The organism is Micromonospora siamensis, assembly GCF_900090305.1.
In the GTDB taxonomy this organism is placed as follows: domain Bacteria; phylum Actinomycetota; class Actinomycetes; order Mycobacteriales; family Micromonosporaceae; genus Micromonospora; species Micromonospora siamensis.
Map to the genome: position 1 here is coordinate 4,762,583 of NZ_LT607751.1, position 55,715 is coordinate 4,818,297.

General features: G+C 73.1%; 57 protein-coding genes (2 of these 57 running past the window's edge). 18 read left to right on the forward strand and 39 right to left on the reverse strand.

What is annotated here, in order from left to right; genetic code table 11:
• The 6 genes from pulA to GA0074704_RS21625 all read right to left on the reverse strand — a co-directional run.
• Positions 1 to 250 carry the beginning of a pullulanase-type alpha-1,6-glucosidase gene (gene pulA, locus GA0074704_RS21600; protein WP_088972190.1) on the reverse strand. It extends 5,249 nt beyond the left edge of the window, so the window shows 250 of its 5,499 coding nt (coding positions 1-250); its start codon is at positions 248 to 250; its stop codon lies beyond the left edge, outside the window.
• Between the two features lie 169 nt (positions 251 to 419).
• On the reverse strand, positions 420 to 1,163 hold the full coding sequence (locus GA0074704_RS21605) for a cellulose-binding protein (protein ID WP_088972191.1): 744 nt from the start codon (positions 1,161 to 1,163) through the stop codon (positions 420 to 422).
• Positions 1,164 to 1,249: 86 nt separating this feature from the next.
• Positions 1,250 to 1,951 (reverse strand): hypothetical protein, encoded by a 702-nt coding sequence (locus GA0074704_RS21610; protein ID WP_088972192.1) that lies wholly within the window; start codon positions 1,949 to 1,951, stop codon positions 1,250 to 1,252.
• A gap of 139 nt (positions 1,952 to 2,090) precedes the next feature.
• Positions 2,091 to 2,495, reverse strand: a complete 405-nt coding sequence (locus GA0074704_RS21615) for a hypothetical protein (RefSeq protein ID WP_088972193.1) — start codon at positions 2,493 to 2,495, stop codon at positions 2,091 to 2,093.
• A gap of 12 nt (positions 2,496 to 2,507) precedes the next feature.
• Positions 2,508 to 2,894 (reverse strand): hypothetical protein, encoded by a 387-nt coding sequence (locus tag GA0074704_RS21620; protein WP_088972194.1) that lies wholly within the window; start codon positions 2,892 to 2,894, stop codon positions 2,508 to 2,510.
• 37 nt (positions 2,895 to 2,931) lie between these two features.
• Entirely contained in the window at positions 2,932 to 3,594 is a 663-nt protein-coding gene (locus GA0074704_RS21625; protein WP_088973867.1) for a hypothetical protein, read from the reverse strand.
• A 45-nt stretch (positions 3,595 to 3,639) separates the two neighbouring features.
• Between GA0074704_RS21625 and GA0074704_RS21630 the strand changes: the two genes are divergently transcribed.
• Together GA0074704_RS21630 and GA0074704_RS21635 are read left to right on the forward strand one after the other, a co-directional pair.
• Entirely contained in the window at positions 3,640 to 3,831 is a 192-nt protein-coding gene (locus GA0074704_RS21630) for a hypothetical protein (RefSeq protein ID WP_088972195.1), read from the forward strand.
• A 767-nt stretch (positions 3,832 to 4,598) separates the two neighbouring features.
• Positions 4,599 to 5,258, forward strand: coding sequence for a C39 family peptidase (locus GA0074704_RS21635; RefSeq protein ID WP_088972196.1), 660 nt, complete (start codon positions 4,599 to 4,601; stop codon positions 5,256 to 5,258).
• Between the two features lie 64 nt (positions 5,259 to 5,322).
• On the opposite strand, the gene GA0074704_RS21640 is transcribed toward GA0074704_RS21635, so the two are convergent.
• Both GA0074704_RS21640 and GA0074704_RS21645 read right to left on the reverse strand, forming a co-directional pair.
• Positions 5,323 to 5,976: a DedA family protein gene (locus GA0074704_RS21640; protein WP_088972197.1), complete on the reverse strand. Its 654-nt coding sequence runs from the start codon at positions 5,974 to 5,976 to the stop codon at positions 5,323 to 5,325.
• 156 nt (positions 5,977 to 6,132) lie between these two features.
• Complete coding sequence (locus GA0074704_RS21645) at positions 6,133 to 6,492, reverse strand: VOC family protein (protein ID WP_088972198.1); 360 nt, start codon at positions 6,490 to 6,492, stop codon at positions 6,133 to 6,135.
• Between the two features lie 159 nt (positions 6,493 to 6,651).
• On the opposite strand from GA0074704_RS21645, the gene GA0074704_RS21650 reads away from it, so the two are divergent.
• Positions 6,652 to 9,504, forward strand: a complete 2,853-nt coding sequence (locus GA0074704_RS21650) for an aconitate hydratase (RefSeq protein WP_088972199.1) — start codon at positions 6,652 to 6,654, stop codon at positions 9,502 to 9,504.
• A gap of 82 nt (positions 9,505 to 9,586) precedes the next feature.
• Positions 9,587 to 10,678, forward strand: a complete 1,092-nt coding sequence (locus tag GA0074704_RS21655) for a winged helix DNA-binding domain-containing protein (protein ID WP_197697564.1) — start codon at positions 9,587 to 9,589, stop codon at positions 10,676 to 10,678.
• 19 nt (positions 10,679 to 10,697) lie between these two features.
• On the opposite strand, the gene GA0074704_RS21660 is transcribed toward GA0074704_RS21655, so the two are convergent.
• The 8 genes from GA0074704_RS21660 to GA0074704_RS21695 form a co-directional block, all read right to left on the reverse strand.
• Positions 10,698 to 11,180 carry a GNAT family N-acetyltransferase gene (locus GA0074704_RS21660; RefSeq protein ID WP_088972200.1) on the reverse strand — a complete coding sequence of 161 codons (483 nt, stop codon included), beginning with the start codon at positions 11,178 to 11,180 and terminating at the stop codon, positions 10,698 to 10,700.
• Between the two features lie 33 nt (positions 11,181 to 11,213).
• On the reverse strand, positions 11,214 to 11,822 hold the full coding sequence (locus GA0074704_RS21665) for a GTP-binding protein (RefSeq protein ID WP_088972201.1): 609 nt from the start codon (positions 11,820 to 11,822) through the stop codon (positions 11,214 to 11,216).
• A complete protein-coding gene (locus GA0074704_RS21670) occupies positions 11,803 to 12,189 on the reverse strand; it encodes a DUF742 domain-containing protein (RefSeq protein WP_088972202.1) in 387 nt (128 codons plus the stop codon). The genes GA0074704_RS21665 and GA0074704_RS21670 overlap by 20 nt, the downstream gene beginning before the upstream one ends.
• Positions 12,186 to 12,617 carry a roadblock/LC7 domain-containing protein gene (locus tag GA0074704_RS21675; RefSeq protein ID WP_088972203.1) on the reverse strand — a complete coding sequence of 144 codons (432 nt, stop codon included), beginning with the start codon at positions 12,615 to 12,617 and terminating at the stop codon, positions 12,186 to 12,188. The genes GA0074704_RS21670 and GA0074704_RS21675 overlap by 4 nt, the downstream gene beginning before the upstream one ends.
• 90 nt (positions 12,618 to 12,707) lie before the next feature.
• A complete protein-coding gene (locus GA0074704_RS21680; protein WP_088972204.1) occupies positions 12,708 to 15,254 on the reverse strand; it encodes a sensor histidine kinase in 2,547 nt (848 codons plus the stop codon).
• Between the two features lie 101 nt (positions 15,255 to 15,355).
• Positions 15,356 to 16,969, reverse strand: a complete 1,614-nt coding sequence (locus GA0074704_RS21685; RefSeq protein ID WP_231926635.1) for a prenyltransferase/squalene oxidase repeat-containing protein — start codon at positions 16,967 to 16,969, stop codon at positions 15,356 to 15,358.
• Positions 16,966 to 17,877: a terpene synthase family protein gene (locus GA0074704_RS21690; RefSeq protein ID WP_088972205.1), complete on the reverse strand. Its 912-nt coding sequence runs from the start codon at positions 17,875 to 17,877 to the stop codon at positions 16,966 to 16,968. Before GA0074704_RS21690 ends, GA0074704_RS21685 begins: the two co-directional genes overlap by 4 nt.
• Positions 17,874 to 19,232 carry a cytochrome P450 gene (locus GA0074704_RS21695; RefSeq protein WP_088972206.1) on the reverse strand — a complete coding sequence of 453 codons (1,359 nt, stop codon included), beginning with the start codon at positions 19,230 to 19,232 and terminating at the stop codon, positions 17,874 to 17,876. The genes GA0074704_RS21690 and GA0074704_RS21695 overlap by 4 nt, the downstream gene beginning before the upstream one ends.
• Before the next feature lie 427 nt (positions 19,233 to 19,659).
• On the opposite strand from GA0074704_RS21695, the gene GA0074704_RS21700 reads away from it, so the two are divergent.
• Complete coding sequence (locus tag GA0074704_RS21700; protein ID WP_088972207.1) at positions 19,660 to 19,908, forward strand: DUF2630 family protein; 249 nt, start codon at positions 19,660 to 19,662, stop codon at positions 19,906 to 19,908.
• 90 nt (positions 19,909 to 19,998) lie between these two features.
• On the opposite strand, the gene GA0074704_RS21705 is transcribed toward GA0074704_RS21700, so the two are convergent.
• From GA0074704_RS21705 to GA0074704_RS21715, 3 genes are all read right to left on the reverse strand, one after another.
• Positions 19,999 to 20,952: a serine protein kinase RIO gene (locus tag GA0074704_RS21705; protein ID WP_088972208.1), complete on the reverse strand. Its 954-nt coding sequence runs from the start codon at positions 20,950 to 20,952 to the stop codon at positions 19,999 to 20,001.
• A gap of 169 nt (positions 20,953 to 21,121) precedes the next feature.
• A complete protein-coding gene (locus GA0074704_RS21710; protein WP_088972209.1) occupies positions 21,122 to 21,766 on the reverse strand; it encodes an HAD family hydrolase in 645 nt (214 codons plus the stop codon).
• Between the two features lie 63 nt (positions 21,767 to 21,829).
• Complete coding sequence (locus GA0074704_RS21715) at positions 21,830 to 22,720, reverse strand: carbon-nitrogen hydrolase family protein (protein WP_172880692.1); 891 nt, start codon at positions 22,718 to 22,720, stop codon at positions 21,830 to 21,832.
• Between the two features lie 108 nt (positions 22,721 to 22,828).
• Here GA0074704_RS21715 and GA0074704_RS21720 point away from each other — a divergent pair, with 108 nt between their 5' ends.
• The 7 genes from GA0074704_RS21720 (at position 22,829) to GA0074704_RS21750 (ending at position 28,010) form a co-directional block, all read left to right on the forward strand.
• The gene (locus tag GA0074704_RS21720; RefSeq protein ID WP_088972210.1) at positions 22,829 to 23,401 is read left to right on the forward strand and encodes a TetR/AcrR family transcriptional regulator; all 573 of its coding nucleotides are present in this window, start codon (positions 22,829 to 22,831) and stop codon (positions 23,399 to 23,401) included.
• Between the two features lie 105 nt (positions 23,402 to 23,506).
• On the forward strand, positions 23,507 to 24,436 hold the full coding sequence (locus tag GA0074704_RS21725) for a TIGR04222 domain-containing membrane protein (protein WP_088972211.1): 930 nt from the start codon (positions 23,507 to 23,509) through the stop codon (positions 24,434 to 24,436).
• Complete coding sequence (locus GA0074704_RS21730) at positions 24,433 to 25,251, forward strand: DUF692 domain-containing protein (RefSeq protein ID WP_088973871.1); 819 nt, start codon at positions 24,433 to 24,435, stop codon at positions 25,249 to 25,251. Before GA0074704_RS21725 ends, GA0074704_RS21730 begins: the two co-directional genes overlap by 4 nt.
• Entirely contained in the window at positions 25,248 to 25,697 is a 450-nt protein-coding gene (locus tag GA0074704_RS21735) for a hypothetical protein (protein WP_088972212.1), read from the forward strand. Before GA0074704_RS21730 ends, GA0074704_RS21735 begins: the two co-directional genes overlap by 4 nt.
• A gap of 44 nt (positions 25,698 to 25,741) precedes the next feature.
• Positions 25,742 to 26,503: an SDR family oxidoreductase gene (locus GA0074704_RS21740; RefSeq protein WP_088972213.1), complete on the forward strand. Its 762-nt coding sequence runs from the start codon at positions 25,742 to 25,744 to the stop codon at positions 26,501 to 26,503.
• Positions 26,504 to 26,900: 397 nt separating this feature from the next.
• The gene (mug, locus tag GA0074704_RS21745) at positions 26,901 to 27,455 is read left to right on the forward strand and encodes a G/U mismatch-specific DNA glycosylase (RefSeq protein ID WP_088973872.1); all 555 of its coding nucleotides are present in this window, start codon (positions 26,901 to 26,903) and stop codon (positions 27,453 to 27,455) included.
• Positions 27,456 to 27,467: 12 nt separating this feature from the next.
• Entirely contained in the window at positions 27,468 to 28,010 is a 543-nt protein-coding gene (locus tag GA0074704_RS21750) for an SET domain-containing protein (RefSeq protein WP_088972214.1), read from the forward strand.
• 16 nt (positions 28,011 to 28,026) lie between these two features.
• Here GA0074704_RS21750 and GA0074704_RS21755 read toward each other — a convergent pair whose 3' ends face one another.
• The 3 genes from GA0074704_RS21755 to GA0074704_RS21765 form a co-directional block, all read right to left on the reverse strand.
• Positions 28,027 to 30,006: an ABC transporter ATP-binding protein gene (locus GA0074704_RS21755; protein ID WP_088972215.1), complete on the reverse strand. Its 1,980-nt coding sequence runs from the start codon at positions 30,004 to 30,006 to the stop codon at positions 28,027 to 28,029.
• Positions 30,007 to 30,123: 117 nt separating this feature from the next.
• Positions 30,124 to 30,891 carry an enoyl-CoA hydratase/isomerase family protein gene (locus tag GA0074704_RS21760; protein WP_088972216.1) on the reverse strand — a complete coding sequence of 256 codons (768 nt, stop codon included), beginning with the start codon at positions 30,889 to 30,891 and terminating at the stop codon, positions 30,124 to 30,126.
• A 46-nt stretch (positions 30,892 to 30,937) separates the two neighbouring features.
• A complete protein-coding gene (locus tag GA0074704_RS21765) occupies positions 30,938 to 31,165 on the reverse strand; it encodes a helix-turn-helix domain-containing protein (protein ID WP_088972217.1) in 228 nt (75 codons plus the stop codon).
• 216 nt (positions 31,166 to 31,381) lie between these two features.
• Here GA0074704_RS21765 and GA0074704_RS21770 point away from each other — a divergent pair, with 216 nt between their 5' ends.
• Positions 31,382 to 31,984: a cadmium resistance transporter gene (locus tag GA0074704_RS21770; protein ID WP_231926638.1), complete on the forward strand. Its 603-nt coding sequence runs from the start codon at positions 31,382 to 31,384 to the stop codon at positions 31,982 to 31,984.
• Positions 31,985 to 32,070: 86 nt separating this feature from the next.
• On the opposite strand, the gene GA0074704_RS21775 is transcribed toward GA0074704_RS21770, so the two are convergent.
• Positions 32,071 to 33,675, reverse strand: coding sequence for an ABC-F family ATP-binding cassette domain-containing protein (locus GA0074704_RS21775; protein ID WP_088972218.1), 1,605 nt, complete (start codon positions 33,673 to 33,675; stop codon positions 32,071 to 32,073).
• Between the two features lie 245 nt (positions 33,676 to 33,920).
• Between GA0074704_RS21775 and ypfJ the strand changes: the two genes are divergently transcribed.
• Complete coding sequence (gene ypfJ, locus GA0074704_RS21780; protein ID WP_088972219.1) at positions 33,921 to 34,844, forward strand: KPN_02809 family neutral zinc metallopeptidase; 924 nt, start codon at positions 33,921 to 33,923, stop codon at positions 34,842 to 34,844.
• A 34-nt stretch (positions 34,845 to 34,878) separates the two neighbouring features.
• Here ypfJ and GA0074704_RS21785 read toward each other — a convergent pair whose 3' ends face one another.
• The 4 genes from GA0074704_RS21785 to GA0074704_RS21795 form a co-directional block, all read right to left on the reverse strand.
• A complete protein-coding gene (locus GA0074704_RS21785) occupies positions 34,879 to 36,411 on the reverse strand; it encodes a fused MFS/spermidine synthase (protein WP_172880695.1) in 1,533 nt (510 codons plus the stop codon).
• Positions 36,412 to 36,524: 113 nt separating this feature from the next.
• Entirely contained in the window at positions 36,525 to 36,704 is a 180-nt protein-coding gene (locus tag GA0074704_RS28920; protein WP_157743763.1) for a hypothetical protein, read from the reverse strand.
• A gap of 298 nt (positions 36,705 to 37,002) precedes the next feature.
• Positions 37,003 to 38,193, reverse strand: a complete 1,191-nt coding sequence (locus tag GA0074704_RS21790) for an RCC1 domain-containing protein (RefSeq protein WP_088972220.1) — start codon at positions 38,191 to 38,193, stop codon at positions 37,003 to 37,005.
• A 165-nt stretch (positions 38,194 to 38,358) separates the two neighbouring features.
• Positions 38,359 to 38,997, reverse strand: a complete 639-nt coding sequence (locus GA0074704_RS21795) for an acVLRF1 family peptidyl-tRNA hydrolase (protein WP_231926640.1) — start codon at positions 38,995 to 38,997, stop codon at positions 38,359 to 38,361.
• Positions 38,998 to 39,073: 76 nt separating this feature from the next.
• Here GA0074704_RS21795 and GA0074704_RS21800 point away from each other — a divergent pair, with 76 nt between their 5' ends.
• Positions 39,074 to 40,171: a hypothetical protein gene (locus tag GA0074704_RS21800; protein WP_157743764.1), complete on the forward strand. Its 1,098-nt coding sequence runs from the start codon at positions 39,074 to 39,076 to the stop codon at positions 40,169 to 40,171.
• Between the two features lie 138 nt (positions 40,172 to 40,309).
• Here GA0074704_RS21800 and GA0074704_RS21805 read toward each other — a convergent pair whose 3' ends face one another.
• The 9 genes from GA0074704_RS21805 to GA0074704_RS21845 form a co-directional block, all read right to left on the reverse strand.
• Complete coding sequence (locus GA0074704_RS21805; RefSeq protein ID WP_088972222.1) at positions 40,310 to 41,026, reverse strand: LysE family transporter; 717 nt, start codon at positions 41,024 to 41,026, stop codon at positions 40,310 to 40,312.
• 369 nt (positions 41,027 to 41,395) lie between these two features.
• Positions 41,396 to 41,818, reverse strand: a complete 423-nt coding sequence (locus GA0074704_RS21810) for a metal-sulfur cluster assembly factor (protein WP_088972223.1) — start codon at positions 41,816 to 41,818, stop codon at positions 41,396 to 41,398.
• Positions 41,815 to 42,288, reverse strand: a complete 474-nt coding sequence (gene sufU, locus GA0074704_RS21815; protein ID WP_088972224.1) for a Fe-S cluster assembly sulfur transfer protein SufU — start codon at positions 42,286 to 42,288, stop codon at positions 41,815 to 41,817. Before sufU ends, GA0074704_RS21810 begins: the two co-directional genes overlap by 4 nt.
• A 45-nt stretch (positions 42,289 to 42,333) precedes the next feature.
• Positions 42,334 to 43,638 (reverse strand): cysteine desulfurase, encoded by a 1,305-nt coding sequence (locus GA0074704_RS21820; RefSeq protein ID WP_088972225.1) that lies wholly within the window; start codon positions 43,636 to 43,638, stop codon positions 42,334 to 42,336.
• A 5-nt stretch (positions 43,639 to 43,643) separates the two neighbouring features.
• Positions 43,644 to 44,417, reverse strand: a complete 774-nt coding sequence (sufC, locus tag GA0074704_RS21825) for a Fe-S cluster assembly ATPase SufC (RefSeq protein ID WP_088972226.1) — start codon at positions 44,415 to 44,417, stop codon at positions 43,644 to 43,646.
• The gene (locus GA0074704_RS21830) at positions 44,417 to 44,743 is read right to left on the reverse strand and encodes a non-heme iron oxygenase ferredoxin subunit (RefSeq protein WP_088972227.1); all 327 of its coding nucleotides are present in this window, start codon (positions 44,741 to 44,743) and stop codon (positions 44,417 to 44,419) included. The genes sufC and GA0074704_RS21830 overlap by 1 nt, the downstream gene beginning before the upstream one ends.
• Positions 44,743 to 45,885 carry a Fe-S cluster assembly protein SufD gene (sufD, locus tag GA0074704_RS21835; protein ID WP_088972228.1) on the reverse strand — a complete coding sequence of 381 codons (1,143 nt, stop codon included), beginning with the start codon at positions 45,883 to 45,885 and terminating at the stop codon, positions 44,743 to 44,745. Before sufD ends, GA0074704_RS21830 begins: the two co-directional genes overlap by 1 nt.
• Before the next feature lie 91 nt (positions 45,886 to 45,976).
• The gene (sufB, locus tag GA0074704_RS21840; protein WP_088972229.1) at positions 45,977 to 47,407 is read right to left on the reverse strand and encodes a Fe-S cluster assembly protein SufB; all 1,431 of its coding nucleotides are present in this window, start codon (positions 47,405 to 47,407) and stop codon (positions 45,977 to 45,979) included.
• Positions 47,404 to 48,162: a helix-turn-helix transcriptional regulator gene (locus GA0074704_RS21845; RefSeq protein ID WP_088972230.1), complete on the reverse strand. Its 759-nt coding sequence runs from the start codon at positions 48,160 to 48,162 to the stop codon at positions 47,404 to 47,406. The genes sufB and GA0074704_RS21845 overlap by 4 nt, the downstream gene beginning before the upstream one ends.
• Before the next feature lie 98 nt (positions 48,163 to 48,260).
• Between GA0074704_RS21845 and GA0074704_RS21850 the strand changes: the two genes are divergently transcribed.
• Entirely contained in the window at positions 48,261 to 49,223 is a 963-nt protein-coding gene (locus GA0074704_RS21850) for a COX15/CtaA family protein (RefSeq protein ID WP_172880698.1), read from the forward strand.
• A gap of 67 nt (positions 49,224 to 49,290) precedes the next feature.
• A complete protein-coding gene (locus GA0074704_RS21855; protein WP_088972232.1) occupies positions 49,291 to 50,976 on the forward strand; it encodes a right-handed parallel beta-helix repeat-containing protein in 1,686 nt (561 codons plus the stop codon).
• A 7-nt stretch (positions 50,977 to 50,983) separates the two neighbouring features.
• Here the strand turns inward: GA0074704_RS21855 and GA0074704_RS21860 are convergent, their stop codons facing one another.
• The 3 genes from GA0074704_RS21860 to GA0074704_RS21870 all read right to left on the reverse strand — a co-directional run bounded on the left by GA0074704_RS21860 (position 50,984) and on the right by GA0074704_RS21870 (position 53,711).
• Positions 50,984 to 51,910 carry an ATP-grasp domain-containing protein gene (locus GA0074704_RS21860; protein WP_088972233.1) on the reverse strand — a complete coding sequence of 309 codons (927 nt, stop codon included), beginning with the start codon at positions 51,908 to 51,910 and terminating at the stop codon, positions 50,984 to 50,986.
• Between the two features lie 7 nt (positions 51,911 to 51,917).
• Positions 51,918 to 52,250 carry a hypothetical protein gene (locus GA0074704_RS21865; RefSeq protein WP_088972234.1) on the reverse strand — a complete coding sequence of 111 codons (333 nt, stop codon included), beginning with the start codon at positions 52,248 to 52,250 and terminating at the stop codon, positions 51,918 to 51,920.
• Between the two features lie 501 nt (positions 52,251 to 52,751).
• Positions 52,752 to 53,711 carry a heme o synthase gene (locus tag GA0074704_RS21870; RefSeq protein ID WP_088972235.1) on the reverse strand — a complete coding sequence of 320 codons (960 nt, stop codon included), beginning with the start codon at positions 53,709 to 53,711 and terminating at the stop codon, positions 52,752 to 52,754.
• Positions 53,712 to 53,976: 265 nt separating this feature from the next.
• Here GA0074704_RS21870 and tkt point away from each other — a divergent pair, with 265 nt between their 5' ends.
• Positions 53,977 to 55,715: the 5' portion of a transketolase gene (gene tkt / locus GA0074704_RS21875; protein WP_088972236.1), read on the forward strand. The gene runs 400 nt beyond the window's last position; the window shows 1,739 of its 2,139 coding nt (coding positions 1-1,739); it begins with the start codon at positions 53,977 to 53,979; the stop codon falls past the right edge of the window.

Below are 55,715 nucleotides of genomic sequence, written 5' to 3' on the forward strand. Positions count from 1 at the left end.
ACCGGTCCGGCAGGACGAAGTAGAACTGCTCGGCGCGGGCGGTGTTGTCGGCGGCCTTGAGCAGGATCTCGGGGGACGGCTCGGTACGCCACTGCGGCGCGCCCGCGGCGGCCAGCGGATCGGTGGCGGCGGTGCGCTCGATGGCGTCGGCGCCGAGCTGGTTGACGGCGACGGGGACGCCGACGAGGGCGAGGGTGAGGGCGGAGACCAAGGCGAGCAGTGCCTTGTGCGTTATCGGCGGGGGTTTCATCGACGGCCTTCCTCTGGTCGTGATTCGCCCGCACGCTAGCTCTTGCCGAAACATTCTGCAATACCTTGCAAACGGAGTCGCAACAAAGCAGTGCTCTTGCGAAACGAACCGTGGCTCCACAGGCCACCCGTCGTCGCCGAGGGTGACGGCGACCCCCTCCCACCGGGGTCTATCGCCCGGTGCAGGGGGTGTCGTCGACGCTGCACCCGCTCGGGCTGGTGGCACCGCCGGTCCGTTCGAAGTGGAACCGCAGCGGCACCGAGGCACCGGCCACCAGGTCCTCGCCGCTGGTGAAGGTCCAGGTGTCACCGGACCTGCCGACGCCACCCTGCGGCGCCCCCTCGATCCAGGCGGTCACCAGCTCGCCCACCGGGAACGTCAGCCGCACCGTCCAGGCCCGCGGCTCGCCGGCCGCATTGCTCACCAGCACCTCGCCGATGAAGGCGTCGTCGAACGTCTCGAGCACCTGGTAGCGCCCGGTCACCACGGGTGGCGTGGACGGTGGGACCGGCTCGGGGGCCGCCGGCGTCGACGGAGCCGCCGGGCCGGTGGCCGGCGCGGCGCCGACGGTCCCGCCGTTCGCCGGTGGAAGCGGGGTCGCGGTCCGCACCACCGGGGGCACGCTGGAGCGCGGCGAGAGCCCGGGCAGCGCCGCCGGGGGCGGCGTGGCGGAGACGCCCCCGGTCGACGGGGACGCCGGGCCGGAACCCGCCGACGACGGAGGCAGCTCCGGCAACGGCATCGTGGCGTCCGCCCGCGGCAGCGCCGCACCGCCCGGCGCCCGCCCCCGGTACGCCCCCAGGGCGACCAGCAGCAGCACCACCATCACGATCACGCCGATCGACACCAGCACCCACGGCGAGGAGCTGACCACCGAGGCGGCACCGGAGCGGACACGACGCGTGCCGGACATCTGCCCTCCTCAGTGGCCTGTCCGGAGAGACTAGCGATGATCGGCTATGTCGGGAAGCGCCCGACCCGTCCCCGCCGCCCCCGCGGTCAACCGATCGTGCAGGCCGCGCCGTCGACGGTGCACTGCCAGGGCTGGTCGCCGGTGCCGTTGCGGAAGAAACGGACGGTCACCGTGGTGGCCTGTCCGGCGCCCAGCGCGCTGGTGCCGCCCACCACGTACCCGCCACCGTCCGCACCGACCGAGACGCCACCGGAGAGGGGCTCGGCCCGCTTGACGTTGCCGGCGAAGCCCAACTCCACCTGCCACTGCCGGGCCTCGTCGGATCCGTTGTCCACGCGCAGCACCGCGTCGAAGGAGTCCCGGTTGCTGGCGACCACCTGGTAACGGGCGGTCAGCCGACCGGAGGCCGAACCGAGCACCACCGGGGGCGCCCCGGACGCCGACGGGCTGCCGGCCGACCGCGTGGCGGTGGGCCTGGCCGACGCGCTCGGCGACCCCGACGGTGACGCGCTCGCCTGCGGTGATCTGGTCGCCTGCACCGCCACGACCGGGGCGTCCCCGGTCGACACCGGACCGGCCGACGACGGCGAGGCAGGCAGGGTGGGCAGATAGAGCGGCGGGGCCGGCGGTGGCACGGCCTGGTGCTCCGTGCCCCGGAACGACAACATCGCGAAGACCAGCAACACCGCCAGCAGGCCGGCGCCCACGAGCACCACCAGCCACGGCACGGACGTCAGCACGGCCGGCGCGGATCGCGCCCCCGGTCGCGCGGCGATCCGGTCGTCCATCACATTCCCCCTCGTCGAGGCCGACGCGCAGCGTAGCCAGCGACGCCGACACCTGCGAGCCGACCCGCTGATCCGGCACGGACGACCGGTGAGTCGGGGAGCAGGGGGCGGGTCACGGCCGACGCGGTGCCCGCACCGGTCAGTCCCGCCGGCCGCCGAACACCGTACGCCAGAGCAGCAGTGTCGCGCCGACAGCGTACAGTGAGATCGCGAGCATCACTCCGAACACGACATAGGCGGCCCAGTTGCCGTCCGCCCGGGTCAGCAGGACCGTCGAGACGGCCGCGAGCAGGCCGAAGACCAGCAGGATCACCACCCCACGCAGCCGCAGGCCACGGCGGCTGGCCACCGGCCGGGTCAGGCCGGGCCCGCCGTCCGCACCGCGCCGCAACCGGCGTACGGACAGCACCCCGCCGATCGCGCCGACCAGCGCGATCCCCATCGTCACCCAGGAACGGGCGGCCGCGAACATCACCACCCCGGCGACGCAGGCGGCGGTCAGCATCACCTGGAACCAGAGCGGTCCCTCGTCCCGGCCGGACATCACCGCTCCCGGTCAGCCGCGGATGACGGTGCAGATGACCGGCCCGTCGGGGGTGCTGCGCAGCAGATAGCGGTAGTGCTCCCCGGGCACCGCCCGCCCCTGGCTGTCGAGGAACTCCCACTCGACGGCGACCATCGTCAACGCCCCGGAGAACGGCTGCACGTCGTCGATCACCGCGTTCGCCGCGACCAACTCACGCTCCTGGTAGTCCGGGGCGGCGCCCACGAAGGACAGCGCCACCGCCGCCGGCGAGGTGAACGAGAAGCTGTACGTGTCGGCGACCACCAGCCCGGGCAACGCGTAACAGGCGGCCACGCCGGCCACGTCCCCGGCGGTCAGCGCCACGCCGTACCGGTCGAAGAATTCGGTCAACGTGTCGAGATCGGTGGAAGCCTTCACAGTCGACACAGTTGCCCCCCGCCGACCTCGGCAAACCTCAACGCGCCGGTATCCGTACCTCGATCTCGGCACCGAGCCGGGCCTCCCCGGTGAGCCCGAGGTCGTCCCCGCTCCAGAAGCGTCCCGGGTCGTACCAGTTGGGCCGGCGTCCGGCGGGCAGCAACCCCATCGCCTCGTACGTCACCGCCACCACCTCGGCGCAGTACGCCTTCTCCAGGGTGCGGTCCGACGGGGCGGCGGCGGGGCGTTCCCGCCGGGGCACTTTCGGCAGCCGGACGTTGGGCACCCGGCCCCGCGCCCAACGCCAGGCGAGCTGGGCGGTGGACGGGAACGGGGTGCCGTCGAGGCGGGCGACCGTCCGCAGCACGGCCTGTTCCATCTCCGGGCCGGCCGGCGGCTCCAGCTGGCGCAGCCAGGCGCGCTGGCCGTACCGGTTGGCCCAGACGCAGACCGCGTCCCGCAGGTCGTGCAGCTGGACGCCGCGCTGGTGGGTGCCCGACCACATGTCCGGCAACGACCGGCCCAGCTCGGCGTGCCACATCAACGGCGGCATGTCGTCCAGCACGACCGCCATGCCGACGTGGTTGACCGGGCTGTTCGTGGTCAACTGGATGGCCCGGTCGGGCACGCTGCGGCCCCGGAAGACCCACACGTCCCCGGTACGGGTCAGCTCGACCGCCTCGTCCAAGCTGATGCTCATGCCGTCGCCTCGCTGCACTGGCTCATGAGCGACTACCCTAAGCCGATGCGGCAACGGATGCGGTGGTGGAAGGTGCTCGGACTGGCCGGCCTGGCCGGAGTGGCGGCGTCCGGTGTGGTCATCGCGCGCGCCGAGCGGCGCCGCCGGGCGTACACGCCGGAGGAGATCCGGGCGCGGCTTAGGGACCGGCACGCCCAGGCCACCGCCGTCACCACCCCGGCCGACGACCCCGCCTGACACCCGCCGCCTCTGCCACAGCCGACGCCACAGCGGGCGCGACTGCCAGCGCCAGGGCCGGGGCACTGCCAAGGCCGGGCGCGCGGCCGGGCGCGCGGCCCCGGTTGCCGAACCCAGCACCATCACTCCGCCCGGACAGCCCACTCGCGGCATCCGGGAGGCGGACCCCTGCCCCCGACGGTCCGACGTCGGCGATGACGCGGAGGGTAGGGCAGAGCCGGCCCACCGGGCGCTTCCACCCGCGGGTGGAACACCATGGCTGTCTCCGGGCCCGTTTGACATCCATGGCGTTCCACTCACGCATGTCGCCGCCAGGCAGCATGGGCGGAATGTCCGGTTGCGGTGTTCCGGGTGTCGGGTTTGTGAGCGGCGTCCGGTGGCGGGCGGCACTCGGGGGGCGGAATCGCGGGCGGGGCCGGGGCGTTGTACCTGGCATACCGCAGGCACTCCCAGCCCGCCGGCCCCCGGCAAGACCCGGCGGAATGCCGGAGCGAGCCGCACGGTTACACCCCCGGACCGCGCAGCACCGGTCCCCGGCAAGGCCCCGGCGGAATGCCGGAGCGAGCCGCACCGTTACACCCCCGGACCGCGAAGCACCGGTCCCCGGCAGAGCCGGCGGGAATCATCCCCGGCCACCGGCCGTTACATCCCCGGGCCACCCGAGCAGCCACCCCCGTGAGCGCCGGGACCCCGCAGACTTTCCCCCCCGCGCGGCACCCCCGCATCACCCGCCGCGCACACCCCCGAACGCAGAGGAGCACGCCATCATGCGTACCGACATTCTGCGCAAGACCGTCCTGACCGCCACCGGCGTCATCGCCACCGCCGGCGGAATCGCCGGCCCCGCCATCGCCGCCCAGGCCGCTCCCGCCACCGGCACCCCGACCGCCCAGGTCCAGACCGACCGCAAGGGCCACGGCGAACGCGAGCTCAACGTGCGCTACGAGGCGCAGCCGAACTTCTACTACTGCGGCCCCGCCGCCACCCGCAACGCCCTCTCCGTCCAGGGCAAGGACATCAACGTCGACGCGATGGCCAAGGAGATGGGCACGACCGAGGCTGGCACCAACAGCATCAACGACATCACTCCGGTGTTGAACAAGGAGACCGGTAAGGACGTGTACCGGTCGGTGGAGATCAAGGACCGTAAGGCCGACGACAAGCAGACCGACAAGCTGCGCGCCGACATCGTCGAGACCGTCGACGACGGCCGGGCCGTGGTCGCGAACATCGCCGGCACCGCGGTGGACACCGACGGCAACACGCACTCCTTCGAGGGCGGGCACTACATCTCCGTGGTGGGTTACCGCGATGGTGGGAAGACCGTGACGATCGCCGACTCGGCCGACCCGAACATGGCCTCCTACCGGATGAGCGTGGACAACCTCGCCGACTGGATCGCCACCCGCGGCTACACCGCCAGCTGACCCCGATCAACCGACAAGGGCCCGACCCCCCACCCGGGGTCGGGCCCTTTCGGCGTACCCGGGGTCAGCGGTCGGCGGTCGCCACCGGCTCGGTCTGCTCGGTGGGTTCGGTGGCCGCCCCCCGGTGCGCCCGGCGGCGCAGCCACCAGGTGCTGCCGACGCCGGCCAGCACGGCGACGACCAGGCCGGCCCAGGAGATGTCCTTGAGCCAGTGCTCGGCCGCCCGCCCCACGCTGTAGAGCAGGTACGTCGTGCCGAAGGCCCAGACCAGGCCGCCGGCCGCGTTGGCCAGCAGGAACCGGCGGTACGGCACGTGCAGCGCGCCGGCCAGCGGCCCGGCGAGGATGCGCAGCAGGGCCACGAAGCGGCCGAAGAAGACGGCCCAGACGCCGTGCCGGGCGAAGCTCTGCTCGGCCCGGGCGATCTGTGCCGGGCCCAGGTGCCTCGGGAACCGCCGGCCCAGCCGGTGCAGCAGGGGCCGGCCGCCCCGGCGGCCGACGGCGTACCCGATGGAGTCGCCGACGATGGCGCCGAACGCCGCGGCGGCGGCCACCCACTCCGGCTCGACCACCCCGGTCGCGGCGAGCAGCGCCGAGCTGACCAGGACGATCTCGCCGGGCAGCGGCACGCCCATGCTCTCCACGCCGATCACTGCGGCGACGATCAGGTAGACGGTGAGCGGAGGCAGCGCCGAGAGCCAGTGTTGTACGTCGACCACCCGTCACCCCTTCCGGTCCGACCTCGAACCCTACCCGGGTCGCCGGGCCGGGGCGGGTCGCTCACGGACGGTCGACCCGGCCGGTGCCCCGCCCACCCCCGTCCGGGGCGGAGCGACCGGCCGGTGCGACGCCGGCTCAACCGGTACGACGCCGGCTCAGCCGGCGATCGGGGTGAGGAACTCCAGTCGGTTGCCGTGCGGGTCGTGGGTGTGGAAGCGGCGCATCCCGGGCACCTCGTCGTCACCCCAGGTGACCGGGTGACCGGCGGCGGCGAGCCGCTCGGCGAGCGCGTCCAGGTCGGGGCGGATCAGGGCGGGGTGGGCCTTGCGCGCGGGACGGAAGTCGTCCTCGACTCCCAGGTGCAGTTCGGCGTCGTACCCGGTGAACCAGCAGCCACCGCGGGCGGCGAGGGCCGGCGGTTTGGTCTTCTCGGTCATCCCGAGCAGGCCGGCGTAGAAGGAGCGGGACGCCGCCTCGGAGCCGCGTGGGCAGGCGAGCAGGACGTGATGGATCATGGTGGCACCTCCTCGTCCCGCACCCTGACACGAGGTTGCGTTAATAGCAAGACGGACGTACGGTTTTGTAGGAACGAGAATCGGCGGTAAGTGCCGCCTAACCTGGGCGAGGTCCAGGCGGGTGCGACAGACTGCTCAGGACTACTCACGGTCGCTGGTGTGAAGGAGTACGACGTGGCGAGCCTCGACACCTTCGGTGCGAAGACCCAGCTGCGCGTCGGAGACGCGAGCTACGAGATTTTCAGGATCGACCAGGTTCCGGGGCACGACAGACTGCCCTACAGCCTCAAGATCCTGCTGGAGAACCTGCTGCGCACCGAGGACGGCGCGAACATCACCGCCGACCACATCTCGCAGCTCGGCGGGTGGGACCCCACCGCCGACCCGAGCGTGGAGATCCAGTTCACCCCGGCCCGGGTGCTGATGCAGGACTTCACCGGCGTGCCCTGCGTGGTCGACCTGGCCACCATGCGCGAGGCCGTCCGCGACCTCGGCGGCGACGCCACCAAGGTCAACCCGCTGGCCCCCGCCGAGCTGGTCATCGACCACTCCGTCATTGCCGACCTGTTCGGCCGTGAGGACGCCTTCGAGCGCAACGTCGAGCTGGAGTACGAGCGCAACAAGGAGCGCTACCAGTTCCTGCGCTGGGGCCAGACCGCGTTCAACGAGTTCAAGGTCGTCCCGCCGGGCACCGGCATCGTGCACCAGGTCAACATCGAGTACCTGGCCCGCACGATCATGGAGCGCAACGGCCAGGCGTACCCGGACACCGTCGTCGGCACCGACTCGCACACCACCATGGTCAACGGCCTCGGCGTGCTCGGCTGGGGCGTCGGCGGCATCGAGGCCGAGGCGGCCATGCTCGGCCAGCCGGTCAGCATGCTGATCCCCCGGGTCGTCGGCTTCAAGCTGCACGGCGAGATGCCGGCCGGCACCACCGCCACCGACCTGGTGCTGACCATCACCGAGATGCTGCGCAAGCACGGCGTGGTCGGCAAGTTCGTCGAGTTCTACGGCCCCGGCGTGAGCGCCGTGCCGCTGGCCAACCGGGCCACCATCGGCAACATGTCCCCGGAGTACGGCTCCACCGTCGCGATCTTCCCGATCGACGCCGAGACCGTCCGCTACCTGGAGCTGACCGGCCGCGACGCGTCCCAGGTCGCCCTGGTCGAGGCGTACGCCAAGGAGCAGGGCCTCTGGCACGACCCGAACCGCGAGCCGGAGTACTCGGAGCGCCTGGAGCTCGACCTGAGCACCATCGAACCGTCCCTGGCCGGCCCGAAGCGCCCGCAGGACCGGGTGCCACTGGGCAGCGCCAAGACGCTGTTCCGCTCGGCGCTGACCGACTACGTGGCCGCCGACTCCACCGACGAGCGCGACCTCAAGCCGAGCGTCGCCCGTGAGCAGCTGCCCCGGGGCGCCAACGGCCCGGCCGACGAGGCCAGCGCCGAGTCCTTCCCGGCCAGCGACCCGCCCGCCAACGACTTCAGCGACCCGGCCGACGAGCCGCGTGACCTGGAGACCGCCGCGGCCGGCGCCGGTGGCCGGGCCACCAACCCGGTCCGGGTGACCGGCGCCGACGGCGTCACCTACGAGCTGGACCACGGCGCCGTCGTGATCGCCGCGATCACCTCCTGCACCAACACCTCCAACCCGCAGGTGATGATCGGCGCGGCGCTGCTGGCCCGCAACGCCGTCGACAAGGGCCTGACCCGCAAGCCGTGGGTGAAGACCACCCTCGCCCCGGGCTCCAAGGTCGTCATGGACTACTACGAGCGTGCCGGCCTCACGCCCTACCTGGACAAGCTCGGCTTCAACCTGGTCGGCTACGGCTGCACCACCTGCATCGGCAACTCCGGCCCGCTGCCGGAGGAGGTCTCCGCCGCGGTCAACGAGGGCGACCTCGCCGTCGTGTCGGTGCTGTCCGGCAACCGGAACTTCGAGGGCCGGATCAACCCGGACGTCAAGATGAACTACCTGGCGTCCCCGCCGCTGGTGGTCGCGTACGCGCTGGCCGGCACGATGGACATCGACCTGGCCAACGAGCCGATCGGCGAGGACACCGAGGGCAACCCGGTCTTCCTGCGCGACATCTGGCCGAACAGCGCCGAGATCCAGGACGTCATCGCCCAGGCGATCGGCGCGACCGGCTTCAGCGCCGCGTACGCCGACGTCTTCGCCGGTGACGAGCGCTGGCAGTCGCTGCCCACCCCGACCGGCGACACCTTCGCCTGGGCCGGGGACAGCACCTACGTCCGCAAGCCCCCGTACTTCGAGGGCATGCAGCAGCAGCCGGCCCCGGTGCAGGACATCGCCGGCGCCCGGGTGCTGGCCCGGCTGGGCGACTCGGTGACCACCGACCACATCTCCCCGGCCGGCTCGATCAAGGCCGACTCCCCCGCCGGCAAGTACCTCGCCGAGCACGGCGTGCCGCGTCACGAGTTCAACTCGTACGGCTCCCGCCGGGGCAACCACGAGGTGATGATCCGGGGCACGTTCGCCAACATCCGGCTGCGCAACCAGCTGGTCCCGGGCGTGGAGGGCGGCTTCACCGTCAACCACCTGACCGGCGAGCAGTCGTCGATCTACGACGCCTCGATGGCGTACCAGGAGGCGGGCGTCCCGCTGGTCATCCTGGCCGGCAAGGAGTACGGCTCCGGCTCGTCGCGCGACTGGGCGGCCAAGGGCACCATGCTCCTCGGCGTCAAGGCGGTCGTCGCCGAGTCGTACGAGCGGATCCACCGCTCGAACCTGATCGGCATGGGCGTCCTGCCGCTGCAGTTCCCGGTCGACACCACCGCCGAGTCGCTGGGCCTGACCGGCACGGAGACCTTCTCGATCAGCGGCGTCACCGCCCTCAACGACGGCGAGACCCCGCGTACGGTGAAGGTCACCACCGACACCGGCGTGGAGTTCGACGCCGTGGTCCGGATCGACACCCCCGGTGAGGCCGACTACTACCGGCACGGCGGCATCCTGCAGTACGTCCTGCGGCGCATGATCGCCAACTGACGTCGTACGCCCCGACGGGCCCCTTTCCGCCATCCGCGGGGAGGGGCCCGTCGTTGTCGGTGGCACCGCGTACGGTGACCGGGTGGTCGACCGGCGTCAGGTGATGAGCTTCCGTGTCCAGGCCCAGCAGCTCACCAGGGCCGCGGGCGTCCCGGCGGACACCGCCCTGCTCGACCTCGGCGTGCAGGACACCGGGCCGGACGGCGCCGGTTGGGCGCTCGCCCTACGCGGCGTCGATTCGGCCGCCGGCTCCGGCGACGAGCTGGTGCTGTTGTGGACCGTGCGCGGCGCGCCGCACCTCTACCGGCGGGCCGACGTGGGGCGGGTGGCCGCCGCCGTCGAGCCGTGGTCCGACGCCGACGCGGGCAAGCGGATCTACGACGCCGCCAAGCCGCTGAAGGCCGCCGGCATCGGCATCCTCGCCGCCCTGGACGAGCTGGCCGCACAGATGCGGTCGGTCGTCACCCGTCCGACGGTCAAGGGGGAGGTCTCCGCTCGGCTGGCCGCGGTGATGCCGGAGCCCTACCTGCGCTTCTGCCGGCCGTGCCAGGCCACGCACCTGTTCGAGATGCCGTTCCGGCTGGCCGCCGTGCGGGCCGGGCTGGAGTTGCGGGCCGGCACCTCGCCGCCGGTGCTGCGGCGCATCCCGGGCTTCCGCAAGGCCGCCGACGCGGGCGACCGGTTCGACCTGATCCGGGCCTACCTGCGGCTGCTCGGCCCGGCCACGCCCCGGGAGGTGGCCGGCTACCTGGACGCCCCGGTCAAGGAGGTCAAGGCCCGCTGGCCGGAGGACACCGTCGAGGTGACGGTCGAGGGCGAGAGGCGGTCGCTGCTGGCGGCCGACGCGGAGTCACTGACCTCCGCCGACGCGACAGGAGTCCGCCTGCTCGGCCCGTTCGACCTCTTCCTCCAGGCCCGGGACCGGGCGACGCTGGTGCCCGACGCCGGGCACGCCGCGGAACTGTGGCCGGTGCTCGGCCGGCCGGGAGCCGTCCTGGTCGACGGTGAGCTGGTCGGCACCTGGCGGCCCCGCAAGGCCGGCAGCCGCCTGACCGTCGCCGTGCGGCCGTGGGAGGGCCTGGCCGAGAGCCGGCGGCGAGCCGTGGTGGAGCAGGCCGAACGCCTGGCCGCGCACCGGAGGGTCACCCTCGCCGGGGTCGGCTTCGACGGCTGACGGGCGACGGCCCGGTGGTTCACCCGCGCAGGTCCTTGCGCATCTGCTGGGTGGACACCCGGTAGCCCGACGTCCGGTAGAGGCCGACGGCGGGCGCGTTGTCGCCGAAGACGTTCAGTTCGAGGGCGGCGGCGCCGCGTTGCCGGGCCGCCTCCTCCCCCACCGCCAGCAGGGCCCGCCCCAGGCCCTGGCCACGACGCTCGGGCAGCACCTCGATGTCGTAGAGATAGGCGCAGCCGGCCAGCCCCTTCGGGTGGGTCAGGCCGATCCACAGGTGCCCGACCGGGGCACCATCGGGCAGCGCGCCGACCAGGAAGATCATCCCGGGGGTGGCCATCCCCTGCGGCAGGAGGGCGGCGTTGGCCTCCCGGGCCCGGTCGAGAGCCTCCTCGGCCGGCCAGTTGCCGGCCTCGACGTGGCTGCGCGCGTAGCTGACCGCGAGGTCGGTCTGCCAGCGGTCGAACTCGTCGGGGGACATCGAGCGGACATGCACCTCGGTCATGCGGCACAGCCTCCCACGGCCGCCCCGACCCGGTCAGCCCTCGACAGCGCGGCGGCGCGCCTCGCGGGTCTTCATGGCGTGCTCCATCAGCGTGATGAGCACCTCCTTGCTGGACTCGCGCTGCCGGGCGTCGCAGAGCAGCACCGGCACCCCCGGGTCGAGGTTGAGCGCGGCCTGCACCTCGTCCAGGCGGTAGTGCCGGGCGCCCTCGAAGCAGTTCACCGCCACCACGAACGGCGTGCCCCGCCCCTCGAAGTAGTCGATCGACGGGAAGCAGTCGGCCAGCCGGCGGGTGTCCGCCAGCACCACCGCCCCGATCGCGCCCAGCGCCAACTCGTCCCAGACGAACCAGAAGCGGTCCTGCCCCGGCGTACCGAAGAGATAGAGCACTAGGTCGTCGCTGATGGTGATCCGGCCGAAGTCCATCGCCACCGTGGTGGTGACCTTGCCCTCGACGCCGGAGAGGTCGTCGATGCCGACCCCGGTCTCGGTCAGCACCTCCTCGGTGCGCAGCGGTCGGGTCTCGCTCACCGCGCCGACCATGGTGGTCTTGCCGACGCCGAAGCCACCGGCGATCAGGATCTTGATCGCGGTGGGCAGCGGCACCGCTCCCGCCGGCCGCTCAGAGTGCCCGTAGTCCATTGATTACCGCCTCGAAAACACTGTCGTCGGGAACGCCGGCGGTTGCCCGCGGCTCTCGGACCTGCACCAACTCGCGGGCCACCAGGTCACCGAGGAGGACCCGGATGGTGCCCACCGGCAGGTCCAGGTGGGCGGCGACCTCCGCCACGGACTGCATCCGCTGGCAGAGGCCCACGATGGCCAGATGCTCCGGGCCCAGCCCGGCCTCCGGCGCCGCGTCTGCACGGGTGGCCGTCACCAGGGAGATCAGGTCGAACGTGCCGGTGACCGGGCGGGCCCGGCCGCGGGTGACCGCGTACGGGCGCACCACCGGCCCGGCCTGGTCATCCACCCACTGGTTCTCCTCGGGCTCCCCGTTGGCCGTCATCGCGCCGCATTCTCGCCGGCCGACTGTTCGGGCACGCGGCTCGGGGAGGCCACGAACTTGCCCACCCGGGTGACCAGCATCGCCATCTCGTACGCGATCAACCCGACGTCGGCGTCCTCGGCGGCCAGCACGGCCAGACAGGCGTTGCGGCCGGCCGCGGTGACGAAGAGGAACGACGACTGCATCTCGATGATGGTCTGCTGCACCTGACCACCGCCGAACCGCTTGCCCGCTCCCCGGGCCAGGCTCTGGATGCCCGCCGCCATCGCCGCCAGATGCTCGCCGTCGTCACGGCTCAGGCCCCGGGACGAGGCCATCAGCAGGCCGTCTGTGGAGAGCGCGACAGCGTGTTCGGCCTGCTTCACCCGGCCGACCAGATCATCCAGCAACCACGTCAGGTCGGCACTCGAAGCCGTCTTCTGCGCCACTCGTCGTCCTCTTCTCCCCGGCTGGTGTCGCCGTTGTCCGTCTGGGGGTGCCTGCGGTCGCATCCGGCGCGGGTACGCGCCGGAGTCCGCTCAGGTCGCCTGCTCGTCGCCGGTGTCGCGTGCCGTCCCGCCCGGGGCGCCGGAGCCGGCGCCACCGAGCAGCCGCGCCGCGTCCGTCCGCCCGCGCCGGGTGCCCGTCTGGTAGGAGCTCATCATCCGGCGTACCTGCTCCGGCGGTCGGGCCGCGTCGTCGTCGGTGTCCTCCTCGGCGGCCGGATCGGCCCGCAGCTCGGGGACGATGCTCGCCTGGCGTACCCGCACCGGAAGGCCGGTGTCGGTGCGCGGCGGCTCGGCGGGCAGGGGGTCACCGGCGACCCCGGCATCGGCATCGGCATCCATGGTGGACATCGTGCCCGCCGGGGCGGCCCTGGTGGGCAGGCCGGGGGCGTTGGTCGGGTCGTCCAGCCCGGCCCGCTGCGGCCGACGGGCGCGGGTCGGCAGGCCGTCGGGCGCCGCGGTGGTGGTGCCCCGGGAGCGGGTGGGCAGGCCGTCCGGCTCGGCCGCCTCGGCGGGGGCGGAGCGCGGCCGGGAAACGACGGGCGGCGACGCCGGGCGCTCGCCGTCCGCCGCCGCCGTGGCGACCGCCGGCGCGCCGGCGGCCGGCACGGTCCCGGCGGGGGTCGGCGCCGGCACGACCGGTCGGCCCTCCCCCGCGACGCCCGTGCCGGCCGGGAAGCCACCGGAGCTGCTCGGGTCCTCGCCGTCCGCGGTGACCAGCTCCAACGGGATCAGCACGACGGCGGTGGTGCCGCCGTACGGGGACTCCTTCAGCCGCACCCGGACACCGTGCCGCTCGGTCAGCCGGCTCACCACGTACAGGCCCAGCCGGGTCGCGTTGGCGAGGTTCAGCTCCGAGCGGTCCGTGATCCGGTGGTTGGCGGCGGCCAGGTCCTCCTCGGTCATGCCGAGGCCCCGGTCCTCGATCTCGATGGCGAAGCCGTTGCCGACCAGCTGCCCACGCACCTCCACGCTGGTGTGCGGCGGGGAGAAGGACAGGCCGTTCTCGATCAGCTCGGCGAGCAGGTGGATGACGTCACCCACCGCGCGGCCGGCCAGCGACACCGCGCCCAGCGGCAGCACGTTGACCCGGGTGTAGTCCTCGACCTCGGCGACCGCGCCCCGGATCACGTCGACCATCGGCACGTTGCGCCGCCAGGCCCGGCCGGGCGTCGAGCCGGAGAGCACGATCAGGTTCTCGGCGTTGCGCCGCATCCGGGTGGCGAGGTGGTCGACCCGGAACAGGTCCTCCAGCTCCTCCGCGTCGTGTTCCCGCCGTTCCATCGTGTCCAGCAGGGTGAGCTGCCGGTGGACCAGCGCCTGGGTACGCCGGGCCAGGCTCAGGAACACCTCCCGCACGCTGCGGCGCAGGTCGGCCTGCTCGACCGCGGTGCGGATGGCCGTCTCCTGGACGGCGTTGAACGCCTTGCCGACCTGGCCGATCTCGTCGTCGCCGAACTCCAACGGTGGCGCCTCGGCCGCGACGTCGACCTCCTCGCCGTGGCCCAGTCGGGTCACCACCCCGGGCAGCCGCTCGTTGGCCAGCTGGAAGGCCGCCTCGCGGAGCCGCTCCAACTGGCGGACCAGGGCGCGGGCCGTGGTGATCGACACGACGATCGAGGCGATGACGGCGAGCAGCCCCAGGCCGGCCGCGAGGACCAGCCGGACGATGACCCCCACCGCGACCGGGGTGGCCCGGTCGACCACGTCGTCACCACCGGCCAGGACGACGTCGGCGATCTCGGTCAGCGCGGGGGCGGACACGTCGTCCCAGGCCTGGGCGGCGAACGGCGGCTTCGAGCTGACGTCCACCGTCATCACCCGGTTCTCCAGGTTGGTCAGCCGGGTGAACGTCTCACCCTCCGACATCTCCTGGTACCGCAACTGGTCCGCGCTCGGCAGGCGGGAGATCGCCTGGGTCGCGGTGAACCGACGCGCACCGACGGTCCGGGTGAACTGCGCCCGCTCGGCCGGAGTGATCCGTCCGGCGGTGAGCACCCCGGCGAGCAGGGCGTCCTCCTGGGACAGCAGCTCGCGGGAGCGGTTGAGCACGATCAGCGCGGCGGTGTCCTCGGCGACCTGCTCGTCGTCGAGGTTGCCGAGCGCGTCGTAGAGCCGGTAGATCGTCTCGATCAACCCGGTGAAGGCCGCATTCGCCTCGGTCCGGTCGATGCTTCTGTCGTCGACGGCCGCCCTCGTCCGAGCCAGGTCGTCGAGACCCGCGACCAGCTCGTTGATCCGCCGGTCGAGTCCCTCGCCGGCGAACAGGTCGACCTGCCAGTTCTCACTGGACTTCTTGAAGTCCACGGCGAGCTGGTCGGTGCGCTCGCGGATGTCGGCCAGCGCCGCCCGCCGCTCGTCGTCGGGTCGCCCCAGGTAGATCACCGACGTGCGGCGTTCCAGCTGCAACTGCAACAGCAACGGCTCGGTCGGGTCGAAGACCTTGGTGTCGTACGCCTGCACCCCGAGCAGGTTCACCCCGTCGCGGATGGTGACCCACGCGGTGAAGCCCCAGAGTGCGACGAGCGAGACCAGGAGGGCAACAACCTTGGTACGCAGGTTGGAACTGCGGGAACCCATTACACCGTCCCTGGCCTTGGCCGTGTGATCCGAAAGTCGGCGGCGCGGCCCAGCGCTCGCGTATCGACCCCGGCGCACGCTAGCAGCGTCGGCTGTGTCACTCAAGCGCCCCTGATCATGGATGCCCCGGACGCTGGTCCCGCCGCTGCCGCCCATCCCGGGTCCGATGTGGTCAGCGCGAGCTGCCGAGCCGCGACGACCGCCGCTCGTACGATCAGCACCGGGGTGTAGAGGTCCTTGTCGTGCCACAGTGGTGGGTCGTCGCGGCGGGAGTCCGTCGTCTCCAGGTACGCCAGGCCCCGGCGCACCGCGTCCCGCACGCCCCGCCGGGCGGGTCCGCGGACGCCGAGCAGGACGTGCAGCGCGTACGCGGTCTCCTCGGCGGTGCCGGACCAGCGCCCCCAGGCTCCGTCGGCCCGTTGGGTGGCCAGCACCCAGTCGACGGCCCGGTCCACCGCGGCGGCGGCACCGGTCGGCGCGTAGCCGTCCAGCGCCAGCACCACGCACGAGGTGGCGTAGTAGGGCGAGGCGTGCCACCGGTCGGCCCAGCACCCGTCGGGCTGCTGGATGTCGCACAGCCACCGGGCGAGCGCGGCCGTCCGGGCGCGGTACCGGTCAGCGCCGGACACGGTGTGCCGGACGTGCCAGCCCAGCGCCTCCAGCACGTGGGCGTTGGTGGTGACCGAGCTTCCGTCCTCCCCCTGCCACGTGCAGAAGTGGCTGCCCAGGTCGTAGCCGAGGAGACTCGTCGGCTCCACCGGGTGACCGAGCCGCGCCAGCGCGTAGAGCGTCACCGAGGTGGTGTCGGCGTCGGCCGGCAGCCCCGGTCCGGTGGGGGTGCCCTGCGGTCCGAGGGCGGCGGCCAGCTCCGCGACCAGCTTCGGCGCGGCCCGGAACGGCACGCCGGCCCGGGACAGGGTGCTGAGCGTCCACCCCCGTTCGAAGACGGTGATGGGCGTGCAGCAGGGCACCGGGCCGCCGTGCTGTCCGACGGCCGCCTCCAGGTAGGCCAGCGCCGTCCGGTGCAGGCCCGGCCCCCCTCCGGCGCTCACCCACGCGGCGGTCGCCGCCGGCGAGGCCCCGACGGCACCGGCGACCGGCGTGATGTCCGGCCGGCGCAGCGCGGCCGGGCCGAGCACCTCGAAGGCGTGCAGCAGTTTCAGCGGCACCGGCCGGCCGGCGGCGAGCAGCGCGTGGAGCGCGTCCAGCCTTCGGCGGTCCACCCCGGGCAGGGCCCGGGGCCAGCCGTCGGGGCGCTCGCCGAACCGCGCCAGCTGACCGTTGATCCGCTCGACCAGGGCCGGCACGATCAGGTCGGCCGCCGGGGTGTCCGGCAGCGAGGGCCCGTCGGCGAGCCATCCGGACAGCACGGCCAACCCGCGACCCGCCGCGGCGGCCAGGTCGGCCCGGCGCGGCCCGCCGGGGGCGGCGCGGAGCGCGCTGAGCAGGGCCTCCACCGCGCTCACCGTCGGCACCACGGAGTAACCGCCCGGTGCGCCCCAGCCGCCGTCGGGGCGTTGGGTGACGAGCAGGTGGGTGAGGCGCCGGCCGTGGCCGGTCAGCCAGGGCGCATCGGAGACCAGCCGGCCGGTCTCGTACACCGAGGGGGTGATCCGACCGGTCGGCTCGAGCATCATCGCCGCGATCAGCTCGCGCGCCGCCTCTGCCACGTGCGTCCCGTCCCCCGCCAGCGTGGGCGCCGGCAACACGGTCACAGCGCCCCCCAGAAGTCCGTCGACCCGTAGAAGCCGCTGCTGAAGCCGATCTGCCGGTCCAGGTAGTCCGCCTGGACCGGGCAGCTCACCCGCAGCGGGGCGATCAGCTCGCGCGCGCGGGTGATCAGCTCCGGGATCAACTGCTCGACCTCGGTCCGGTCCGACACCAGCAGCAGGGAGTTCAGGTCCCCCCACCGCAGGTCGCGCTCGTACGTGGCGAGGTCGTTGATCAGGCGGAGGATGCGCTGCACCTCGTCGCTGGCCACGACGAGCTCGTCGAGGTGGGCGAGCGTCGCCGGGTCGTCGGAGTGGATCCAGTGCACGACGTTGGTCAGCGTGGACGCCAGGTTGGCCGCGTTGTCCAGGTACTCGGCCAGGCTGGGCAGCCGGCCCGGTCCCGTGGCCTTCTTCCACTCCCACTCCCGAGCCATGGCGTCGAGCATCCTGGCCAGCTCGCCCCGCCACACCGCACGGTGGGTGGCGAAGGCCGCCGCGGTGGCCTGCTCGTCGCGGAGTTCGGCAAGGAACCGGCCCAGCGGGTCGTCGGCGGCCGGAGCGCGGCCGTCCGCCACCGCCAGGCAGTCCGCGGTCAACCGGTCGATCTCGTCCCGGGACGTCGCCACGTAGTCGACCAGCCAGTCGACCGCGAAGATCCAGAGCACGGTCCGGTTCACGACCCGCAGCCGCGAGACGTCACACCAGGGGGCGCCGAACGCGATGGTCATCGCGACGTTGCCGAGCAGCGCCGGGTCGAACGGCCGGGACGGAAAGAGATCGGGGTACGCGGCGACGCGGTCCTGGAGGTCGCGCTGCCCCTTGGTCGCGAGGGCGCAGATCCGGCCCTGTTCCGCGGCCAGCACCAGCTGGTCGCCGCCGTGGGCCGGCGACCAGCCGGAGAGCGGGGTCATGCCCGGACCGGCCGCAGGGTCGCCTCGACCCGGCCGACCGGCCGCAGCGCCGCCGCCACCTTGATCCTCGGCGGCGTCGGGTCCTGGAGCCGGAACCGGAACCGGCTCAGCACGGTGGCCACGATGAGCAGTGCCTCCAGATAGAACAGGTGCATGCCGATGCACTGGTGCGGGCCGCCCCCGAAGGGGAAGTGCGCGTACCGGTGTCGCCCGCGTACCTGCTCGGGGGTGAACCGGTCCGGGTCGAAGACCTCCGGCCGGTCCCAGAACGTCGACATCCGGTGGGTGATCAACGGGCTGACCACGACGGTGGCGCCCGCCTCGATTCCCACGCCGCCGATCACGTCCGCCTCGACCGCCCGGCGCGGGAAGAGCCAACCGATCGGGTACATCCGGAGCAGTTCGTCGAGCACCTGCCGGGTGTACCGCAGCTGGCCGAGGTGTTCGCGGCGGACCGGGGCCCCGCCGACCACCTGGTCGATCTCCGCCTGGAGCCGGGCGGCGACCTGCGGATCCTGCTCGATGTGCGGCCAGAGCCAGGTCAACACGCTGATCGTGGTCTCGGTGGCCGTCGCGACCATCGAGACCGTGTCGTTGCGGACCTGGCGCTCGTCGAGCCGGCCGCCGTCCTCGGTGCGCCCGCGCCAGAGGGTGGAGATGACGTCGTCGCCGTCGGACTCGGCGGTCCGGTGGGAGGTACGGACGATCGGTAGCAGCACCTCGTCGATGAGCCGGACCGATCGGCGGAACGTGCGGTCACCGGGCATCGGCATGGCCAGCGGGGCCCAGGGCAGCAGGATGCGCGGCATCACGGACCAGGCGATGGCGTCCTGTGCCTCCATGATCTGCAGCGCGTCCGGCACGGAGATCTTGTCGGCGAAGAGGACCCGCATGATCGCGGAGCAGACGATCCGCGCCTGTTCGGCGCCCATGTCGACCGGTCGGCCCGCCCTGGCCGGTTCGTCCAGCTCGTCGACCGCCTCCTCGATCGCCTCGGCCAGCCGATCCACCAGCCCGTCGATCCGGCGGGCGGTGAACAGCGGCTGCAGGATGTGCCGGCTGTTCGACCAGGGTTCACCGTCGCTGAGGATGCCCTCACCGAACAGGCGCTTCAGTGGTCGCCACTGCAGCGCGTCCCCGGCCCGCACGTAGTTGCCGGCCTTCTCGCGCAGGACCTGCTGCAGGTGTTCGGGGCGAGTGACCAGGTAGGGCCGGAACGATCCGAGGTTGAGCCTCACCACGTCGCCGTTGGAACGTTCGCCGAATTCCACCAGGGCGCGTGCGGGGTTCCGGAGCAGGTTCGGCACCACGTGGTGCAGCGGGACCACGTCCGCTCGTCGGGCATCGGCCGGCATGGTCTCTGGTACTCGCACCTGCGCGGAGCCTCCTTCGGACACTGTCCGTCGCGTAACGACTGTGGTGAGTAGACGATCCGGCAGAGCATGCCACTGCCTGGTCGACTTTCTCTAGTGCGGTCGGTGGAATTTCCACTGATCGACAGCTATGCATGCTCCCCACGACGATCCGCAGGACCGCGGGGTGACGGCGCTCGCAGCGATCCGACCGCCGGCCGACCTCGGGAGTGATCATCCGGTGCCGGTTCGCGGCGGACCGGGCGACGACGCGGGGATGACCGGCCGGGCCGGGCGGCGGCAGGAGGGTCTCGCCGGACATCGGCCCCGCCCCTCGGGCGACACCGCGACCGCCTCTGGACAGGGCGCGGACGGAATTCGCGGCGGGTGAATGCCACCACGCCCGGGAAGCCTGTGCCAGGCTCAGGGCATGGACGACAAGACCATCCTGAACCGGATCTCCGAGCTGGTGGACGAGGAGCACAAGCTGCGCTCGTCTGCTCAGGAGCACGAGGCCGGCACCGACGACGAGGCGAAGAACCGGCTGCGCGAGCTGGAGGAGTCACTGGACCAGTGCTGGGACCTGCTGCGCCGGCGGCGGGCGGCGCGCCAGGCGCACGGCGACCCGGAGGCCCAGGGCGAACGCCCGATCCCGGAGGTCGAGCGTTACCTTCAGTGAGATTCCGGGTCCCCGGGCGGCGGCGGGCCGCCCGGGGACCGGATCGGGCGGCCCCGGTGCCGGCCCGGCCGGCCGGCACCGGGACCCGACTCAGCGCAGGCCCGCCTCGCGGAGCAGCAGCTCGGTGAGGGCGTCCTGGTCCGTGCGTTCCGCGGGCAGTCCCCGCGAGGTGAACCAGTCGGCGACCACCCGGACGTCCCGGGCCAGGAACTCCGGCCCCTGCGGATTGGCCACCACGTCCACCACCTGCGGCAGGTCGATCATGACCAGCCGCTCCCGGTGCACCAGGAGGTTGTACGGCGACAGGTCGCCGTGGGCGTACCCGGCCCGGGCCAGCACCACCAGGGCGTCGACCAGCTGCTCCCAGAGCGCGCGCAGCTCGCCGGGTCCGGGACGGAGCTGGGCCAGCCGGGGCGCCGCCTCACCCCGGTCGGGGTCGCCGACGAACTCCAGCATCAGCTCGGTGCCGAGCAGCTGCACCGGGTAGGGCACGGCGATGCTCCCGTACTCGGCGCCGATCTCCCAGAGCCGGCCGAGCGCGGCGAACTCCGCCGCGGCCCACTGACCGGCGATCATCTGCCGGCCGAAGTCGGTCCGCCCGGCCATCGCCCGGTTCTCCCGGGACCGGCGGACCCGCCGCCCCTCCAGGTAGCCCGCGTCCCGGTGGAAGAGCCGGTGCCGGGGGTCCCGGTAGCGTTTCACCGCCAGCAGGCAGGACCGGTCGGTCTCCGGCACCGCCCGGCGGAGCAGGTGGACGTCCGCCTCCTTGCCGGTCTTGAGGATGCCCAGCTCGGTGTCCCGGGCGGCCAGCTCGGTCACCAGCCACGTCGGATGTGGCTCCGGGCCGTGCACGGCCGCGTCCCAGGACGACCAGGGGTCGCCCAGCTCCGGGTCCGGTTCGAGGTGGTCGCCGTCGAGTTCGAGTTCGGTGGCGGACCGGACCGGCTCCGGCCGGCCGTGCCTCAGGAAGTGTGGTTCGTCGTCGTCGAAGCGGCTCTTGCCGCGGGTACGGCGCTCGCGCGCCGCGAAGTCGTGTTCGCGCACGGTGTCGGTGATCCCTTGATCGAGGCTGGTGGAGGCAGGTGAAACGACCCTGCAAAGACGGCCATGACCGACCTCCTTCACTCCTCGACCGGGCACCGCCCGGGGACGCGTACGCGCCGGCACCATGCTGGACCGCCGCGCCACCGCCGGCAACCGAATTACGGCGGCGTCAGCCGGCCAGCACCGTAGCGACGGCGGCGATCAGCCCGTCCGCCGTACGGGTCGGGGCGAACCGGTCGTCGGACCAGGCCCGGCCCCGGTGCAGCCACACGCTGGGCAGGCCGACCGCGGTGGCTCCCCCGATGTCGGCCTCCGGGCCGTCGCCCACCACCCAGGCGCCGCGAAGCGGCATCCGGGCCCGCTGGGCGGCCAGCGCGAAGATCCGCGGGTTGGGCTTGCTCACCCCGGCCTCCTCGGAGATCACCCAGTCGGCGACGTACCGGTCCAGGCCGGTCCGTCTGATCTTCGCGTCCTGCTGGCGTACCACCCCGTTGCTGACCACCACGGGCACCCAACCGGCGTCCCGCGCGATCCGCAGCGCGCAGGCCACCAGCGGGTCGAGCCGGCAGTGCTCGTCCACGCCGTCGTGCAGCTCCTCCACCAGGTCGATGGAGGGGATGCGCAGCGCGTACCGGTCGCGGATGGCGTCCGCCACGTCCCAGCGGTCGGTCAGGCCGTCCGCGTCGATCGAGACCAGCCAGTCCAGGTCGGCCGGGGGCGCGCCGATCCCGGCCAGGAAACGTTCCGCCCAGACGCGGAACGGCCCGTCCCGGTCGAGCAGGGTGTTGTCCAGGTCAAGCAGGAGCAGCGGCACCCGCGAAACCCTACGGGACCGCGCTGACCGCCGACAGGGCCTACCGTCCCACCTCCGGGGCGGTCAGCCGGCCAGTTGCGTCCGGCCGGCGCCCGGTCCGGCGGGGCGGTCGGCGAGCATGGTGTGCGCGGTTCGGGTGTCGGCGAGCAGGGCCGGGTCGCAGGTGGCGACGAGCACGTCGGTGCCGGTGTCGGCGCCGCGGACCAGCGGGCGGCCCTGCGGGTCGTAGACGGCGGCTCCGCCGTTGAACCGCCACGGATCGGCGCCGTCCACGGCGTTGGCGAAGACGACGTACATGGTGTTGTCCAGGGCGCGGGCGGCGTAGTAGAGGTCGCGGCGGTGCGCGGAGCCGGCCAGGTAGCCGGACGGGCAGAGGTAGCCGTGCGCGCCGTCGGCCGCGGCGGCCCGGCCGTGCTCGGGAAAGCAGCCGTCATAGCAGATGCCCAGGCCGAGGCGCCAGCCGTCGACGACCAGGGTGGCGCCCCGGTCACCCGGGTCGAACAGGTCGCGCTCGTCGCCCCAGAGCTGCTGCTTGTGGTAGCCGGCACGGACCGTGCCGGCCGGGTCGACGACCAGCGCGGCGATGGTCCGGCGCCGGTCGGGCAACCGGACGGCCGCGCCGACCACCACGGTCAGGCCGCCGGCCCGGGCGGCGGCGCGCAGCGGGTCGAGGCGGGGATCGTCCACCAGACCGGCCGCGTCGGCCAGCACGTCGGTCCCGGCCGGGTCGGCCGCCAGCGTCGGTGGGTGGTACGCGGGCAGGAAGAGCTCCGGCAGCACGACCACCCGGGCACCGGCGTCGGTGGCCCGCCCGGCGAGCGCGCCGGCGGCGCGGGCGTTGCCGGCGACGTCCCCGGGGACCGGTTCGGCCTGCACGGCGGCGACGGCGAGCGGCACGGTCGGCAGCGGGGTGACGGGAGGCGGGGCGGAGGCGGCGGCCCGGGGTGAGGTCACCGGCCGATCATAGGTCGTCCACCCCGACCGTAGTGATCATGAACGACGGGCCATCCCAAGCCGTACGTACGGTTTGCACGACGTCCGCCCACCTGCGACGATCGACCCGTGCCCAGAGTAAGTCAGGACCAGCTCGACGCGCGCCGGCAGGAGATCCTCGGTGCGGCGCGGGCCTGTTTCGCCCGGCACGGCTACGAGGGCGCCACCGTGCGCCGGCTGGAGGAGGCCACCGGGCTCTCCCGTGGCGCGATCTTCCACCACTTCCGGGACAAGGACTCGCTCTTCCTGGCCGTCGCCGAGGACGACGCGGCGGCCATGGTGGAGACGGTGGCCCGCAACGGTCTGGTGCAGGTCATGCGGGACCTGCTGGCCCGGGCCGTCTCCCCCGACACGACGGGCTGGCTGGGCAGCCAGCTCGAGGTGTCCCGCCGACTGCGCACCGACCCGGCCTTCGCCCGGCGCTGGGCGGAACGCTCCGCCGCCATCGCCGAGGCGACCCGGGACCGGCTGGTCCGCCAGCGCGAGGCCGGGGTGCTGCGCGAGGACGTACCCATCGACGTGCTGGCCCAGTTCCTGGAGCTGGCCTACGACGGCCTGGTGCTGCACCTGGCCATGGGTCGCCCGGCCGGCGACCTGGGTCCGGTGCTCGACCTGGTCGAGGAGGCCGTCCGCCGGCGCTGACCGGCAGGTCTCGGCTCGGTAACTCGACGCCCGGCCCGGTCCCCGGCTGGCGTGCCCCCTCCACAATGGTGGCGCGTTCCCCCTCGCGCGACAGGAGCCAGAACCATGTCGATCCTCGCCGCACCGGGCGACACCTGGGGCGTCGCCGGCCCCGTCTTCCTCCGGCTCTATCTGCTGGCCGCGGCGGTACTGCTGGTCGGCACGCTGGTGCACCGACGCCGCGCCCTCGAGGGCGACCCGAACGGCGCGTACCCCCCGCTCGGCCCGCAGCAGGTCGCCTACCTCAACGGCGGCGAGCAGCTGGCGATCTGGACCGCGCTGGGCGGCCTGCGCGGCGGCGGGTCGGTGGGCGTCCGGCCCGATCGGCGGCTCACCACCGGCGGCCCGCCCCCGGCCGGCGCCACCCCGCTCGACCAGGCGATCCAGCACGCCGCGTCCCGGCACCTGCACAGCCGGGAGCTGCGCCGCGACGAATGGGTCGACCGGGCGCTGGAGCAGCTGCGGACCGGGCTGGAGCAGCGCGGACTGGCCGTGTCGCCGCAGCGCCGGGTGGCGCTGCGGCGCGGCCCGATGCTGCTCTTCGCGCTGGTGCTGCTCGGCGGATTCCGGGTCTTCGCCGGGCTGTCCAACGACCGCCCGGTGGGCTACCTGGTGCTCACCCTGCTGCCGCTGATCGTGGCCACCCTCCTGCTCAACCGGGTCCCCTGGCGGACCCGCGCCGCCCAGCACGCGCTGCGTGAGCTGCGCCGCCGGCACACCTACCTGGCGCCCTCGGCCGCCCCGGCGTACGCCACCTACGGCGCCTCCGACGCGGCGATGGGGGTGGCGCTGTTCGGCACCGCCACGCTCTGGGCGATGGACCCGGGCTTCGCCGAGCAGGCGGAGATCCAGCGCCAGGCGATCGCCGCATCCGGCGGCGGGTACACCTCCACCGGCTCGTCGGGTAGCTCCTGCGGCGGCGGTTCCTCGTGCGGTGGGGGCAGCTCCTGCGGCGGTGGGGGCGGCTGCGGCGGTGGCGGCGGGTGCGGGGGGTGACCGCACCGGCGGGCGTGGGCATCGGCTGGCGGCCGGAGATCGCCGGCTTCGTCACCGGGCTGCCCGGGGTGCGGTTCGTCGAGGTGGTGGCCGAGGCGCTGACCGCCGACGGCCCGCTGCCGGACGGTCTCGCCGAGCTGCGCGGGCGGGGCGTCACCGTCGTACCCCACGGGGTACGGCTCTCCCTCGGCGGCGCGGAACCGGTCGACCCGGCTCGCGTCGCCCACCTCGCCCGGGTCGCGACCCTGGTCGACGCGCCCCTGGTCAGCGAGCACATCGCCTTCGTCCGGGCGGGCGGGCTGGAGGCCGGCCACCTGCTGCCGCTGCCCCGCAGCCGGGAGGCCGTGGCGGCGGTGGTGGCGAACGTCCGCCGGGCCCGGGCCGAGCTGCCCGTGCCGATCGCGCTGGAGCCGATCGCCGCGCTCTTCGACTGGCCCGACGACGAGCTGGACGAGGCCGACTTCCTCACCGAGATCCTGGCCGCCACCGACGCCTCGCTGCTGCTCGACGTGGCCAACGTGTACGCCAACGCCCGCAACCGGGGCGACGACCCGCTGGCCCTGCTCGACCGGCTGCCGCTGGAACGGATCGCGTACGTGCACGTGGCGGGCGGCGCCGAGCAGGGCGGCTACTACCACGACACGCACACCGATCCGGTCCCCGCCGAGGTGCTCGAGCTGGTCCGGGAGCTGTGTTCGCGGCGACGGCCGCCGGCGCTGCTGCTGGAGCGCGACGGCCACTACCCGCCCGCGGCGGCGCTGCGCGCCGAGCTGGACGCCCTCGCCGCCGCCTCGGGACACCCGGTGATCACGTGACCGGCTCCGACCTGGCCACCCGGCAGGCGGCGCTGGTCGCGGCGCTGGTGGCCGCCGGGCCGCTGCCGCCCGGCTTCGCCGCCGGCCCGGTGGACGCGGCCCGCCGGGCGCTGCTGCGCAAACGCGGCGGCGAGGTCGCCCGGCACTGGCCGCTGCTCGCCGCCGGCCTCGGCGCGGACTGGCCGGTCGTTTTCGCCGACTGGGCGGCGGGCCGCCCGGGCAACGGCGGGCTGCGCGACGGCTGGGACCTGGCCCGGGCGCTGCGCGACCGGGTCGCCCTGCCGCCGGTGGCCGCCGAGGAGCTGGCGCTGCGCGAGGCGATGGTCCACTACGACGGGCGCCGGCCCCCAAGGGCGCGCCGGCTGCCGGCGGTGCGACGGGCCGGCGGCGCCGTCGCGGTGCAGCTCGCCGGTCGGGTACGCCTGCTCCGCCCGGCCCCGCGCTGACCCCGACCGTGGTGCCCCCCTACAGGGTGCGGCAGGATCGGTCCATGGATGTCGGACTCACCGACCGGGTGTACGTGCTCACCGGCGCCTCCCGCGGCCTCGGTTTCGCCACCGCCGAGCAGCTGGTCGCCGACGGCGCCCGGGTGGTGCTCTCCGCCCGTGCTCCGGAACGGGTGGCACAGGCGGTGGAGGCGCTCGGCGGCCCGCAGCACGCCATCGGCCTCACCGGCGACCTGACCGACCCGCAGACCCCGCAGCGACTGGTCGCCGCGGCCCGGGAACACTTCGGCCGCCTCGACGGCGCGCTGATCTCGGTGGGCGGACCACCCCGCGGCACCGCCGCGCAGGTCACCGACGAGCAGTGGCGGGAGTCCTTCGAGACCGTCTTCCTGGGCACCGTACGCGCCGCCCGCACCGTCGCCGCCGCGCTCACCGACGGAGGCGCGATCGGGCTGGTGCTCTCCACCTCGGCCCGCAGCCCGCTGGCCGGCCTGGGCATCTCCAACGGCCTGCGCCCCGGCCTGGCCGGGGTGGCCAAGGACATCGCCGACGAGTACGGCCCCCGCGGCGTACGGGTGGTCGGGCTGCTCCCCGGCCGGATCCTGACCGACCGCAACCGGGAGCTCTTCGCCGCCTCCGGCGACCCCGAGCGGGCCCGGGCCGCGGCGGAGGCCGAGATCCCGCTGGGCCGGGTGGGCGAGCCGGCCGAGTTCGGCAAGGTGGCCGCCTTCGTCCTCTCCCCCGCCGCCAGCTACCTGACCGGGCTCACCCTGCCGGTCGACGGCGGCGCGCTCCGCGGCCTGTGAGCGCGAGGAGTGAGCCGGGCCTGCGAGCCCCGCAACCGCGAACGAAGGCGGTCCAGTGAGCGCGAGGAGTGAGCCGGGCCTGCGAGCCCCGCAACCGCGAACGAAGGCGGTCCAGTGAGCGCGAGGAGTGAGCCGGGCCTGCGAGCCCCGCAGCCGCGAACGAAGGCGGTCCTGTGAGCGCGAGGAGTGAGCCGGGCCTGCGAGCCCCGCAGCCGCGAACGAAGGCGGTCCAGTGACCGCGGGCGGTCGGGACCGTCCGGGGTCGGGGCGCGCCGGGCGCGGGCCGGCCCGCCGGACGCCGGGGCGGGGCCGCGACTCCGCCGGCAATCGGCCGGAGCAGCCGGGACGCGCCCCGGACCAGGCTGAGCCCGGGCCGGATCCGGCGCGGGAGTCCCTCCTGGGGCGCCATCCCCGGCCCACCCGGGAGGAACTGGCCGCCGCGGCCGACCGGACCCTGCCCGACGTCATCGCGCCCGGGCTGGACGTGCTCTTCGTGGGGATCAATCCGGGGCTCTGGTCGGCGGCGACCGGCTGGCACTTCGCCCGGCCGGGCAACCGCTTCTGGCCGGCCCTGCACCGGGGTGGCTTCACACCCCGCCAACTGCACCCCAGTGAGCAGGACGACCTGCCCGGCTACGGGCTGGGCATCACCAACATGGTGGCCCGGGCGAGCGCCAGGGCCGACGAGCTGACCGCGGCCGAACTGCTGGCGGGGGCCGAGCTCCTCACCGACAAGGTGCGGCGGTACGGGCCCCGCTGGGTGGCCGTGGTGGGGGTGACGGCGTACCGGATCGGGTTCGCCCGACCGAAGGCCGGCTTCGGTCCGCAGCCGGAGCCGCTGGGCGGGGCCCGTCTCTGGGTGCTGCCCAACCCGAGCGGCCTGAACGCCCACTTCACCCCGGTGACGTTGGGGGCGGCGTTCGCCGAGCTGCACGCCGCGACGGGCCGCTGAGCGCCGCAGCCCGTGCCGGCCGTCGAACCGCCGCCGGAGCCGGACTGCTGGCTGCACCCCGACGTGGCCGTGCTCCCGTCGCCGATCGCCGGGCGCGGCCTGTTCGCCCGCGTTCCCGTCCCGGCCGGCACGGTGGTGTCCCGGCTGGGTGGACGGCTGGTCGACACCGGCGAGCTGCGCGCGATCCTCGCCGCGGCGGCGGCGGACCCGCGCCGGCCGTACGTCGACACGATCGTCGTCCGGCCGCACCTGCACCTGGTGCTGCCGCCCCGCCGGCCCAACGGCTACGGCAACCACAGCTGCGACCCGAACCTCTGGTGGGTCGGGCCGTACGAGCTGGCGGCGCGGCGGGACATCGCCGCCGGGGAGGAGCTGACCAACGACTACGCCACCAGCACGGGCGAACCGGAGTTCCGGATGAGCTGCTCGTGCGGGTCGACGCTGTGCCGCGGGACCGTCACCGGGGACGACTGGCGGCTGCCCGCCCTGCGCGAACGCTACGGCGCGCACTGGGTGCCCGCCCTGCTGGACCGGATCCGGTCGGACGGCGGCTGACCGGCGAGGGCATGCGTCAGTTGGCGGTGGCCGGAGGCATCGCGTCCTCCGGGACGTACGTCCCGAGCGGCATGGTGATCACCGACTCCGGCGCCGGGGCGTCGGCGTACGGGGCCGGCGAGTCGGCGACGGCGAACTGGGTGCGGTACAGCTCGGCGTAGAGCCCGCCGACCGCGACCAGTTCCTCGTGCCGGCCCCGCTCGACGATCCGCCCGTCGTCGAGGACCAGGATCTGGTCGGCGTCCCGGACGGTGGAGAGCCGGTGCGCGATCACCAGGGCGGTACGCCCGGTCAGCGCCACCGACAGGGCCCGCTGGACCGCCGCCTCGCTCTCCGAATCCAGGTGGGCGGTCGCCTCGTCCAGGATCACGATGGACGGGGCCTTGAGCAGCAGCCGGGCGATGGCGATGCGTTGCTTCTCGCCGCCGGAGAAGCGGTAGCCGCGCTCGCCGACGGTGGTGTCCAGCCCGTCGGGCAGGGAGCGGACCAGGTCGGCCACCTGGGCGCCGGCGAGGGCCGCCCAGATCTCGTCGTCGGTGGCACCGGGCTTCGCGTAGCGCAGGTTCTCCCGGATGGTCTCGTGGAACAGGTGCGAGTCCTGGGTGACCACGCCGATCTCGTCACGCAGCGAGGCGAGGGTGGCGTCCCGGACGTCGACCCCGCCGACCAGCACCTGGCCGTCGCTGACGTCGTAGATCCGGGAGATCAGCATGGACAGGGTGGACTTGCCGGCGCCGGAGGGGCCGACCAGGGCGACCATCTGCCCGGGCTCGACGGCGAACGAGACGCCCTTGAGCACCGGCTCGTTGATGGTGCGGTCGAGGGTGGCGACCTCCTCCAGGGAGGCCAGCGACACCTCGGCGGCGCTGGGGTAGCGGAACCGGACGTCGCGGAACTCGACCCGGCCGTTGCCGCGCGGGACCGCGACCGCGCCTGGCTTCTCCTCGATGCCGGGGCGCAGGTCGAGCACCTCGAAGACCCGGTCGAAGGAGACCAGCGCGCTCATCACGTCGACCCGGACGTTGGAGAGCGCGGTGAGCGGGCCGTAGAGGCGGGTGAGCAGCAGCGCCAGGGTGACCACGGTGCCGGCGCTGACGGCGCCGGTGACGGCGAGCCAGCCGCCCAGGCCGTAGGTCAGCGCCTGGGCCAGCGAGGCGACCAGCAGCATGGCCACGAAGAACGTGCGGGAGTACATCGCGGACTGGATGCCGATGTCGCGCACCCGCTCGGCCCGGCCGGCGAACCGCTGCGCCTCCACCTCGGGCGAGCCGAAGAGCTTGACCAGCAACGCTCCGGCCACCCCGAAGCGCTCGGTCATCGTGGCGTTCATCTTCGCGTCGAGGTTGTACGACTCGCGGGTGATCTCGGCCAGCCGCTTGCCGACCCGCCGGGCCGGAATGATGAAGACCGGCAGCAGCACCAGTGACAGCGTGGTGATCTGCCAGGAGAGGGTGAACATCACCCCGGCGGTGAGGACCAGCTGGATGACGTTGCTGACCACCCCGGACAGGGTGGAGGTGAACGCCCGCTGGGCGCCCATCACGTCGTTGTTGAGCCGGCTGACCAGGGCGCCGGTCTGGGTCCGGGTGAAGAACTGCAGCGGCATGCGCTGGACGTGGTCGTAGACCCGGGTGCGCAGGTCGAGGATGATCCCCTCGCCGATCCGGGCCGAATACCACCGCTGGGCCAGCGAGAAGAGGGCGTCGACCACCGCCAGCGCGCCGATGATCAGCGCGAGTCGGACCACCACGGCGCCTGCCTCGCTGCCGCCGCGATTGATCGCGTTGATCACGTCACCGGCGAGGACCGGGGTGGCGACCCCGATGATGGCGGCGAAGACGACGGTTACCAGGAAGACCACGATGTCCCGGCGGTAGGGCCGGGCGAACGCGACGATCCGCTTGGCGGTGCCGCGCTTGAGCTGGTGGGCGCTGACCTCGTCCTGGCTGCGCATCGACCGGAGCATGCTCCAGCCGGCCATGCCGCCGCCGTGCATCGGGCTGGACAACTGGTCACCTCCGGGTCGTGGGCGGACTGGGCCGCCGGGTCGATTCTCCCGACCCCCTACGACAACCTCGCGAGTAACCCGGATCTTCCCGAACGGTCCTTACGACTATTCTCCGCGCCCGGCCAGGTCGCGCAGCCGGCGGGTCTGTGCCTCCCGCTCGGCCCGCTGCTGCTCGGCGTGCGAGCGGCCGCCGGCGCCGGCGAGCAGGGCCTTGATCTCGACGACCGCGTCCCGGTTGCCGGCGAGCAGGCCCGCGGTGAGGTCGCGGACCGCCGCGTCGAGGTCGGCGTTCGGCACCACCAGGTTGGCCAGGCCGATCCGGTCGGCCTCGGCGGCGTCCATCCGGCGGCCGGTGGCGCAGATCTCCAGCGCCCGGGCGTAGCCGACCAGCTCCGCCAGGCGCTTCGTGCCGGCCAGGTCGGGAACCAGGCCGAGGGTCACCTCCGCCATGGAGAGCCGGGCGTCCTCGGCGAGCACCCGCAGGTCACAGGCGAGGGCCAACTGGAAGCCGGCCCCGATGGCGTGGCCCTGCACGGCGGCCACCGAGATCACGTCGGGGCGGTGCAGCCAGGTGAAGCCGGCCTGGAACTCGGCGATCCGGTCCGCGCACTCCTGCTCGGGCAGGGTGGCGAGCTCGGCGAAGGAGCCCGGGCCGGAGGCGCCGGCCACCGAAAGGTCGAGGCCGGCGGAGAACGCCCGCCCCTCGCCGCGTACGACGACGACGCGGACGTCGCCCGGCAGGTCCCGGGAGAAGTCGCTCATCGCGCGCCACATCGCCGGGGTCTGGGCGTTGAGCACGTCGGGCCGGCACAACGTGACCGTCGCGACCGGCCCGTCGCAGTCGAGGCGCACCCCGGTCGTCTCGGCGGTCACCGGACCGCCCGGGGCGCGGCGCTGATGGACGACGCTTGCGGGCGGGTCACGCCTTCTTGCGGCGCCGGGCGCCGCCGCGCTGCCGCAGCTGCACCCCGGACTCGGTGAGCACCCGGTGGATGAACCCGTAGGAACGGCCGGTCGAGGCCGCCAGCGAACGGATGCTCTCCCCCGCGGTGTACCGCTTTACCAGGTCCTTGGCGAGCGTCTGACGCTCGGCTCCGACGATCCGGCGACCCTTCTCAGTGCTGGTGGCTGTGCCAGTGGAGGCCATGCTGATTCCTCACGTCGCAGACTGTGCGGTTCGGATACGGTCCCACCTATTAGACCGCCTCGAACGATCATGCGCCAGATATCAACTCTTCGCCAACCGACACGCTACGCGATGTCGTGTTCCCGATAGAGTGATGCTGCCGACCCGGCCACCGTGCCAGGGACCGGCCGGCACCTCGGCGGGCGGGACGCCCACCGGACCCGTAGCCTGCCTGGCGTGACGGGCCTGCTGGGGAGCGCGGGCGGCGCGGCGCTGGTCTTCGCCGCGACGAACCTGGACGACATCGTGGTGCTCACGGTGCTCTTCGTGGCGGCCCGCGGCACCGGCCGCCCCCGACCCTGGCACATCGTCGCCGGGCAGTACCTCGGCATCGGCGCCCTGGTCGCCACCAGCGTGGTGGTCGCCGCGGGGCTGCTGGTGGTCCCGGACCCGTGGACCGGCCTGCTCGGACTGCTGCCGATCGCCCTCGGCGTACGCGCGCTGCTCGCCCGCCGCGACGACGACGGCCCGCCGGCGGTGGTCGGCAGCCTGCTCGGGGTGGCGGGGGTGACCATCGCCAACGGCGCCGACAACATCGCCGTCTACGTGCCGGTGTTCCGCTCCCTGCGGCCGGCGACCGGGCTGGTGTTCCTGCTGGTCTTCGTCGCCCTGGTCGCCGTCTGGTGCGCCGTCGCCGCGCTGCTCGGCGGCCATCGCCGGGTGGTACGCCCGGTCGGCCGCGCCGGCCACTGGCTGGTCCCGGCCATCTTCGTCGCCATCGGTGCGACCATCCTGGTCAGCTCCGGCGTCCTGCCCCGGCTGGCCGCCCTGCTCGGCTGAGACGATCCAGCCCGGCCGAGTCGAGCCAGCCGGGCCGGGCCGGGTGAGCCAGCCCGGCCGAGTCGAGCCGGCTCGGCCGGGGTGGGTCAGGCCAGCTCGACCAGCTCGAGCAGATCGTCGCTCCAGGCGTCCTCGTCGCCGTCGGGGAGCAGGATCGCCCGGTCCGGCTTGAGCGCCAGCACGGCGCCCGGGTCGTGGGTGACCAGCACGATCGCCCCCGGATAGCGGGCGATCGCGTCGAGCACCTGCTCCCGGCTGACCGGGTCGAGGTTGTTCGTCGGCTCGTCGAGCAGCAGCACGTTGGCGCCGGAGCAGACCAGGGTGGCCAGGGCCAGCCGGGTCTTCTCGCCACCGGAGAGCACCCCAGCCGGCTTGTCCACGTCCTCGCCGGAGAACAGGAACGCGCCCAGGATCTTGCGCAGGTCGGTGTCGGTCTGGTCGCTCGCGGCACTGCGCATGTGGTCCAGGATCGTCCGGTCCACGTCGAGGGTCTCGTGCTCCTGGGCGTAGTAGCCCAGGCGCAGGCCGTGGCCCGGGTGCACCTCGCCGGTGTCCGGCTGGAGCAGGCCGCCGAGCATCCGCAGCAGGGTGGTCTTGCCGGCGCCGTTGAGGCCGAGGATGGCCACCCGGGAGCCGCGGTCCACCGCCACGTTCACGTCGGTGAAGATCTCCAGCGACCCGTACGACTTGGACAGGCCGGTCGCGGTCAGCGGGGTCTTACCGCACGGGGCGGGGGTGGGGAACCGCACCTTCGCCACCTTGTCGGCGTGGCGGACCTCCTCCAGGCCGGAGATCAGCTTCTCGGCGCGGCGGGCCATGTTCTGCGCGGCGACGGTCTTGGTGGCCTTGGCACGCATCTTGTCGGCCTGGGCCATCAGCGCGCCGGCCTTCTTCTCGGCGTTGGCCCGCTCCCGGCGGCGGCGGCGCTCGTCGGTCTCCCGCGCCTCCAGGTACGCCTTCCAGCCCAGGTTGTAGACGTCGACCACCGAGCGGGTGGCGTCCAGGAACCAGACCTTGTTGACCACCGACTCCAGCAGCGAGCCGTCGTGGGAGATCACGATCAGGCCGCCCTTGTGGTTGGCCAGGAAGCCGCGCAGCCAGGTGATCGAGTCGGCGTCGAGGTGGTTGGTGGGCTCGTCGAGCAGCAGGATGCCGCCGCCGTTCTCACCGGCGTCGCGGAACAGGATCCGGGCCAGTTCGATGCGGCGGCGCTGGCCGCCGGAGAGGGTGCCGATGGTCTGCGCGAGGGCCCGGTCGGGCAGGCCGAGGTTGGAGCAGATCCGGGCCGCCTCGGCCTCGGCGGCGTACCCGCCGAGCGCGGCGAACTGGTCCTCCAGCGCGCCGTAGCGGCGGACCAGCTTCTCGTCGGCGTCCTCGGCGAGCTTCTGCTCCAGCTCCTTCATCTGCGACATCAGCACGTCCAGGCCCCGGGCCGAGAGCACCCGGTCGCGGCCGGTGACCTCCAGGTCGCCGGTACGCGGGTCCTGCGGCAGGTAGCCGATCGCGCTGCGCCGGTCGATCTGCCCGGCGTACGGCTGGCCCTCGCCGGCCAGCACCTTGAGGGTGGTGGTCTTGCCGGCGCCGTTGCGGCCGACCAGGCCGATCCGATCGCCGGGCTGCACCCGCAGGGTGGTGTCGGACAGCAGGATCCGGGAACCGGCGCGCAGCTCCAGGCCGGTGGCAGTGATCATTTCGGAGAACTCGCTCTCGGGGTCCGGAAGGGCTGACTCAGGGCACGCGAAAGCGCCGGCGGGAGCGGAGCCCGTCGGCGCGGGGCGGTTCAGCCTTCGCAGAGCAGCACCCGCCAAGTGTACCGGGCGACGCGGAGCGCCCCGCCCGGATTACCGGACAAGATCATCGGGTACCGGAACAGCCGTCCGGACCCGGTCCGGCGCTGACGGTGCACCACAGGACATTTCACGCGATCGAGGTCACGATGGAGCTGAACGACCGAGCGGAATTGGACACCTCCCAGGTCAACGACCTGGGCGGCAGTGGCGGAGGTGGCCGGGGCGGGGGCTTCCCGATCCCGATCCCGGGCGGCGGTGGTGGCCGGGGAGGGATCGTCGGCATCATCATCGCGGTGCTGGTTGCCCTCGTCGGTGGCGGTTTCGGGCTGAACGCCGCCACCAACGACGGCGGCGGCGACCCGGGCGGTGAGGACCTGAACGCGTCCTGCTCGCGCGACAACCCGCAGCGCTTCGAGAACGTCAAGTGCCGCAACCTGCTGTACGTCAACAGCATCCAGTCGTACTGGAAGCAGGAGTACCCCAAGATCGCCAGCGGCGAGTACCAGCCGACCGACACCAACTACTTCTCCGGTGCGGTCAACACCGGCTGCGGTCAGGCCGACTCGGGCGTCGGCCCGTTCTACTGCCCCGCCGACAAGCAGGTCTACATCGACCTGAGCTTCTACAACGAGCTGGCCTCCCGGTTCGGCGCCGACGGCGAGTTCGCCGCGCCCTACGTGCTGGCCCACGAGTACGGCCACCACGTCCAGGACCTGCTCGGCACCAACGCCAAGGCCGGACAGGGCCAGCAGAGCGGTCCGGAGTCCGCCTCGGTGCGCCTGGAGCTGCAGGCCGACTGCTACGCCGGCACCTGGGCGAAGCACGCCACCGAGAGCCGGGACAAGACCGGGCAGGAGCCGCTGTTCAAGTCGATCACCGAGACCGACATCAGCCAGGCGGTCGAGACCGCCGAAGCGATCGGCGACGACACCATCCAGAAGAAGTCCGGCGGCCAGGTCAACCCGGACCAGTTCACCCACGGCACCTCGGCACAGCGCAAGCAGTGGTTCACCAAGGGTTACTCGACCGGTGACCCGAAGCAGTGTGACACCTTCTCCGGCTCGCTGTGAGAACCGGCCGGTCCGGGCCCTCGGCCCGGACCGGTCACAGGCCGTGCAGCAGCTGCTCGACCGGGGCGTAGTCGTCGGTGAGCGGTCGCGCCCCGCGGGCCCAACCGGCCGCGTCGAGCACGCGGGCGTCCCGCTCACCGTGCGCGTCCAGCGCCGCCCGCAGGTCCACCCGGTCGACCGGACCGTCGGTGGCGACCAGGACGAAGTTGCCCGCGGCCCGGCCGTCCAGGGCCGTCGGCAGCGCCACCACCAGGACCGTGCCGAAGACCGACAGCAGGGTCGCGGCCTCCGCCCGGACCAGCCGCCGGGCGGGCCGGTCGATGATGTTCAGTGCATACGTGCCACCGGGCCGGAGGACCCGGTGGACGTCGCCGACGAACTCGCGGGTGGTGAGGTGCCAGGGCACGGCGAGGGTGCCGAACGCGTCGCCCACGACCACGTCGACCGAGCCGCTCGCCGCCCGCCGCACCTCGACCCGACCATCGCCGGCCCGCACCCGTACGCCCGGCACGGCCGGCAGCTCCTGGCGGACCAGCCGGATCAGCCGCTCGTCCACCTCCACCACCTGCTGCCGTGACCCGGCCCGGTCGGCGGCCACGTAGCGGGGCATCGTCAGCGCCGCACCCCCGACGTGCAGGACGTCCAGCGGCCGGCCGGCCGGCGCGCGACTGTCGAGCACCGCTGCCAGGTAGCGCGTGTAGCGGAAGTCGAGGTACCGCGGATCGGTGACGTCCACGTAGGAATGCGCCTGGGCGTTGAGCTCCAGCAGTCGACCACCGGGGCGGGACGCGTCGCGCAGCAGGGCCGCGCACTGGTAGGCGGTCTCGGTGCGGCACGGCACCGGCGCGTTCCGGGCGACCCACCCGGAGCCGATCATGACCAGCAGCACCGCGAGGAGCAGGCCGTTGCCCCGGCGCGCTGCTGCGCCGACCGCGCCCGTGAGGACACCGGCGATGGTGAGCAGGCCTGCCAGGGCCCACACGATCGTGGTGCTCGGCAGCGCGGCGACCAGCACGAACCCCGTCCCGACACTGGCCGTGATGGCGCCGAGCGTGCCCAGGCCGGAGAGGCGGCCGACCACGCCGCCGGTGCTGGAGAGGTCGGCCAGGCGCAGCTTGACCAGCAGCGGGCTCACCGCCGCGAGTAGCGTCGCGGGCGCGAAGAGGGTGAGCGTGGCCAGCAGCAGCACCCCGCCAGGTCCGGTGCCGCGCAACCACTCCCCCGACCAGCGCACCACGGGCACGGTGAGCGCGGACGCGGCGGCCGCCAGCAGCAGCAGCGGCGCGATCAGCCGCCGCGGCGCGAACCGGTCGGCCAGCCAGCCTCCGCCCCAGGCTCCCGCGGCAATCGCCAGCAACGCGACCGAGATGACCGCGGTCGAGGTCTGCAGGGTCACCCCGACGTACGGGGCGACGAGCCGCATTCCGATGATCTCCAGCACCAGCACCGCGCCGCCGGTAAGGAACGCCAGCGCCCCGGCCGGCACCGCCCCCAGTCCGGGCTCGGACGGTGCGGGTGACGGCGCGTACGCCGGCGGCTCGACCGTCCGGCTCGCTGATTGCGCCATGCTCTCGCCTTCCCCGACATCGAGCGCGGGCGCGGCCGGTCACCCGGCCACGCCCGCGCGGATCCGATCAGTCCGTCCGACCGGCGTCCCGGCTCGGACGGACGGTCACCGCGTCAGCGGCAGTCGACGCCCTTGGTCTGCCACGGCTTGTACCAGACGCACTTCGGCCGCCGGTCTTGGATCTGCGACGTGTCGATGTGGGCGTTCGGGTTGAGCTCCAGGGCCATCGCGACCCCGCCACCCATGGTGAGGATGCCGGCCGACAGCACAAGGACGGCAGCACCCCGCTTCATGACATTCATGAGATTTCCTCCCCTGTGAATGAACGACGACCCGGGTCACAGTGCGCACCTGAATCCGGGCCGGGAGCAACGTAACAAGGGACGACAATCCACGTGGGACGGTTTTCGGTGGGATGGGTCACTCCGCCGGTCGGGGCTAGCGACTGAGGATCCGCTCGGCCCGACGGCCGCCCGGGGCGCGAGCCGACGGTCGGCAGGCACAACGTCCGCCGCCCGTCGGTCGCCGCCGCAGACCGGCGCGGCGAAGCGCTGCTCGGACCAACCACCGGCCGCCGTCCGGACCCGAGGATCAGCCCAACAGGGTCATCTGGGCGGGGGTCGACCGCTGAGCCGTGGTGCCGTCGCCCAGTTGCCCACCGCTGTTGTCGCCCCAGCACCACAGACCGCCGTCGGCGCGGATCGCGCAGCTGTGCTCGGCGGCGGCCGGGCCGCCGGTCCAGTCGGTGGCGGTACCGACCCGGGTGGGCGCGTTCCGGTGGGAGGTGGTGCCGTCGCCCACCTGCCCCGCACTGTTCTTGCCCCAGCACCACAGGCTGCCGTCGGTGCGGAGCGCGCACGACGTGTCGCCGCTCCCACCGACCCGGCTCCAGGTGGTGGCCGTGTCGACCTGCACCGGCGCGGTCTGGTAGTTGCCGCTCACCCCCAACTGCCCGTACCCGTTCTCACCCCAGCACCACAGCGTGCCGGAGCGGACGCCGCAGGTGTGGGCGTACCCGGCGGTCACGCCGGTCCAGGTGGCGGCGGTGCCGACCTGCGCCGGCGTCGTCTGGGAGCCCAGGGTGCCGAGACCGAGCTGCCCGTCCGAGCTGTAACCCCAGCACCAGAGCGTCCCGTCCGTGCGGACACCGCAGGTGTGCGCGAAGCCGGTCGTGACGCTCGCCCAGTTGGTCGCCGTGCCGACCTGCAACGGGGTGGTCGCGACGTAGGGTGAGACGCCGACGCCCAGCTGGGCGGTCCGGTTGAAGCCCCAGCACCAGAGGGTGCCGTCGGTGCGCACCGCGCAGGTGTGCTCGTAGCCGGCGCTGACCCGGGACCAGGTCGTGGCGGTGCCGACCTGCGTCGGGGCGGGCCGCCGCGTGGTGGTCCCGTCACCGAGCTGACCACGGCTGTTGGCGCCCCAGCACCACAGGGTCCCGTCGGTCCGCACCGCACAGGTGTGGCTCGCGCCCGCGTCGACCGCGGCCCAGCCGGCGGTACCGACCTGCGCCGGCGTGCTCCGGTTCGTGGTGGTCCCGTCCCCGAGCTGGCCGCTGTAGTTCCCGCCCCAGCACCACAGTCCCCCGTCGGCGCGGATCGCGCAGGTGTGCGCGCCCCCCGTGGTGACGGCGGAGACCGCGGGGGCGACACTCGCGGCCGCCGTGCCGGCCGTCAGCGCGGCGACGAGCGCGACGCTGCCGATGGTCGCCGCCGCCGCGGCGACGAGGAGCCGGGTCGCCCGGCGCCACCGGGCGCGCAGCCGGCCGTCCTGATATCCGTCCATGTAGTTGCTTCTCCCAACGATGTCGGTGCCTGGAACATGGAAACGGAAGCTGCCCTGGCGGGCCGCCCGGAGACCCACCACTTCGTGGCACCGACCTTATGCATCGGCTCGGCTCGATGCACTACCGGCGGACGGGATTGACCGGCTTGAGGCAATCTTTGCCGTTCAGCGGACCAGAATGTGGACCGCCCGGGCGGCGGGGACGGCGGCCACCAGCACCGCGTGCCGGGGCTCCGGCACGTCGAGGAGACGGCCGGCGCGCAGCTGCGCCAGCGGAGCCAGCCGCCGGTCGGCCAGCACCGTCTCCACCGCCCGCCGGTCACCGCCGCAGACCAGGGCCGCCAGGGTCGACACCTCCGGCAGCAGCAGGCGTACGGCCAGCTCCGCCGCGTCGCCCAGCGCCGCCTTCGCCTGGTTGTCGCGCCGCCGGGCGAAGCGCTGCTGGGACCAGCCGCCCGCCGCGGTCCGGCCCTGCACGTAGCGGGTGTCCACCTTGGAGATCACCAGGTCGGTGCCCTCGGCCACGCCGACCGCCACCGCGCCCTTGCGGGCCAGCAGCAGACCGAGCCGACGCGGGGCCTCGGCGGCGGCCACGAATCCGGGTACGTCGACGGTGGCCGGGACGCCCGGTGGCGTGTGCAGCTCGGCGGTCGCGCCGTCCGGGGCGGCGAGCAGCAGGCCGTACTCCTGGACGGTGGTGGTGGGCGGGCCGTGCCGGTCGGCGAAGCCCGCCACCCAGCGGGTCACCCGGGCCGGGTCGACCTCGACCCATCGTCCTCCGCCGGCCGCCGGTCTGGCACCCACCGCCCCACCTCGTTCGTCTCGACGTCTCATCATGGACCGGACCGCTGCGGCCACCCGGTGTCCCGTGAGGAGCGCTGTGATCAGGTTGGAGACCACCCTAGCGATCGGCGCGATGCTGCTCCTGCTGCTGGTCAGCGGCGTGTGGCTGCGCGCCGTCCTCGCCTTCGGCACCCGCTGGCTCGCCGGCCGGCTGCCGATCGAGGCGCCGAGAGGGGCATACCGGCTGCTGCCCGGGCCGGCGGCCCTGCTGCGCCGCCAGGCACGGCGGACGGTCCGGGCCGGCGGCGCGGTCGGGCTCGCGGTCGCCGCCGCCCTGCTGCCGGCGTTCATCATCCTGTCCACGCTGCCCGACTGGCCGGGGCCGGCGCGGGCTGCCGCGGTGACCGTGCTGGCGGCGAGCGTGACGGCGAGTGCCGTGCTGCCCGGCCGGCTGCTCCGGGAGGCCCGCCGGATCGAGGTGGAGCTGGCCGAGGTGGGCGCGCCGCCGGCCCGCGCGGGCAGCGCCTGGCTCGGCTTCCAGCTGCTGCGCTGGAACTGGTCCCGGACCTACGTTCGGATCTGCTCCGGCGGCGTGATCACGATCGTCGGGATGACCCTGCTGCCCCGGGTGACCGACAGCTCCGAGGCGGGCGACGATGCCCGACTGCTGGGCCTGTTCGTCGGCACGGTGGCCACCGTGCTCTACGCCGCGCTGCTCACCTGGTGGGTGGACTACCAGGACCCCGAGGCGGCGCTGCTGGCCGTCGGTCGCCTGCTGCGCGACCCGCGTCCCGGGCCGCCGCGACTGACCGGGGCACTGGCACCCCCTCCCCCGGCGATCCGGGCCGACCCGGTGGAACTCGGCAGGTTCGCCACCGCGTTGGGCCGCTGCGTCGCCCGTACCGCCCGGGGCCTACCGGAACCGGTCCGCACCGAGGTGCTGGCCGGGGGCGGCCGGCTGCTGGCCGACGTTGGCCGGTCCGCCCTGGTCGGCCACGCCGCCGTCCGCGCCGCGGTCGGCGACGCGCTGGCCACCGTGCTCGTCGGTGGCGCGCCCGCGCTGGCCGCCCGGCCCGGCGAGGGCGGCGAGGTGCCGAGGCGTCGGTGGGACCGGCTGCTGAACGTCGCGACCACGATCGCCACCGTCGTCGCCACCGGCGCCGGAGTGTACGGCCTGTTCCGCCCACCGAGGTGACGGCGACCGGGCCGGTGCGGCCACCGCTGCCGGCGCGCCCCAAGCCGACCGGCACGGCGGCGGCGGACCGGGCCGGTGCGGTGGTCAGGGCCGGTGCGGTGGTCAGGGCCGGTGCGGTGGTCAGGGCCGGTGCGGTGGTCAGGGCAGCAGCACGGCCACGGCCAGGGCGGCGATCAGCGCGCTGGACACCGCCGCGGTGACCAGCCGGCCCCGGGGTCCGGCCAGCGCCCGGCCGACCAGCGTCCCGCCGCCGGCGATCGTCAACTGCCAGCTCGCCGACGCGACGAAGGCCCCCACCACGAACAGGGCCCCGGCCGCCGGGTCGAGGGACGCCGCGTCCCGGCGGCTCAGCACGAGGGCGGCGAAGTAGACGACGGTGGTCGGGTTGAGCAGGGTCAGCGCGAGCAGGCCCAGGTAGGCCCGGCGCGGTGTGCCCAGCCCGTCGCCCGCCGCCCTCCCCGGCGGCCTGGTGCCGCCCTGGTGGCCGTGGTCGGCGTGACGGTCGGCCCGCCCAGGGTCGTGGTCGGCCCGCCCAGGGTCGTGGTCGGCCCGCCCGGTGCCACGGCGACCGCGCCACGCCCGCCACAGGCCGTGTGCGGCGAGGCCGAGCAGCACCACGGCGGCGGCCACCCGCAGCGGGCCGGCCACCGGGGTCACCAGTGCGGCCAGACCGGCGCCGCCCACGACGGCCACCGCCGCGTACAGACCGTCGGCGGTCGCCACCGCGAGGGCGGCGGCGGCACCGACCCGGAAGGAGGTCCGGGCGGCCAGCCCGAGGATCAGCACCGCGATCGCGCCCACCGGGATCGCCACTCCGTAGCCGGCCAGCAGACCGGCGACGAACGCGGTCAGCACGGTGGTCGGCGGGTCGAGGCGCGACGCGGCGAGGTGCGCTGTCGATGCGCGGCAACGGCCGCGCGGACAGGGACCTGCCGGGAGTACGCCTCGATCACCCGCCCATCCTGCGTCCCCCTCCCCCGGCCACGCGACCCGATTTCCCGCCGCCGCCCCCGCGGAAAGGTCGCGCTCGATCCTGGAAGTAGTGGCATCCGGCGCGTGGCGAAGCCACTCTCTCCTGGATCGAGCGCGATCTTGGAGACCGGCCGGCCGGGCGACGCGGGGCACGGCGGCCGGGTGACGCGGAGGGCGGGGGTCGGGCGGAGATGCGTCGGGCGCGGCACCCGGAGAAGGGTGCCGCGCCCGAGGACGACCGGGTACGTCCGGTCAGACGTTGAAGCCGAGCGAGCGGAGCTGGTCCCGCCCCTCGTCGGTGATCTTGTCCGGCCCCCACGGCGGGAGCCACACCCAGTTGATCCGGATGTCGTCGACCAGCCCGCCACCCGGGCCGGTGGTCAGCGCCTGCCGGGCCTGGTCCTCGATCACGTCGGTCAGCGGGCAGGCCGCCGACGTGAGCGTCATGTCCAGGGTGGCGACGTTGTCCTCGCCGACGTGCACGCCGTACACCAGACCGAGGTCGACCACGTTGATGCCGAGCTCCGGGTCGACGACGTCCTTCATCGCCTCCTCGATGTCGGCGACGGCGGCCTTGCCGCCCGGGGCGGCCGTGCCCTCGGTGGCCGGCGTCGCCGCGCCGTCGGTCGCCACGGCGCCGCCCTGCGGCGTGGTGGCGGTCTCTTCGCTGCTCATGCCTTCACCTCCGGGCTCACGCCCACCCCGGCGCGTGCCGCGGCGTCCTTGAACGCCATCCACGACAGCAGCGCGCACTTGACCCGGGCGGGGTAGCGCGCGACTCCCGCGAACGCCACCCCGTCTCCGAGCACGTCCTCGTCCGGCGTGACCTGGCCACGCCCGGACATCAACTCGACGAACGCCTCGTGCACCACCGCCGCGTCGTCCGCGGCGCGGCCGCGCAGCAGCTCGTGCAGCACGCTCGCCGAGGCCTGGCTGATCGAGCAGCCCATCCCGTCGTACGAGATGTCGGTGAACACCTTGCCGTCGGTGGTCACGCGTACGGTGATCTCGTCCCCGCAGGTCGGGTTGACGTGGTGCGCCTCGGCGACCCGGTCGGCCGGGTCCTCGGCGTCACGCAGGCCACGGCCGTGCGGGTGCTTGTAGTGGTCCAGGATGATCTCCTGGTAAAGAGACTCAAGCTGCATCAGGCTGGACTCCCATCGATTCGCCCGCCTCCTGCGTCACCCGGCTCATTCGAACACCTTCCGCGCCTGCTCCAGACCCACCACCAGGGCGTCGATCTCCGCGGTGGTGGTGTACAGGTAGAACGACGCTCGCGTCATGGCCGGTACGCCGAACCGGCTGCACACCGGCTTGGCGCAGTGGTGACCGACCCGCACCTGCACGCCGAGCGAGTCGAGGACCTGCCCGACGTCGTGCGGGTGGACGTCGCCGAGCGCGAACGAGATCGTGCCGCCCCGGCCCACCGGCACGGTCGGGCCGAAGACCCGCAGCCCCGGCACGGTGGCGAGGGCGTCCAGCGCGTACGCCGTCAGTTCCTTCTCGTGCCACTGGATCGCGCGCATCCCCACCCCGGTGAGGTAGTCCACCGCCGCGCCCAGCGCGACCGCCTCGGCGATCGGCGGGGTGCCCGCCTCGAACCGGGCCGGCGGCGCGGCGAACGTCGTCCGCGCCATCGTCACCGTCTCGATCATCGAGCCGCCGCCGTACACCGGGGGCATCGCGGCGAGCAGCTCGCCCCGGCCCCAGAGCACGCCGATGCCGGTCGGAGCGCACATCTTGTGCCCGGTGAAGACGATGAAGTCGGCGTCGAGGTCGACCACGTCGATCGGCATGTGCGGCACCGACTGCGAGCAGTCCAGCAGCAGCAGGGCGCCCACCTCACGGACCCGCTGGGTGATCCGCGAGGTGGCGTTGACCGTGCCGAGGATGTTGGAGACGTGCACCAGCGAGACGATCTTCGTCCGCTCGGTGACCAGCTCCGTCAGCCCCGACTCGTCGAGCCGGCCCTGCTCGGTCAGCGGGAACCAGCGCAGGGTCGCGCCGGTCCGCTCCGCCAGCAGCTGCCACGGGACGATGTTCGAGTGGTGCTCCATCTCGGAGATCACGATCTCGTCGCCGGGGCCCAGCCGGAACCGGGGGTCGGCGTCCGCGCGCAGCGAGGCGTTGGAGAACGCGTACGCCACGATGTTGATCGCCTCGGTGGAGTTCTTGGTGAACACCACCTCGTCCACGCTCGGCGCGTTGACGAACGCCGCCACCTTGGCCCGGGCGCCCTCGAACGCCTCGGTCGCCTCGGTGCCCAGCGTGTGCACCGAGCGCGACACGTTGGCGTTGTGCGCCGCGTAGTGCTCGGCGAGCACGTCGAGCACCTGACGCGGCTTGTGCGAGGTGTTCGCGCTGTCGAGATAGACCAGCGGGTACCCGTTGACCTCCCGGTCCAGGATCGGGAAGTCGGCCCGCACCCGTGCCACGTCGAAGCGGGGCACGTCGTCGTACTGCGGCATGCCCGCCGGGATGGTCAGGGAGGTCATCGGATTCAGGCCCGCGCCGAACCGGCCCCGGCGACGTACCGCTCGTAGCCCTCGGCCTCGAGCTTGTCGGCCAGCTCCGGGCCGCCCTGCTCGACGATCCGGCCGGCGACGAAGACGTGCACGAAGTCCGGCTTGATGTAGCGCAGGATCCGGGTGTAGTGGGTGATCAGCAGCAGGCCGGTGTCACCGGCGCCACGGACCCGGTTGACGCCCTCGCTGACCACGCGCAGCGCGTCGACGTCGAGGCCGGAGTCGGTCTCGTCGAGGACGGCGATCTTCGGCTTGAGCAGCTCCAACTGCATGATCTCGTGCCGCTTCTTCTCACCGCCGGAGAAGCCCTCGTTGACGTTGCGCTGGGCGAACGCCGGGTCCATCTGGAGCTTCTCCATGGCGGCGCGCAGCTCGCCACCCCACGTGCGCAGCTTCGGCGCCTCGCCGTCGATGGCGGTCTTCGCGGTACGCAGGAAGTTGGCCACCGAGACGCCGGGGACCTCGACCGGGTACTGCATGGCCAGGAAGAGGCCGGCGCGGGCCCGCTCGTCGACGGACATGGCCAGCACGTCCTCGCCGTCGAGGGTCACCGAGCCGCCGGTGATCTCGTACTTGGGGTGACCGGCGATCGAGTACGCCAGGGTCGACTTGCCGGAGCCGTTCGGGCCCATGATCGCGTGGGTCTCCCCCGACCGCACGGTCAGGTCGACGCCGGCCAGGATCGGCTTGAGCTCACCCTCGGGCAGCTTGACCGACACCTTCAGGTCGCGGATCTCCAGGGTGCTCATCAGCGGGTCACTCCATTGCTCGGCGTCAGACTGACGTAGATGTCGCCGTCGCGAACTTCGACGGGATAGACGGGTACGGGTTCGGTGGCGGGCAGCCCGGTGGGCTCACCCGTCCTCAGGTCGAAACGGGATCCGTGCAGCCAGCATTCCAGCGTGCAGCCCTCGACCTCGCCCTCGGAGAGGGCCACGGCGGCGTGCGAGCACTCGTCGTAGACGGCGTAGAACCCGCCGTCCTCGCCGTGTACCAACGCCAGCGCGACGCCGTCGACCTCGGCCCGGATCACGGTGCCCTTCGGCACGTCCTCGGTGGAGCAGATCCGGATCATCAGGCGCCGGCCTTCGCCAGGCGGGCCTCGATCGCGTCGCCGAGCCGCTCGCGCAGCTCCTCGACCGGGATCTTGTTGATCTGCTCGGCGAAGAAGCCGCGGACCACCAGGCGGCGGGCCTCGCCCTCCGGGATGCCCCGGGCCATCAGGTAGAACAGCTGCTCGTCGTCGAAGCGGCCGGTCGCGCTGGCGTGGCCGGCGCCGGCGATCTCGCCGGTCTCGATCTCCAGGTTGGGCACCGAGTCCGCCCGGGCGCCGTCGGAGAGCAGCAGGTTCCGGTTGATCTCGTACGTGTCGGTGCCGGTCGCCTCGGCCCGGATCAGCACGTCGCCCACCCAGACGGTGTGCGCCTCGTCGCCCTGGAGTGCGCCCCGGTAGCCGACGTAGCTGCGGCAGTCCGGCACGTTGTGGTCGACCAGCTGCCGGTGCTCCAGGTGCTGGCCGCCGTCGGCGAAGTAGAGGCCGTACAGCTCGGCCTCGCCACCGCGGCCGGTGTACTCCACGGTCGTGTTCTGCCGGACCAGGTCGCCGCCCAGGCTGACCTGGATGTGGCTGACCTTCGCGTCGCGCCCCAGCTTGACCTTCAGGTGCTGGGCCTGCACCGCGTCGGCCGCCCAGTCGGCCACGGTGACCAGGGTCAGCTTCGCGCCGTCGGCCACCTCGACCTCGACATTGTCGGCCAGCGTGGCCGAGCCGACGTGCTCCAGCACCAGGGTCACCTCGGCGAACCGGCCCACCGCGACGAAGGTGTGCCCGAAGGCCACCGCGTCGGCGCCGTCGCCGACCACCCGCAGGGTCACCGGGGCCGCCACCACGGCGTCCCGGGCCACCTCGACCAGCAGCGCCCCGTCGGCCGCGCCGTGGGCGAGCGCGCTGACCCGGTCGACCGGGGTGAGCACGCTGCCGATCCGCGGGTCGTCCTTCCCGATGCGCGACACGGTCACGCCCTCGGGCAGGTCGCCGTACTCGTGCCGGACCGCGCCGGTCGTCACCGGGGCGTCGTCCGTGAGGCCGCGCAGGCGCTTGATCGGGGTGAACCGCCACTCCTCCTCCAGGCCGGTGAGGGCCGGGAAGTCGGCGACGTCGTACGAGCGGAGCGCCTGCGACTTGGTGCTGGGCGGCGCGGAAGCCTGGGTAGTCATCTCTTCCTTGGTCTGTCTGTTCCGTGAGGACGAGGTCTGGGCCGGGTGCGGCGGGCCGGGATCCCCGGCCCGCCACGCGGGAACGGCGGCGTCAGCCGACCGCGCCCTCCATCTGCAGCTCGATCAGGCGGTTGAGCTCCAGGGCGTATTCCATGGGGAGCTCCTTGGCGATCGGCTCGATGAAGCCACGCACGATCATCGCCATCGCCTCGTCCTCGCTCAGGCCCCGGCTCATCAGGTAGAAGAGCTGGTCGTCGCTGATCTTGGAGACGGTCGCCTCGTGCCCCATCGACACGTCGTCCTCACGGATGTCGACGTAGGGGTAGGTGTCCGAGCGGGAGATGGTGTCGACCAGCAGCGCGTCGCACTTGACCGTGCTGCGGCTGTGGTGCGAGCCCTCCAGCACCTGCACCAGGCCACGGTAGGACGTGCGGCCGCCGCCCCGGGCGATCGACTTGCTGACGATCGTCGAGGAGGTGTGCGGCGCGGCGTGCACCATCTTGGCGCCGGCGTCCTGGTGCTGGCCCTCGCCCGCCATGGCCACCGAGAGCACCTCGCCCTTGGCGTGCTCACCGGTCATGTAGACCGCCGGGTACTTCATGGTGACCTTGGAACCGATGTTGCCGTCGACCCACTCCATGGTCGCGCCCTCGTGGCAGACGGCGCGCTTGGTGACCAGGTTGTAGACGTTGTTCGACCAGTTCTGGATGGTCGTGTAGCGGCAACGGGCGTTCTTCTTGACCACGATCTCCACCACCGCGCTGTGCAGCGAGTCGGAGGAGTAGAGCGGCGCGGTGCAGCCCTCGACGTAGTGCACGTACGCGCCCTCGTCGACGATGATCAGCGTCCGCTCGAACTGGCCCATGTTCTCGGTGTTGATCCGGAAGTACGCCTGGAGCGGGATCTCCACGTGCACGCCCTTCGGCACGTAGATGAACGAGCCACCGGACCACACGGAGGTGTTCAGCGCGGCGAACTTGTTGTCGCCGACCGGGATCACCGTGCCGAAGTACTCCTTGAAGATGTCCTCGTGCTCCTTGAGGGCGGTGTCGGTGTCGAGGAAGACGACGCCCTGCTCCTCGAGGTCCTCACGGATCTTGTGGTAGACGACCTCGGACTCGTACTGCGCCGCGACACCGGCGACCAGCCGCTGCTTCTCCGCCTCGGGGATGCCCAGCCGGTCGTAGGTGTTCTTGATGTCCTCCGGCAGGTCCTCCCAGCTGGTGGCCTGCTTCTCGGTGGACCGCACGAAGTACTTGATGTTGTCGAAGTCGATCCCGGTGAGGTCGGCGCCCCAGGCCGGCATCGGCTTGCGACCGAACAGCCGCAGGCCCTTCAGGCGCAGGTCGAGCATCCAGGCCGGCTCGTTCTTCTTCGCCGAGATGTCCCGCACCACCGCCTCGCTGAGGCCGCGCTGGGCGACCGCCCCGGCGACGTCGGGGTCGGACCAGCCGTACTCGTAGCGACCGAGGGCGGCGAGCTGCTCCTCCTGGGTCAGGGGCTGGACGATCTGCTCGGTCATCTATCTGTCCTCACAGTGGTGACGGTGTTACCGGACTGGGCACGCGGCTGGGCCGGGATGTGCGTGGTGCACACCCCGTCGCCGTGCGCGATGGTGGCCAGGCGCTGCACGTGGGTGCCGACCAGACGGGAGATGACCGCCGTCTCGGCCTCGCACAGCTGGGGGAACTCGGCGGCCACGTGCGCCACCGGGCAGTGGTGCTGGCAGAGCTGGCCGCCGGAGGCGATCGTGGACGCGTTGGCAGCGTAGCCCTCGCTGGTGAGGGCACCGGCGAGTGCCTCCGCCCGGGCCATCGGCGAGTCGTCCGCGTCCTCCATGGCGGCCCGGCAGCGGGCCTCCAGGGCGGCGACCTGCTCGGCGGCGAACTTCTCCACCGCCTGCGGCCCCCCGGTGCGGGCGATCCACCGCAGCGCGGCGGTGGCCATGTTGTCGTAGTGGTGGGTGCCGCAGCGGACCCGCGCGGCGTCGGTCAGCAGGAAGACCTTGGCCGGTCGGCCGCGCCCGCGGCTGCCCCGCACGGTCTGCTCCCGGGCCAGCACGTCGCCGTCGGCGAGCATCGCGTCGAGGTGCCGGCGGATGGCCGCCGGGCTGAGCCCCAGCGCCGAGCCGAGCTGGGCGGCGGTGGTCGCCCCCTGCTCCAGCAGCAGCTGGGTCACCCGATCGCGGGTGGAGAGGTCGGCAGCCGCCGCGCCGGCGCCACCGGTGACCGGATCGGTCACCGGCTGCTGCTCGGAGAGCGCCGCCGCGTTTTTCACAACGCCAACGTTACGTAATTCGCGGAAGGGCCGCAAACCGGGGTCCCGGTGATCCCGACCACCGGGTCGGCGGAGTCACCCGATCGGGATCAACTACGGTGCGTAGGATTCGCTGCGTGAAGCGATCCGTCCGGTTCCCGGTCCCCGCCACCATGCTGCGCCGCCTGGCACTCGCCTCGATCATCGCCAACGTCGCGATCGTGGTCACCGGCGGGGCCGTCCGGCTCACCGCGTCCGGCCTGGGCTGCCCGACGTGGCCCCGGTGTACCGACGCGTCGTACGTCACCACCGCCGAGATGGGCGTGCACGGGGTGATCGAGTTCGGCAACCGCCTGCTCACCTTCGCCGTCGGGCTGATCGCCCTGGCCACCGTGCTGGCCGTGCTGGCCCAGCCACGGCGGCGCAAGGGCCTGCTCGGGCTGGCCCTCGCGGTATTCCTCGGCATCCCGGCGCAGGCGGTGATCGGCGGAATCACCGTGCTGACCAACCTCAACCCCTGGGTGGTCGGGCTGCACTTCCTCGCCTCGATGGTGGTCATCGCCGCCGCGTACGCGCTGTGGAAGCGCTCCGGCGAGCCGGACGGGCCGACGGTGGCCGTGGTGCCGGCGCCGCTGCGCGCCCTGGCCCTGCTCACCACGGTGGTCAGTGCGGCGGTGCTGGTCGTCGGGACCTGGGTGACCGGCAGCGGCCCGCACGCCGGCGACCAGGGCGCCGCCCGCAACGGGCTGGCTCCGGAGGCGATCTCACAGGTCCACGCGGACGGGGTGTTCCTGCTGATCGGCCTCTCGGTGGCGCTGGTCTTCGCCTTCCGCGCGGTGGGCGCGGCCGGTGCCGCCCGCGCGGCGCTGGTGCTGGTCGCGGTGGAGCTCGGCCAGGGCGTGATCGGGTTCGTGCAGTACTTCACCCACCTGCCCGCGGTCCTGGTCGGGGCGCACATGCTCGGCTCGTGCCTGGTGCTGCTGGCGACCCTGTCGGTCCTGTGGGCCACCCGGGAACGGCGTCCCGCGCCGGTCGAGGCGCAGGCCGCGCCGGCCGCCGAGCCGGTCACCGCCGCCGTCTGAGCGCGGCGTTATCCCCCGCGACCGGCGGGAACCCGGCGGAGGCAGCCGTCCGCCGAGGGGAGCGCCCGTGTCGAGCAGGGGTTTGTCCACCGCCGTCCCGCAACGCCTCACCCCTGTCGCCGGGGCCCCGTTGTGGTGCGACGCGCGGGATCACGGCCTCAAGGGCGACGGCGTCACCAACGACCAGCCGGCGCTGTCGGCGCTGGTCGACCGGCTCGGCGACGGGTACGCGGCGGACGGCCGGGCCCGGGTGATCTGGTGCCCACCGGGCATCTACTCGATCCGTGACGCGGGCACGGTGTGGCGCAGCGGCGTGTCGCTGATCGGCGCCGGCCCGGCCGCCACCCGGTTCCTGCTCAGCAACGAGGGCAACCGGGCCGAACCGGTGCCGCTGGCCTACTGGACCGTCGTGCAGCACGGCGCCGGTCGGGAACGGCACATCGCCGACTGCACCTTCGCCGACTTCGAGATCGACGGCTCCGGGGTGGGCCAGGTCGAGTACTGCTACCTCGCCAAGGGGCTCGGCATCCAGTACATGGTCCGGGGCGTGTTCCGGAACCTCTACATCCACCACACCGGCGCCAGCGGCCTGGGCTGCGACTTCCTCCAGGACAGCCTGATCCACGGCGTGGTGGCCGTCGGCTGCGGGCGGCTGGACAACGGCGAGCAGATGGGCGGCGCCGGGATCGGCATCGGCGTGGGCGGCTGGGGCGAGGTGGAACGGCTCACCATCGCCAACTGCACCACCGTCGGCAACGGCACCAACGGGATCTTCCTGGAGCTCCAGAAGCCCTGGTGGACCCCGCCGCGCGGCTACCGCATCGTGGGCTGCCACAGCCAGGACAACCGGTTCGGCATCTCCGACTGGGGCACCGACGGGCTGATCGTCTCGGCCTGCACGTTGACCGACAACCTGGAGGCCGGCTTCGACGTCTCGGCCAACGGCACCGCCGGGGTGGCCGGGCGCGGCGGGCTGCTGACCGACTGCGTCGTCGACCGGAACGTCGGCGACGGGATCAGCATGGGCGACTCCCCCGGGCCGTACACCATCCGGGGGAACCGGATCAGCCGTAACGGCGGCCACGGCTACCACGAACACACCCTGGGCGTACGGCCCGGGCACGGGTTCGGCGGCGCCGCCGCGGACGTGGTGCTCGACGGCAACGAGATCTGGGAGAACGGCCTGGACGGCATCCGCGTCGACCGGCCGATGACCGACGCCACGATCGTCAACAACCGGATCCGCAACAACGGCCGCCGCTGCGCCCCGGCCGCCGGCGGCGCCGGGGAGTCGGTGCGCTACGGCCACCGCGGGATGGTGGACAGCAGCGCCACCTGGACCCGGGACGGACACCGCGGCAAGGTCGTCCAGGTCGGCTCACGGGCGGCCGTGATCGCCGGCAACACCGACAGCGAGCTGAACCTCGCCCCGGTACGGCCGGACGCCTCCACCGGCTGGAACGAGGACACCCCGCCACCCGGTGCCCGCTACGACCTCCCGGCGCCGCCGTCGGTACGGGCCGGGATCGTCGTCGCCGCCGCCTTCGACTCCGCCACGGTGCGGGGCAACCGGATCTGGGACCACCGGGACGACCAGACCCAGACCTACGGGCTGTGGGTCACCGAGCGGGGCAGCTGCCTGTCCTGCCGGGTGGAGGACAACGACTTCGTGGGCAACGCCGAGGGCGCCGTCCGGTTGGACACCCCGCCGGTGGGCGGGCACTGGCAGCGCAACCACCAGGAGGACGGCTGAGTCCGGGTCAGCCGCGCGTGGCCCGCAGCCGGTCGACGATGGCCTCGGCGAGCCGGTCGGGGGCACCGTCGGCGTACCCGATGAACAGGCTCGGCTCGGTCAGCTCCAGCTCCACCAGGAGGGGCGTGCCGTCCGCGCCGGGAATCAGGTCGACCCGGGCGTAGAGCAGCCGTTCCCGGCCGCCCGGCACCGCCGCGAGGACCCGCCCGGCCACGGCCAGCTGCTCCGGCGTCGCGGCCCGCGGGCTGATCTCCTCGGCCTTGTAGAGCCCCTCGACGCCGAGGTCCGGGCCGTCCAGCATCGGGCCCTTGCGGATGGCGTGGCTGAAGGCCAGCCCACCCGGCCCGGCGAGGAAGAGCAGCGCGGTCTCCCCGGCCGTGTCCACCGCGTCGAGGTACGGCTGGACCATGGTGACCCGGCCGGCGGCCGAGAGTCGCCGCACGTGCGCGGCGGCCAGCTCCCGGTGCCCCGGATCGGCCAGGTCGTATCGGCCGGTGTCCTGGCTGCCGGCGCTGACCGCGGGCTTGATCACGTACTCGCCGCGGTCGGCGGGGAGCTGCCAGCTCTGCCCCGGCGTCACCCAGGACGTCGGTACGACCGGCGCCCCGGCCGCCGACAGCTCGCCCAGGTAGCGCTTGTCGGTGTTCCAGCGCACCACGTCGGCCGGGTTGACCAGGGTCGGCACGGTGGCCGCCCAGGCGACGAACTCGTCGCGGCGCAGCGCGTAGTCCCACGGGGAGCGGAGCACGACCAGGTCGTAGCCGGCCCAGTCCACGCCCGGGTCGTCCCAGACGGCCGGCTCGGCGGCGACGCCCCGATCGGCCAGCGGGCCGAGCACCAGGCGGTCGTCCGGGTCGAGGTCGGCCAGGTCGGTGCAGGTGACGAGAGCGACCCGGGGTTCCCCCCGGGTCGACTGGTGGTGGTGGTCGGTCAATTTATGTTCAACGGGCCATCGTGCGCCGGGCCATCGACCGCCAGAGGTCGTTGCTCGGACGCATCTGGTCCATGAGTTCCCGCTCCCAGGCGTTCTCGACGGTCACCCCTGCCTTGGCGCACGCCTGCCGCGCGACGACCGTGTCGTCCGCGAACTGGTCGGCCCACGTGCCGTCCTCACCCACGAGGACGATCCGCGCGCCACGCTTGCCGACGTACTCGATGACCGCCTTGGCGCCACCGTGGCCGGCGGCGAACGACTTGATGCCCGAGACCAGGCCGTTGGGGGCCTGCTCAGCGGTCTGCTCAGCCGTCAGCGTCGAATCGGAACCATCTGCCATGACGCGAAGCCTAAGCAGAGCGAGGGTGACGGGTGGGAGAACCGTGAACTATTTGTGATGCCAATTACCTACAGGTTTAAGGAAGACCACAGGTGATTGGCCCGGACTTGTCGGATAAAGCCGGACGAAACCGGTGGCGCGCTTCGCCCCCATGTGTCCAGGTTATAACGACGGAGCGTGAGCGAAAAATAATTCCTGATTCACATTGACATCGGGCGCGGCGGTACGGCTCCGACCGACAGTGAGCGCGGGACGCGGCAGGTCGGGGCGAACGACGCCGGAAGCGGCCCACAATGCGGCACCTCGGGGTCACGGCTGCCCGAGTCGGCCCGCCATTCGGCAACGAGGGCCGTCGTCGCACGGCCGAGGGACCTTGACGACTGAGTCGCTACAGACTTGAGAGCGTCAACGACTCGTCCGGCGTGAGTCGTTGACGCTCTCAGATCTGTAGGCGCTACGCGCACCTCTGCGCCCGAACCTCGGGGCGGCGGCCGTCCCGGATCAGATCAGGGCGTCGAGCGCGACGGCCGCGAAGAGGATCGTCAGGTACGTCGTCGACCAGTGGAACAGCCGCATCGGCTTCTCCGGCTCTCCCCGGCGTACCCGGCGGCAGAGCCGGTGCGCCTCGAGCAGGAAGATCGCCCCCACCACCAGGGTCGGCACTCCGTAGATCGCGCTCATCCCGAGCGGCCAGAGCGCCAGCGAGGTGGCCACGGTCAGCCAGGCGAAGATCAGGATCTCGGCGTTGACCCGCCGGGCGGAGGCCACCACCGGCAGCATCGGGATGCCGGCGCGGGCGTAGTCGGCCTTGTACTTCATCGCCAGCGGATAGAAGTGCGGCATCTGCCAGAAGAAGACGACGCCGAAGAGCACCCACGCCTGCGGCGCCAGCGATCCGGTCACCGCCGCCCAGCCGATCAGCACCGGCGCCGCGCCGCAGGCGCCGCCCCAGAACGTGTTGGCGGTGGTGGTCCGCTTGAGCCAGAGGGTGTAGACGACGTCGTAGTAGACGATCGCCGCCAGGGTGAGCGCGGTGGCCAGCAGGTTGGTGAACACCAGCATCAGCACGACCGACACCGCCGCGAGCACCAGGCCGAAGACCAGCGCGTTGCGCGGCGACACGGTGTGCGCCGGCAGCGGCCGACGCTTGGTGCGCCGCATCAGCTGGTCGATGTCCCGGTCGATGTAGCAGTTGATGACGCTGGCGGCGCCGGCGGCGAGCGAGCCGCCGACCAGCACCACGGCCATCAGCCACAGCGAGGGCAGGCCCCCCTCGGCGAGCATCATCGCCGGCACCGTGGTGACCAGCAGCAGCTCGACGATCCGGGGCTTGGTCAGCGCCACGTACGCCGCGATCACGGCGCGGACGTCCCGCCGGCCGACCGAGGCCCCCTCGGGCACCGTGCGCACCGGCGGCTGCCCGGCAGAACTGCTGACGGGGCGCTCGGTGATCATGCTCACGGATTGCCACCTTCCGGCATCGGCAGGGGAGATCGGGTCGGCGGGGGCCCGCTGCGCGGTCCACACACCGCCACACAGACTACGCGCCGTCGTTTTGGCTGCCCGGGCGACCCGAGAACGGTGCGGGCCGTCACAATCCGGTTGAACGCTTGACCACCACGGTACGTAGCTGAAGGGCGTCCCCCGATCCCCGGGCGCACGTTTAGGGACGCTCGATAGGGTCATCAGTGAGGGTTCCGCCCATCTGCCGAGGAGCACAACCATCGTGGCTGCCAACCGACGAGAGCACTCCGCTCTGAACTGGTCCGACCTCGACCGCCGAGCCGTGGACACCGTACGCGTACTGGCCATGGATGCCGTGGAGAAATCCGGCAACGGCCACCCCGGCACGGCGATGAGCCTGGCGCCGGCGGCGTACCTGCTGTTCAACCGGGTGATGCGGCACAACCCGGCCGACCCCAACTGGCCCGGCCGGGACCGGTTCGTGCTCTCCGCCGGCCACTCCAGCCTGACCCTCTACATCCAGCTCTTCCTCTCCGGTTATCCGCTGGCCCTGGACGACCTGAAGTCGCTGCGCCAGTGGGGCTCGCTCACCCCGGGTCACCCCGAGCACGGGCACACCCCCGGCGTCGAGACCACCACCGGCCCGCTCGGCCAGGGTCTGGGCAACGCGGTCGGGATGGCGATGGCGGCCCGCCGCGAGCGCGGCCTGTTCGACCCGGAGGCCGAGCCGGGCGCGTCGGTCTTCGACCACGACATCTGGTGCATCGCCTCCGACGGCGACATCGAGGAGGGCATCAGCCACGAGGCCAGCTCGCTCGCCGCCCACCAGCAGCTGGGCAACCTCTGCCTGATCTACGACGACAACGAGATCTCGATCGAGGACGACACCCGGATCGCCAAGAGCGAGGACGTAGCGGCCCGCTACGAGGCGTACGGCTGGCACGTGCAGACCGTCGACTGGCGCACCGGCGACGCCGACCAGGGCGACTACCACGAGGACGTCGAGGCGCTCTACCAGGCGCTGCTGGCCGCCAAGGCGGAGACGGACCGCCCGTCCTTCATCGCGCTGCGCACCATCATCGGCTGGCCCGCGCCGAACAAGAAGAACACCGGCAAGATCCACGGCTCGGCGCTCGGCGCCGACGAGGTGGCCGCCACCAAGCAGATCCTCGGTTTCGACCCGCAGAAGACCTTCGAGATCGACGAGGAGGTCCTCAAGCACGCCCGCCAGGTGTTGAACCGTGGTGAGGCCGCCGAGCGGGAGTGGACCACCGCCTTCGACGCGTGGGCCGGCGCGAACGCCGAGCGCAAGGCGCTCTACGACCGGATGGCCACCCGTACCCTGCCGCAGGGCTGGACCGACGCGCTGCCGACCTTCCCCGCCGACGCCAAGGGCGTGGCCACCCGGGCCGCCTCCGGCAAGGTGCTGGAGGCGCTCGCGCCGGTGCTGCCGGAGCTGTGGGGCGGCTCGGCCGACCTGGCCGAGAGCAACAACACCACCATGAAGGGCGAGCCGTCGTTCATCCCGGCGGGCCACGCCACCAAGGACTTCCCGGGCAACGAGTACGGCCGCACGCTGCACTTCGGCATCCGTGAGCACGCCATGGGCGCGATCATGAACGGCATCGCCCTGCACGGCGGCACCCGCGTGTACGGCGGCACCTTCCTGGTGTTCAGCGACTACATGCGCCCCTCGGTGCGGCTCGCCGCGCTGATGAAGCTGCCGGTGACGTACGTCTGGACGCACGACTCGATCGGCCTGGGCGAGGACGGCCCGACCCACCAGCCGGTGGAGCACCTGACCGCGCTGCGGGCCATCCCGGGCCTGGACGTGGTCCGCCCGGCCGACGCCAACGAGACCGCCTGGGCGTGGCGGCAGGCGCTGGAGCACACCGACCGGCCGACCGCGCTGGCGCTGAGCCGGCAGCCGCTGCCGACGATCGACCGGGACGAGTTCGCCGGCGCCGAGGGCACCGCCAAGGGCGGCTACGTGCTGGCCGA

Bases quoted from the DNA above. Each gene is read 5' to 3' on its own strand.
- GA0074704_RS21785 (WP_172880695.1), bottom strand. From the start codon at position 36,411: ATGGCGCAATCAGCGAGCCGGACGGTCGAGCCGCCGGCGTACGCGCCG.
- sufC (WP_088972226.1), bottom strand. From the start codon at position 44,417: ATGAGCACCCTGGAGATCCGCGACCTGAAGGTGTCGGTCAAGCTGCCC.
- GA0074704_RS21810 (WP_088972223.1), bottom strand. From the start codon at position 41,818: ATGAGCAGCGAAGAGACCGCCACCACGCCGCAGGGCGGCGCCGTGGCG.
- GA0074704_RS21625 (WP_088973867.1), bottom strand. From the start codon at position 3,594: ATGAGCATCAGCTTGGACGAGGCGGTCGAGCTGACCCGTACCGGGGAC.
- GA0074704_RS21790 (WP_088972220.1), bottom strand. From the start codon at position 38,193: ATGGACGGATATCAGGACGGCCGGCTGCGCGCCCGGTGGCGCCGGGCG.
- GA0074704_RS21690 (WP_088972205.1), bottom strand. From the start codon at position 17,877: ATGACCCCGCTCTCCGGCTGGTCGCCGGCCCACGGCGGCGACCAGCTG.
- GA0074704_RS21865 (WP_088972234.1), bottom strand. From the start codon at position 52,250: ATGGCAGATGGTTCCGATTCGACGCTGACGGCTGAGCAGACCGCTGAG.
- GA0074704_RS21645 (WP_088972198.1), bottom strand. From the start codon at position 6,492: ATGATCCATCACGTCCTGCTCGCCTGCCCACGCGGCTCCGAGGCGGCG.
- sufU (WP_088972224.1), bottom strand. From the start codon at position 42,288: ATGCAGCTTGAGTCTCTTTACCAGGAGATCATCCTGGACCACTACAAG.
- GA0074704_RS21830 (WP_088972227.1), bottom strand. From the start codon at position 44,743: ATGATCCGGATCTGCTCCACCGAGGACGTGCCGAAGGGCACCGTGATC.
- GA0074704_RS21765 (WP_088972217.1), bottom strand. From the start codon at position 31,165: ATGGCCTCCACTGGCACAGCCACCAGCACTGAGAAGGGTCGCCGGATC.
- GA0074704_RS21630 (WP_088972195.1), top strand. From the start codon at position 3,640: ATGCGGCAACGGATGCGGTGGTGGAAGGTGCTCGGACTGGCCGGCCTG.
- sufB (WP_088972229.1), bottom strand. From the start codon at position 47,407: ATGACCGAGCAGATCGTCCAGCCCCTGACCCAGGAGGAGCAGCTCGCC.
- GA0074704_RS21680 (WP_088972204.1), bottom strand. From the start codon at position 15,254: ATGGGTTCCCGCAGTTCCAACCTGCGTACCAAGGTTGTTGCCCTCCTG.
- GA0074704_RS21725 (WP_088972211.1), top strand. From the start codon at position 23,507: ATGTCGATCCTCGCCGCACCGGGCGACACCTGGGGCGTCGCCGGCCCC.
- GA0074704_RS21700 (WP_088972207.1), top strand. From the start codon at position 19,660: ATGGACGACAAGACCATCCTGAACCGGATCTCCGAGCTGGTGGACGAG.
- GA0074704_RS21670 (WP_088972202.1), bottom strand. From the start codon at position 12,189: ATGACGGCCAACGGGGAGCCCGAGGAGAACCAGTGGGTGGATGACCAG.
- GA0074704_RS21610 (WP_088972192.1), bottom strand. From the start codon at position 1,951: ATGGACGACCGGATCGCCGCGCGACCGGGGGCGCGATCCGCGCCGGCC.
- GA0074704_RS21660 (WP_088972200.1), bottom strand. From the start codon at position 11,180: ATGACCGAGGTGCATGTCCGCTCGATGTCCCCCGACGAGTTCGACCGC.
- GA0074704_RS21695 (WP_088972206.1), bottom strand. From the start codon at position 19,232: ATGCCGGCCGATGCCCGACGAGCGGACGTGGTCCCGCTGCACCACGTG.
- GA0074704_RS21605 (WP_088972191.1), bottom strand. From the start codon at position 1,163: ATGTCCGGCACGCGTCGTGTCCGCTCCGGTGCCGCCTCGGTGGTCAGC.
- ypfJ (WP_088972219.1), top strand. From the start codon at position 33,921: ATGGAGCTGAACGACCGAGCGGAATTGGACACCTCCCAGGTCAACGAC.
- GA0074704_RS21755 (WP_088972215.1), bottom strand. From the start codon at position 30,006: ATGCACGGCGGCGGCATGGCCGGCTGGAGCATGCTCCGGTCGATGCGC.
- GA0074704_RS21635 (WP_088972196.1), top strand. From the start codon at position 4,599: ATGCGTACCGACATTCTGCGCAAGACCGTCCTGACCGCCACCGGCGTC.
- GA0074704_RS21775 (WP_088972218.1), bottom strand. From the start codon at position 33,675: ATGATCACTGCCACCGGCCTGGAGCTGCGCGCCGGTTCCCGGATCCTG.
- sufD (WP_088972228.1), bottom strand. From the start codon at position 45,885: ATGACTACCCAGGCTTCCGCGCCGCCCAGCACCAAGTCGCAGGCGCTC.
- GA0074704_RS21615 (WP_088972193.1), bottom strand. From the start codon at position 2,495: ATGTCCGGCCGGGACGAGGGACCGCTCTGGTTCCAGGTGATGCTGACC.
- GA0074704_RS21820 (WP_088972225.1), bottom strand. From the start codon at position 43,638: ATGACCTCCCTGACCATCCCGGCGGGCATGCCGCAGTACGACGACGTG.
- GA0074704_RS21665 (WP_088972201.1), bottom strand. From the start codon at position 11,822: ATGGACTACGGGCACTCTGAGCGGCCGGCGGGAGCGGTGCCGCTGCCC.
- GA0074704_RS21740 (WP_088972213.1), top strand. From the start codon at position 25,742: ATGGATGTCGGACTCACCGACCGGGTGTACGTGCTCACCGGCGCCTCC.
- GA0074704_RS28920 (WP_157743763.1), bottom strand. From the start codon at position 36,704: ATGAAGCGGGGTGCTGCCGTCCTTGTGCTGTCGGCCGGCATCCTCACC.